54 protein-coding genes (1 of these 54 cut by a window edge) are annotated in these 56,956 nt (G+C 66.5%); 37 read left to right on the forward strand and 17 right to left on the reverse strand.

Annotation, left to right across the window (positions count from 1 at the left end; translation table 11 throughout):
* Window positions 1-43: 43 nt before the first annotated feature.
* From AC1D1W_RS01260 to AC1D1W_RS01270, 3 genes are all read right to left on the reverse strand, one after another.
* On the reverse strand, window positions 44-1,300 hold the full coding sequence (locus tag AC1D1W_RS01260; RefSeq protein WP_028275925.1) for an aminopeptidase P family protein: 1,257 nt from the start codon (window positions 1,298-1,300) through the stop codon (window positions 44-46).
* Between the two features lie 61 nt (window positions 1,301-1,361).
* Entirely contained in the window at window positions 1,362-2,771 is a 1,410-nt protein-coding gene (locus AC1D1W_RS01265; protein ID WP_476942734.1) for an MFS transporter, read from the reverse strand.
* 634 nt (window positions 2,772-3,405) lie between these two features.
* Complete coding sequence (locus AC1D1W_RS01270; protein WP_223914767.1) at window positions 3,406-4,077, reverse strand: GntR family transcriptional regulator; 672 nt, start codon at window positions 4,075-4,077, stop codon at window positions 3,406-3,408.
* Window positions 4,078-4,236: 159 nt separating this feature from the next.
* Here AC1D1W_RS01270 and glyA point away from each other — a divergent pair, with 159 nt between their 5' ends.
* The 9 genes from glyA (at window position 4,237) to AC1D1W_RS01315 (ending at window position 14,979) form a co-directional block, all read left to right on the forward strand.
* Window positions 4,237-5,577 (forward strand): serine hydroxymethyltransferase, encoded by a 1,341-nt coding sequence (glyA, locus tag AC1D1W_RS01275; protein WP_308197223.1) that lies wholly within the window; start codon window positions 4,237-4,239, stop codon window positions 5,575-5,577.
* Complete coding sequence (locus AC1D1W_RS01280) at window positions 5,574-6,794, forward strand: sarcosine oxidase subunit beta family protein (protein WP_476942735.1); 1,221 nt, start codon at window positions 5,574-5,576, stop codon at window positions 6,792-6,794. The genes glyA and AC1D1W_RS01280 overlap by 4 nt, the downstream gene beginning before the upstream one ends.
* Window positions 6,795-6,808: 14 nt before the next feature.
* Window positions 6,809-7,138, forward strand: a complete 330-nt coding sequence (locus AC1D1W_RS01285; RefSeq protein WP_028278136.1) for a sarcosine oxidase subunit delta — start codon at window positions 6,809-6,811, stop codon at window positions 7,136-7,138.
* Complete coding sequence (locus AC1D1W_RS01290; RefSeq protein WP_476942736.1) at window positions 7,135-10,089, forward strand: 2Fe-2S iron-sulfur cluster-binding protein; 2,955 nt, start codon at window positions 7,135-7,137, stop codon at window positions 10,087-10,089. The genes AC1D1W_RS01285 and AC1D1W_RS01290 overlap by 4 nt, the downstream gene beginning before the upstream one ends.
* The gene (locus AC1D1W_RS01295; protein ID WP_243178247.1) at window positions 10,082-10,717 is read left to right on the forward strand and encodes a sarcosine oxidase subunit gamma; all 636 of its coding nucleotides are present in this window, start codon (window positions 10,082-10,084) and stop codon (window positions 10,715-10,717) included. The genes AC1D1W_RS01290 and AC1D1W_RS01295 overlap by 8 nt, the downstream gene beginning before the upstream one ends.
* Window positions 10,717-12,132, forward strand: coding sequence for an L-serine ammonia-lyase (locus AC1D1W_RS01300; protein WP_476942737.1), 1,416 nt, complete (start codon window positions 10,717-10,719; stop codon window positions 12,130-12,132). The genes AC1D1W_RS01295 and AC1D1W_RS01300 overlap by 1 nt, the downstream gene beginning before the upstream one ends.
* 2 nt (window positions 12,133-12,134) lie before the next feature.
* A complete protein-coding gene (gene purU, locus AC1D1W_RS01305; RefSeq protein ID WP_243178245.1) occupies window positions 12,135-13,010 on the forward strand; it encodes a formyltetrahydrofolate deformylase in 876 nt (291 codons plus the stop codon).
* A gap of 10 nt (window positions 13,011-13,020) precedes the next feature.
* Window positions 13,021-14,286, forward strand: a complete 1,266-nt coding sequence (locus AC1D1W_RS01310; RefSeq protein ID WP_476942738.1) for an N-acetylglucosamine-6-phosphate deacetylase — start codon at window positions 13,021-13,023, stop codon at window positions 14,284-14,286.
* Between the two features lie 99 nt (window positions 14,287-14,385).
* Window positions 14,386-14,979, forward strand: coding sequence for an NADPH-dependent FMN reductase (locus tag AC1D1W_RS01315; protein ID WP_476942739.1), 594 nt, complete (start codon window positions 14,386-14,388; stop codon window positions 14,977-14,979).
* Window positions 14,980-15,031: 52 nt separating this feature from the next.
* Here AC1D1W_RS01315 and AC1D1W_RS01320 read toward each other — a convergent pair whose 3' ends face one another.
* A complete protein-coding gene (locus AC1D1W_RS01320) occupies window positions 15,032-15,850 on the reverse strand; it encodes a GAF domain-containing protein (protein ID WP_243178242.1) in 819 nt (272 codons plus the stop codon).
* Window positions 15,851-16,351: 501 nt separating this feature from the next.
* Here AC1D1W_RS01320 and AC1D1W_RS01325 point away from each other — a divergent pair.
* Window positions 16,352-16,813 carry a hypothetical protein gene (locus AC1D1W_RS01325; protein WP_476942740.1) on the forward strand — a complete coding sequence of 154 codons (462 nt, stop codon included), beginning with the start codon at window positions 16,352-16,354 and terminating at the stop codon, window positions 16,811-16,813.
* Between the two features lie 113 nt (window positions 16,814-16,926).
* Window positions 16,927-17,604 carry a M15 family metallopeptidase gene (locus tag AC1D1W_RS01330; protein WP_476942741.1) on the forward strand — a complete coding sequence of 226 codons (678 nt, stop codon included), beginning with the start codon at window positions 16,927-16,929 and terminating at the stop codon, window positions 17,602-17,604.
* A 90-nt stretch (window positions 17,605-17,694) separates the two neighbouring features.
* Here AC1D1W_RS01330 and AC1D1W_RS01335 read toward each other — a convergent pair whose 3' ends face one another.
* From AC1D1W_RS01335 to AC1D1W_RS01360, 6 genes are all read right to left on the reverse strand, one after another.
* Entirely contained in the window at window positions 17,695-17,931 is a 237-nt protein-coding gene (locus tag AC1D1W_RS01335; protein ID WP_028278144.1) for a hypothetical protein, read from the reverse strand.
* 281 nt (window positions 17,932-18,212) lie between these two features.
* Window positions 18,213-19,820: a glycoside hydrolase family 32 protein gene (locus AC1D1W_RS01340; protein WP_476942742.1), complete on the reverse strand. Its 1,608-nt coding sequence runs from the start codon at window positions 19,818-19,820 to the stop codon at window positions 18,213-18,215.
* A gap of 124 nt (window positions 19,821-19,944) precedes the next feature.
* Window positions 19,945-21,543, reverse strand: a complete 1,599-nt coding sequence (locus AC1D1W_RS01345; protein ID WP_476942743.1) for a glycoside hydrolase family 68 protein — start codon at window positions 21,541-21,543, stop codon at window positions 19,945-19,947.
* A 521-nt stretch (window positions 21,544-22,064) separates the two neighbouring features.
* Window positions 22,065-22,313: a CDGSH iron-sulfur domain-containing protein gene (locus tag AC1D1W_RS01350; protein WP_243178237.1), complete on the reverse strand. Its 249-nt coding sequence runs from the start codon at window positions 22,311-22,313 to the stop codon at window positions 22,065-22,067.
* 30 nt (window positions 22,314-22,343) lie between these two features.
* On the reverse strand, window positions 22,344-23,399 hold the full coding sequence (locus AC1D1W_RS01355; RefSeq protein WP_476942744.1) for an iron-containing redox enzyme family protein: 1,056 nt from the start codon (window positions 23,397-23,399) through the stop codon (window positions 22,344-22,346).
* A 744-nt stretch (window positions 23,400-24,143) separates the two neighbouring features.
* Window positions 24,144-24,401, reverse strand: a complete 258-nt coding sequence (locus AC1D1W_RS01360; RefSeq protein ID WP_243178235.1) for a hypothetical protein — start codon at window positions 24,399-24,401, stop codon at window positions 24,144-24,146.
* A 274-nt stretch (window positions 24,402-24,675) separates the two neighbouring features.
* On the opposite strand from AC1D1W_RS01360, the gene AC1D1W_RS01365 reads away from it, so the two are divergent.
* Entirely contained in the window at window positions 24,676-25,389 is a 714-nt protein-coding gene (locus AC1D1W_RS01365; RefSeq protein WP_028278150.1) for a TetR/AcrR family transcriptional regulator C-terminal domain-containing protein, read from the forward strand.
* 34 nt (window positions 25,390-25,423) lie between these two features.
* On the opposite strand, the gene AC1D1W_RS01370 is transcribed toward AC1D1W_RS01365, so the two are convergent.
* Window positions 25,424-25,900 carry a DUF4188 domain-containing protein gene (locus AC1D1W_RS01370; RefSeq protein WP_476942745.1) on the reverse strand — a complete coding sequence of 159 codons (477 nt, stop codon included), beginning with the start codon at window positions 25,898-25,900 and terminating at the stop codon, window positions 25,424-25,426.
* Window positions 25,901-25,971: 71 nt separating this feature from the next.
* On the opposite strand from AC1D1W_RS01370, the gene AC1D1W_RS01375 reads away from it, so the two are divergent.
* Window positions 25,972-26,589, forward strand: coding sequence for a MerR family transcriptional regulator (locus AC1D1W_RS01375; protein ID WP_476942746.1), 618 nt, complete (start codon window positions 25,972-25,974; stop codon window positions 26,587-26,589).
* Here AC1D1W_RS01375 and AC1D1W_RS01380 read toward each other — a convergent pair.
* The 3 genes from AC1D1W_RS01380 to AC1D1W_RS01390 form a co-directional block, all read right to left on the reverse strand.
* Window positions 26,586-27,071, reverse strand: coding sequence for an N-acetyltransferase family protein (locus AC1D1W_RS01380; RefSeq protein WP_476942814.1), 486 nt, complete (start codon window positions 27,069-27,071; stop codon window positions 26,586-26,588). The two genes, AC1D1W_RS01375 and AC1D1W_RS01380, sit on opposite strands and share 4 nt — an antisense overlap.
* Before the next feature lie 32 nt (window positions 27,072-27,103).
* On the reverse strand, window positions 27,104-27,454 hold the full coding sequence (locus AC1D1W_RS01385; RefSeq protein ID WP_459383543.1) for an ArsR/SmtB family transcription factor: 351 nt from the start codon (window positions 27,452-27,454) through the stop codon (window positions 27,104-27,106).
* Window positions 27,455-27,572: 118 nt separating this feature from the next.
* Window positions 27,573-28,313, reverse strand: coding sequence for an aquaporin (locus AC1D1W_RS01390; RefSeq protein WP_476942747.1), 741 nt, complete (start codon window positions 28,311-28,313; stop codon window positions 27,573-27,575).
* Window positions 28,314-28,358: 45 nt separating this feature from the next.
* Here AC1D1W_RS01390 and AC1D1W_RS01395 point away from each other — a divergent pair, with 45 nt between their 5' ends.
* The 11 genes from AC1D1W_RS01395 to AC1D1W_RS01445 all read left to right on the forward strand — a co-directional run bounded on the left by AC1D1W_RS01395 (window position 28,359) and on the right by AC1D1W_RS01445 (window position 37,231).
* Complete coding sequence (locus AC1D1W_RS01395; RefSeq protein ID WP_476942748.1) at window positions 28,359-29,033, forward strand: arsenate reductase/protein-tyrosine-phosphatase family protein; 675 nt, start codon at window positions 28,359-28,361, stop codon at window positions 29,031-29,033.
* 163 nt (window positions 29,034-29,196) lie between these two features.
* A complete protein-coding gene (locus AC1D1W_RS01400) occupies window positions 29,197-29,619 on the forward strand; it encodes an arsenate reductase ArsC (RefSeq protein ID WP_028278157.1) in 423 nt (140 codons plus the stop codon).
* 195 nt (window positions 29,620-29,814) lie between these two features.
* Window positions 29,815-31,245 carry an FAD-dependent oxidoreductase gene (locus AC1D1W_RS01405; protein WP_476942749.1) on the forward strand — a complete coding sequence of 477 codons (1,431 nt, stop codon included), beginning with the start codon at window positions 29,815-29,817 and terminating at the stop codon, window positions 31,243-31,245.
* Window positions 31,242-31,664: an arsenate-mycothiol transferase ArsC gene (locus AC1D1W_RS01410; protein WP_243178226.1), complete on the forward strand. Its 423-nt coding sequence runs from the start codon at window positions 31,242-31,244 to the stop codon at window positions 31,662-31,664. Before AC1D1W_RS01405 ends, AC1D1W_RS01410 begins: the two co-directional genes overlap by 4 nt.
* 3 nt (window positions 31,665-31,667) lie before the next feature.
* A complete protein-coding gene (locus tag AC1D1W_RS01415) occupies window positions 31,668-32,885 on the forward strand; it encodes an MFS transporter (RefSeq protein WP_243178225.1) in 1,218 nt (405 codons plus the stop codon).
* An 81-nt stretch (window positions 32,886-32,966) separates the two neighbouring features.
* On the forward strand, window positions 32,967-33,509 hold the full coding sequence (locus AC1D1W_RS01420; RefSeq protein WP_243178224.1) for a DinB family protein: 543 nt from the start codon (window positions 32,967-32,969) through the stop codon (window positions 33,507-33,509).
* 69 nt (window positions 33,510-33,578) lie between these two features.
* Window positions 33,579-33,956, forward strand: a complete 378-nt coding sequence (locus AC1D1W_RS01425) for an ArsR/SmtB family transcription factor (RefSeq protein ID WP_243178223.1) — start codon at window positions 33,579-33,581, stop codon at window positions 33,954-33,956.
* Complete coding sequence (locus AC1D1W_RS01430) at window positions 33,953-35,029, forward strand: cation diffusion facilitator family transporter (RefSeq protein WP_243178222.1); 1,077 nt, start codon at window positions 33,953-33,955, stop codon at window positions 35,027-35,029. The genes AC1D1W_RS01425 and AC1D1W_RS01430 overlap by 4 nt, the downstream gene beginning before the upstream one ends.
* 114 nt (window positions 35,030-35,143) lie before the next feature.
* Window positions 35,144-36,058 (forward strand): alpha/beta fold hydrolase, encoded by a 915-nt coding sequence (locus AC1D1W_RS01435; protein WP_243178221.1) that lies wholly within the window; start codon window positions 35,144-35,146, stop codon window positions 36,056-36,058.
* A 153-nt stretch (window positions 36,059-36,211) separates the two neighbouring features.
* The gene (locus AC1D1W_RS01440) at window positions 36,212-36,817 is read left to right on the forward strand and encodes a PadR family transcriptional regulator (RefSeq protein ID WP_243178220.1); all 606 of its coding nucleotides are present in this window, start codon (window positions 36,212-36,214) and stop codon (window positions 36,815-36,817) included.
* Between the two features lie 237 nt (window positions 36,818-37,054).
* Entirely contained in the window at window positions 37,055-37,231 is a 177-nt protein-coding gene (locus AC1D1W_RS01445) for a CsbD family protein (protein ID WP_243178219.1), read from the forward strand.
* An 80-nt stretch (window positions 37,232-37,311) separates the two neighbouring features.
* Here AC1D1W_RS01445 and AC1D1W_RS01450 read toward each other — a convergent pair whose 3' ends face one another.
* On the reverse strand, window positions 37,312-38,250 hold the full coding sequence (locus AC1D1W_RS01450) for a 5'-3' exonuclease (protein WP_476942750.1): 939 nt from the start codon (window positions 38,248-38,250) through the stop codon (window positions 37,312-37,314).
* Window positions 38,251-38,416: 166 nt separating this feature from the next.
* On the opposite strand from AC1D1W_RS01450, the gene AC1D1W_RS01455 reads away from it, so the two are divergent.
* Complete coding sequence (locus AC1D1W_RS01455) at window positions 38,417-39,166, forward strand: phosphotransferase enzyme family protein (RefSeq protein WP_243178217.1); 750 nt, start codon at window positions 38,417-38,419, stop codon at window positions 39,164-39,166.
* A gap of 23 nt (window positions 39,167-39,189) precedes the next feature.
* Here the strand turns inward: AC1D1W_RS01455 and AC1D1W_RS01460 are convergent, their stop codons facing one another.
* Complete coding sequence (locus AC1D1W_RS01460) at window positions 39,190-40,707, reverse strand: CYTH and CHAD domain-containing protein (protein ID WP_476942751.1); 1,518 nt, start codon at window positions 40,705-40,707, stop codon at window positions 39,190-39,192.
* A 417-nt stretch (window positions 40,708-41,124) separates the two neighbouring features.
* Between AC1D1W_RS01460 and AC1D1W_RS01465 the strand changes: the two genes are divergently transcribed.
* The 12 genes from AC1D1W_RS01465 (at window position 41,125) to AC1D1W_RS01520 (ending at window position 55,937) form a co-directional block, all read left to right on the forward strand.
* Complete coding sequence (locus tag AC1D1W_RS01465; RefSeq protein ID WP_459383528.1) at window positions 41,125-42,627, forward strand: xylulokinase; 1,503 nt, start codon at window positions 41,125-41,127, stop codon at window positions 42,625-42,627.
* Window positions 42,611-43,981, forward strand: a complete 1,371-nt coding sequence (locus AC1D1W_RS01470; protein WP_459383527.1) for an iron-containing alcohol dehydrogenase — start codon at window positions 42,611-42,613, stop codon at window positions 43,979-43,981. Before AC1D1W_RS01465 ends, AC1D1W_RS01470 begins: the two co-directional genes overlap by 17 nt.
* 131 nt (window positions 43,982-44,112) lie before the next feature.
* The gene (locus AC1D1W_RS01475; RefSeq protein WP_476942752.1) at window positions 44,113-45,864 is read left to right on the forward strand and encodes a glycerol-3-phosphate dehydrogenase/oxidase; all 1,752 of its coding nucleotides are present in this window, start codon (window positions 44,113-44,115) and stop codon (window positions 45,862-45,864) included.
* A 301-nt stretch (window positions 45,865-46,165) separates the two neighbouring features.
* On the forward strand, window positions 46,166-47,575 hold the full coding sequence (gene eat / locus AC1D1W_RS01480; RefSeq protein ID WP_028278167.1) for an ethanolamine permease: 1,410 nt from the start codon (window positions 46,166-46,168) through the stop codon (window positions 47,573-47,575).
* A gap of 217 nt (window positions 47,576-47,792) precedes the next feature.
* Window positions 47,793-48,614, forward strand: a complete 822-nt coding sequence (locus AC1D1W_RS01485; protein WP_043436900.1) for an HAD-IIA family hydrolase — start codon at window positions 47,793-47,795, stop codon at window positions 48,612-48,614.
* A gap of 59 nt (window positions 48,615-48,673) precedes the next feature.
* Window positions 48,674-49,363: a hypothetical protein gene (locus AC1D1W_RS01490; protein ID WP_230012466.1), complete on the forward strand. Its 690-nt coding sequence runs from the start codon at window positions 48,674-48,676 to the stop codon at window positions 49,361-49,363.
* A 51-nt stretch (window positions 49,364-49,414) separates the two neighbouring features.
* Window positions 49,415-50,182, forward strand: a complete 768-nt coding sequence (locus tag AC1D1W_RS01495) for a GntR family transcriptional regulator (RefSeq protein WP_243178212.1) — start codon at window positions 49,415-49,417, stop codon at window positions 50,180-50,182.
* A 288-nt stretch (window positions 50,183-50,470) separates the two neighbouring features.
* Window positions 50,471-51,685 (forward strand): PP2C family protein-serine/threonine phosphatase, encoded by a 1,215-nt coding sequence (locus tag AC1D1W_RS01500; protein ID WP_476942753.1) that lies wholly within the window; start codon window positions 50,471-50,473, stop codon window positions 51,683-51,685.
* Window positions 51,686-51,825: 140 nt separating this feature from the next.
* Complete coding sequence (locus AC1D1W_RS01505; RefSeq protein ID WP_476942815.1) at window positions 51,826-53,823, forward strand: glycosyltransferase family 2 protein; 1,998 nt, start codon at window positions 51,826-51,828, stop codon at window positions 53,821-53,823.
* Window positions 53,807-54,139 carry an STAS domain-containing protein gene (locus AC1D1W_RS01510; protein ID WP_079552596.1) on the forward strand — a complete coding sequence of 111 codons (333 nt, stop codon included), beginning with the start codon at window positions 53,807-53,809 and terminating at the stop codon, window positions 54,137-54,139. The genes AC1D1W_RS01505 and AC1D1W_RS01510 overlap by 17 nt, the downstream gene beginning before the upstream one ends.
* Complete coding sequence (locus tag AC1D1W_RS01515; protein WP_476942754.1) at window positions 54,132-54,560, forward strand: ATP-binding protein; 429 nt, start codon at window positions 54,132-54,134, stop codon at window positions 54,558-54,560. The genes AC1D1W_RS01510 and AC1D1W_RS01515 overlap by 8 nt, the downstream gene beginning before the upstream one ends.
* 150 nt (window positions 54,561-54,710) lie before the next feature.
* On the forward strand, window positions 54,711-55,937 hold the full coding sequence (locus AC1D1W_RS01520; RefSeq protein ID WP_476942755.1) for a glycosyl hydrolase: 1,227 nt from the start codon (window positions 54,711-54,713) through the stop codon (window positions 55,935-55,937).
* A gap of 66 nt (window positions 55,938-56,003) precedes the next feature.
* Here AC1D1W_RS01520 and AC1D1W_RS01525 read toward each other — a convergent pair whose 3' ends face one another.
* Window positions 56,004-56,956: the 3' portion of an acetyl/propionyl/methylcrotonyl-CoA carboxylase subunit alpha gene (locus tag AC1D1W_RS01525; RefSeq protein ID WP_243178207.1), read on the reverse strand. The gene runs 796 nt beyond the window's last position; 953 of the gene's 1,749 nt are visible here — the last part of the coding sequence; its start codon lies beyond the right edge, outside the window — the gene reads right to left on this strand; it ends in the stop codon at window positions 56,004-56,006.

Here is a 56,956-nt window from a genome sequence, read left to right on the forward strand (position 1 = left end):
GTGGCSCCGCTTCTGGGTCCTGCCTTCAGGGGGTCTGGGCGCCTCAGGCTCCGATGATGTTGTATTCGGGGCCGAACGGGAACTTCGTGATGTTCTCGGCTCCGTCTTCGCCGACCACCAGGATGTCGTGCTCACGGTAGCCGCCTGCGCCGGGCTGGCCGTCCAGGACGGTGATCATGGGTTCCATGGAGACCACCATGCCGGGCTCGAGCACGGTGTCGATGTCCTCGCGGAGTTCCAGTCCGGCTTCGCGGCCGTAGTAGTGGCTCAGGACGCCGAAGGAGTGTCCGTAGCCGAACGTCCGGTTGGCGAGAAGTCCGTGGCTGACGTAGATCTCGTTCAGCTCGGCGGCGATGTCCTTGCAGACAGCTCCGGGCTTGATGAGCTCGAGGCCGCGCTTGTGGACTTCCACGTTGATGTTCCACAGCTCAAGGGAGCGGGCGTCGGGTTCGCCGTAGAACAGGGTGCGCTCCAGCGCCGTGTAGTAGCCGGAGGTCATGGGGAAGCAGTTCAGGGACAGGATGTCGTGCTCCTGGATCTTGCGCGTGGTGGCCCAGTTGTGGGCGCCGTCGGTGTTGATGCCGGACTGGAACCACACCCAGGTGTCACGGATTTCCGAGTCCGGGAACGTCCGCGCGATTTCGTGGACCATGGCTTCGGTGCCGATCAGGGCGACCTCATATTCGGTGATGCCGGCGGTGATGGCGTTGCGGATGGCTTCGCCGCCCAGGTCACCGATGCGGGCCCCGTGCTTGATCACCTCGATCTCTTCGGCCGACTTGATCATCCGCTGGCGCATCGCCGCCTGGGCGACGTCCACCAGGGTGGCTCCCGCGAAGGCCGCCTGGATCTTGTTGCGGTTGTCCAGCGGGAGCGAATCGTCTTCGACGCCGAGCCGGCGGGGGTTGATGCCGCGGGTGCGCAGCGCCTCCTGGATGGCGAAGATGTAGTTGTCCCGGCGCCAGTCCGTGTACACCACGTTGTCGCCATAGCTGCGCCGCCACGGCATGCCGGCGTCGATGTTGGCCGTGACGGTCACGGTGTCGTCCTTGGTGACCACCATGGCGTAGGACCGGCCGAAGTAGGTAAAGAGGAAGTCGGAGTAGTACTTAATGGAGTGGTAGCTGGTCAGGACGACGGCGTCCAGGTCCTTATCGGCCATGATACGGCGCAGTCCGCCGAGCCGGCGCTCAAATTCGGCGTTGGAAAAGGTCAGCTCTTCCTTCTGCCCGTTGTGCAGGACTTTCAGTCGCTCCAGTTCGGCGATGGACGAAGCGTTGTTGGACGTTGCGATGGTCATGATGGTGGTGCCTTTCTGCGGTTTGATTTCTTAGGAGGGAAAATGTGGGCGTCGGCCGGGACTACTCGTGGCGCAGCGGTTCTTTACTGGTTTCCCGGGAGAGCGCTACGGCGATCAGGGAGATGACCGCGGCGCCGGCGAGGTACCAGGCAGGCGCCAGGGCATTGGCCGTCGCGGCGATCAGGAGGGTCGCCATGAACGGCGCGGTGCCGCCGAAGAGCGCGTTGGAGAGATTGAAACTGACGGCGAAGCCGCTGTAGCGGACGCGGGTGGGGAACATTTCCGCCAGGAAGCTCGGAAGCGTGCCGTCATTGAGCGTGAGCATGCCGCCCAGCAGGATCTGGACCAGGACGATCACCAGGAAGTTCCCGGTGCCCAGCAGGGCGAAGGCCGGCACGGTCAGCACGATGAAGCTCAAGGAGGCGGCAATGAGGACCTTTTTGCGGCCGTAGCGGTCCGAGAGCATTCCGGTCAGGAAGATGAACCCGATGTACGTCACGAGTGCGATGGTGGTGGCCAGGAAAGATTCGGCAGCGCCGAGTCCCAGTTCCGAGGACAGGTAGGTCGGCATGTAACTGAGGATCACGTAGAACCCGACGGCGTTGAGCAGCACTGCTCCGACGGCCTTCAGCAGCAACCGCCAGTGGTTCCGGAAGAGGCTGGATACCGGGGCCTTGATGGCATGATCCTCCTCTGCCAGTTCGCGGAACACCGGGGTGTCTTCGAGCTTGGTGCGGATGTAGCGTCCGATCAGGCCCATCGGGGCGGCGAGCAGGAACGGCAGGCGCCACCCCCAGCTCTGCATCGCCTCGGCGGTGAGCAGGATGGTCAAAAGGCCCGCGAGCAGGGAACCCAGCAGCAGGCCCGCGGCCGTGCTGGCCGGAACCACCGCTGCGTAGAGGCCGCGCTTGTTGGCCGGGGCATACTCCACCAGGAAGGCGGACGCGCCGGCGTATTCGCCCGAGGCGGAGAAGCCCTGGACGACGCGCACCACCAGGAGAAGGATCGGCGCCCAGATGCCGATGGAGTTGTACCCCGGGATGAGGGCGATGCAGAAGGTCGCTCCGGACATGATCAGGATTGACAGGGAAAGCGCGGTCCGGCGCCCCACCCGGTCACCGATGTGGCCCCAAACAAAGCCGCCGAGCGGCCGCACCAGGAACGAGATGGCGAAGAGGGCGAAAGTCAGCAGAAGCGCGGTCTGGGGATTGGACTCGGGGAAGAAGACCGCGGCGATGGTTGCGGCCAGGTAGCCGTAGACGGCGTAGTCGAACCATTCGACGAAGTTTCCGATGAAACTTGCGGCGACCACCCGCCGTCGGGTTTCCTTGCTGACTGCGGGATCGTGCCCGCCCGGGGCCGCCCGGCCGCTCACCGTGGCCTGTCCGGAGGAAGTACTGCCATGCCCGCTATTCGACTCTGGGCTGCTCGACCCCGCAAGTGTCGACGGGGAGAAATTTTCGTTACTCATGTGTCCACCAAAGAGTTTTGGGAGTTGCAATCAGTGCAACGCTGTTGCACCAGATTAGGCGTGACGCATGACACAGTCAATGCTTTTTGTGATTTCTCTTACGCGGATCAATCTGGATAAGGCACCAAGACAGCGCCGCGGGCACCCAGCCGGATCGCACAACAATAGTTGCAATGAACGAAACGGTGTTGCATAAATTGAGCGATGTGTCCGTCAACTTGGGGAATGCTTGAGCCGGACGGCGCCGCGGTTCCGCCCAGTCCGGCGCGGTGGCACACTAAGTGGACTATCGAGTGACTGGGGGGATCCACGTCAGGAGATCGTCATGGGCATTCTGGTACGTACGCGCACTTCAGGCCGCCGGTCGGCGGTCGAGCCATGATGGCCGGGTGGGCCTATCTCATGGCCGCAATCATGACCGTTGATTCGCTCCTGCTGGGGCTGCTCCTGATGAACGTGAAGTGGCCGAAGCGCTGGAAGAAAAACGGCTGAAGTTCCGGAACTCTAATCCACTGCGGCGGCGACTCGGGCGCCCGTCGTGGTCGAAGTCGCCGGTCACGTGCGGGCTCGCCGGAAGCTTAAGGCGAGCCCGCACGCTTCCGGCGACCTCGGCGGGAGGGTCCCCCGTCCGGACCTAGAGGACCTTGCGGATGGTCTCCTCGAAGCTGGTGACGTGGTGCAGGGCGAGTTCGCCGGCCCTGTCCGCGTCGCCCTCGGCCACCGCCTTGAGCAGCTCCACGTGCTCGCTAATGTGGCCGCTGACCGAGGGGACCTTGTCCAGGACCAGGCACCAGATGCGCGTGGCCAGATTGTCGTAGCGGATCAGCGTATCCTCCAGGTGCGGGTTGGCTGCGGCCCGGTAGATCAGGCGGTGCACCGTCAGGTCGTAGCGCATCAGCTCCCGGGACTCTGCTGGGCTCGGGGCCAGTTCTGCAATGGTCTTGGCGACATCCAGCAGTTCGCGGCGCATGGCGGCGTTGGCCCGCGTTGCCGCCCGCCGCGCCGCCAGGGGTTCCAGCAGTTCCCGGATTTCCGAGACATCGGCCAGTTCCGTGAAGTCCACGGTGGTGGCAAAGGTTCCCCTTCGCGGGTATGAAACCACCAGGTGGTCCACTTCCAGCCGCTTGATCGCTTCGCGCACTGGAGTACGGCCGAACCCGAGCTCGGCGGCGAGCTGCCCGTCATTGATGGGTTCGCCCGGCCGGATTTCGAGCATGATCAGCTTGTCGCGCAACTGCCTGTACGCGGCCTCCGCCTGGGAGATGGCTTCGTCCTCTGCGGGCGGCAGGACGGTGAGTGCATTCACAGCTCGGCTCCGTTTCTGGATTTCAACGTTTCTGGATTTCAACCGGAAGCCTGGTTCCACTTGGCTTCCAGCTATTGACTCTGGTGTGATCTCAATCATACCATTGTTCTCACACTGATATATCAGTCATAGCAATAGTGGTATTTCAAAGGAGCAACCGTGGTTGAGCAGTTGAACGAGCGACTTTCCGTAGTCGATCCCGAGGTCGAAGAGGCCGTGGCGCACGAACTGAAGCGCCAGCAGTCCACCCTGGAAATGATTGCGTCCGAGAACTTCGCCCCCGCCGGGGTCATGGAGGCACAGGGTTCGGTGCTGACCAACAAGTACGCCGAGGGCTACCCGGGCAAGCGCTACTACGGCGGCTGCGAGCACGTCGACGTGATCGAACAGCTCGCGATCGACCGGGTCAAGGCCCTGTTCGGCGCCGAGTACGCCAACGTCCAACCGCACTCCGGCGCGCAGGCCAACGCCGCCGCCATGTTTGCCCTCCTGGAACCGGGCGACACCATCATGGGACTGGCCCTGGCCCACGGCGGCCACCTCACCCACGGGATGAAGATCAACTTCTCCGGCAAGCTCTACAACGTGGTCCCGTACCACGTGAGCGAGCACAACCACCTGGTGGACATGGCCGAAGTGGAGGCCCTGGCCCTTGAACACCGGCCCAAGATGATCGTGGCCGGCTGGTCCGCCTACTCCCGGCAGCTGGACTTCGCCGAGTTCCGGCGCATCGCCGATCTCGTGGGCGCCTACCTCATGGTGGACATGGCACACTTCGCCGGCCTCGTGGCCGCCGGGCTTCACCCGAACCCGGTCCCCTACGCCGACGTCGTCACCACCACCACGCACAAGACCCTCGGCGGACCGCGCGGCGGCGTGATCCTGGCCAAGGAGGAGTACGCACGCAAGATCAACAGCGCTGTGTTCCCCGGCCAGCAGGGCGGCCCGCTGGAACACGTGATCGCGGCCAAGGCCGTGGCCTTCAAGATCGCGGCGTCACCGGAGTTCAAGGAACGCCAGGAGCGCACGCTCGAAGGCGCCGGGATCCTCGCGTCCCGGCTCCTGAAGGACGACGTCGCGGCGGCCGGGATCTCCGTGGTCAACGGCGGCACCGATGTGCACCTGGTCCTGGTGGACCTGCGGGACTCGGAACTGGACGGGCAGCAGGCCGAAGACCGGCTCCACCGGATCGGCATCACCGTCAACCGCAACGCCGTCCCCTTCGATCCCCGCCCGCCCATGGTGTCCTCCGGGCTGCGGATCGGCACCCCCGCCCTGGCCACCCGCGGCTTCGGTGCCGCGGAGTTCACCGAGGTGGCGGACATCATCGCCTCCGCCCTCATCTCGCAGGCGCCCGGGGACGAACTCAGCGACCAAACCGCCGCTGAACTGCGTGGACGCGTCAGCGCCCTCGCGGACCGGTTCCCCCTTTACCCGCATCTCGGCACCGGCACGCCGGCGACCGGGCTTGAGGCAGAACTGATTGGAGCAGCACAATGACCACCGAACACCTGCCGGAGCACCCGGACTTCCTCTGGCGCAACCCGGACCCCAAGAAGAGCTACGACGCCGTGATTGTGGGCGGCGGCGGACATGGACTGGCGACGGCGTATTACCTGGCCAAGAACCACGGGATGACCAACATAGCCATCCTGGAAAAAGGCTGGCTGGCCGGCGGGAACATGGCCCGGAACACCACCATCATCCGCTCCAATTACCTCTGGGACGAGAGTGCGGCGATCTACGAGCACGCCCTGAAACTCTGGGAGATCCTGCCCGAAGAACTCGAATACGACTTCCTGTTCAGCCAGCGCGGGGTGATGAACCTGGCCCACACCCTGGGCGACGTCCGCGAAAGCGTCCGCCGCGTCGGGGCCAACAAACTCAACGGCGTCGACGCCGAGTGGCTGGACCCGCAGCAGGTCAAGGAACTCTGCCCCATCCTGAACATCAACGACAACATCCGCTACCCGGTCATGGGCGCCACCTACCAGCCGCGCGCCGGCATCGCCAAGCACGACCACGTCGCCTGGGCGTTCGCCCGCAAATGCGATGAGCTGGGCGTGGACATCATCCAGAACTGCGAGGTCACCGGCTTCGTCAAGGACGGCAACCGCGTCACCGGGGTCAAGACCACCCGCGGCACGATCCACACCGAGAAGGTCGGCCTGTGCGCCGCAGGGCACAGCTCGGTGCTTGCCGAAATGGCCGGGTTCCGGCTTCCCATCCAGTCCCACCCCCTCCAGGCACTCGTGTCGGAGCTCCACGAGCCCGTCCACCCCACCGTGGTCATGTCCAACCACGTTCACGTCTATGTCTCCCAGGCGCACAAGGGCGAATTGGTCATGGGCGCCGGCGTGGACTCTTACAACGGCTACGGCCAGCGCGGATCCTTCCACGTGATCGAGCACCAGATGGCAGCCGCCGTCGAACTCTTCCCGATCTTCGCCCGGGCCCACGTGCTCCGGACCTGGGGCGGGATCGTTGACACCACCCTGGATGCCTCCCCGATCGTAGGCACCACCCCGGTGGAAAACATGTTCGTCAACTGCGGCTGGGGCACCGGCGGATTCAAGGGCACACCGGCGGCCGGGCTGACGTTCGCCCACACGATCGCCACCGGAGAACCGCACAAACTCAACAAGCCCTTTGCACTCGAGCGCTTCGAAACCGGCGCCCTGATCGACGAACACGGCGCTGCCGCCGTGGCCCACTAGAAAGAGGTAAGGACATGCTCCTGATTCCCTGCCCCAACTGCGGTCCCCGCGACGAGACCGAATTCCACTACGGCGGACAGGCCCACGTGGCCTACCCCGAAAACCCGGCAGAGCTCACGGACCGCGAATGGGCCGAGTACCTGTTCTACCGCGACAACACCAAGGGTGCCTTCGCCGAACGCTGGCTGCACAGCACCGGCTGCCGGCAATGGTTCAACATGCTCCGCGACACCGTCACCTACGACATCCAGGCCGTCTACCCGATGGGTCAGCTCCGGCCCGCCACAGGCCCCACAGCCCCCACCGTCACCAGCCCCGTCTCCCCGGAAGGAGCAGTCAAATGACCGCTCAGCCGCAGCCCGCGCGTCTTAGCACCGGCGGACGCATCGACCGCAGCGTCACGTGGCGCTTCACCCTGGACGGCCGTGAATACACTGGCCACCCCGGCGACACCCTCGCCTCCGCCCTGCTGGCCAACGGCCGGCTCCGCGCGGGTGACTCCCTGTATGAGAGCCGGCCCCGCGGCATCATGTCCGCCGGCGTCGAGGAATCCAACGCCCTGGTCAAGGTCGCGGCCCGGTTCCCGGGCCACGTGGCCGAATCCATGCTCCCCGCCACCACGGTGTCCCTGGTGGACGGCCTCAGCGCCGAAGTGCTCAGCGGGCTGGGCAAGCTGGACCCGGCCGAGGACCACGCCGAATACGACAAGAAGTATGTCCACACCGACGTCCTGGTGGTCGGTGGCGGACCGGCAGGCCTGGCCGCGGCCCGCGAGGCCGTCCGCTCCGGCGCCCGGGTCATCCTTATCGACGACCAGCCCGAACTGGGCGGCTCGCTGTTGTCCGGCTCCACGGATCCGGCCCTCGTCGAGAGCATCGAAGGGCAGCCCGCCCTGGAATGGGTGGCCAATGTTGAAGCCGAACTGATCTCCGCGGCCGAATGCACGGTGCTGAACCGCACCAGCGCCTTCGGCTCCTACGACTCCAACTACGTCATTGCGGCCCAGAACCGGACCGACCACCTCCTGACCCCGGCCGCCCCCGGTGTTTCCCGCCAGCGGATCTGGCACATCCGGGCCGCCCAGGTCATCCTGGCCCCGGGCGCCCACGAACGCCCGCTGGTCTTCGAAAACAACGACCGCCCCGGCATCATGCTCGCGTCCGCAGTCCGCACCTACCTCAACCGCTACGCCGTCGCCGCAGGTTCCCGGGTGGTCATCAGCACCACGAACGACAGCGCCTACGCCCTGGCCGCCGACCTCCGCGCCGCGGGCATCCGGGTCGAAGCCGTCGTAGACGCCCGTGCACAGCTAAGCGAAACCGCTTCCGCAGCTGCGGCCGCGGGAACGCGGGTGCTGATCGGCAGCGCCGTCGCCAACACCACCGCTGCTGACTCCGGCGACGGCCGGCTCCTCGGCGTCACCGTCCGGAGCATCAACGACGCCGGCGAACTCACCTCGGGCATCGAACACCTCGCCTGCGACCTGCTGGCCGTCTCCGGCGGCTGGTCACCGGTGGTGCACCTGCACTCCCAGCGCCAGGGCAGGCTCCGCTGGGACGAAGACCTCGCCGCCTTCGTCCCCAACAGCGTGGTCCCCAACCAGCAGGTGGCCGGATCCGGACGCGGCAGCTTCGACCTCGACGACTGCGTGGCCGAAGGCATCTCCGCCGGGGCCGCGGCGGTCATCGCCGCGGGCTTCGAGTCCGCCGTCGAACCGTCAGTACTTGGCGAGCCGAAGGCCGCCGCCCCCACCCGCCAGCTCTGGCTGGTACCCGGGCAGGACGGCGGCCCGGATGACTGGCACCACCACTTCGTGGATTTCCAGCGCGACCAGTCCGTGGCCGATGTCCTCCGCTCCACCGGTGCCGGCATGCGGTCCGTGGAGCACATCAAGCGCTACACCTCGATCAGCACCGCGAACGACCAGGGCAAGACCTCCGGGGTGAACGCGATCGGCGTCATCGCCGCCGCGCTCCGGACAGCCGGCGAAGCGTCCCGTGGGATCGGCGACATTGGCACCACCACCTACCGTGCTCCCTTCACCCCCGTGGCGTTTGCCGCCCTGGCCGGACGCCAGCGTGGCGAACTCTTCGACCCCGCCCGCCTCACTTCCATCCACCCCTGGCATGTCGCCCAGGGAGCCCTCTTCGAAGACGTCGGGCAGTGGAAGCGGCCGTGGTACTACCCGCAGGACGGCGAGGACATGGACGCCGCGGTGCTCCGTGAATGCGCCGCCGTCCGGGAATCCGTGGGGTTCATGGACGCCACCACCCTGGGCAAGATCGAGATCCGCGGCAAGGACGCCGGCGAGTTCCTGAACCGCATCTACACCAACGCGTTCAAGAAGCTGGCTCCGGGTTCGGCCCGCTACGGCGTCATGTGCACCCCGGACGGGATGATCTTCGACGATGGCGTCACCCTGCGCCTGGACGAGGACCGCTTCTTCATGACCACCACCACCGGCGGCGCGGCCAAGGTGCTGGACTGGCTGGAGGAATGGCTGCAGACCGAATGGCCGGAACTGGATGTGCACTGCACCTCCGTCACGGAGCAGTGGTCCACGATCGCCGTCGTCGGTCCGAAATCCCGCGCCGTTCTCGCCAAAGTGGCTCCGGAACTGGCAGCCGACGGCGGCCTGGACGCCGAGGCCTTCCCGTTCATGACATTCCGGGAGACCACCCTGGCCTCCGGTGTCCAGGCCCGGGTCTGCCGGATCTCGTTCTCCGGCGAACTGGCCTACGAAATCAACATCCCGTCCTGGTACGGGCTGAGCACCTGGGAAGCCGTGGCGGCGGCCGGCGCGGAGTTCAACATCACCCCGTACGGCACCGAGACCATGCACGTGCTGCGCGCGGAGAAGGGGTACCCGATCGTCGGCCAGGACACTGACGGGACCGTGACACCGCAGGACGCCGGCATGGAATGGGTCGTGTCCAAGGTCAAGGACTTCATCGGCAAACGCTCCTACACCCGCAAGGACGCCGGCCGCACCGACCGGAAACACCTGGTCAGCGTCCTCCCCGTGGACGGCACCATCCGGCTCCCCGAAGGCACCCAACTGGTGGAACAGGGCATCACCGTCAACCCCGCCTACGGCCCCGTGCCCATGCAGGGATTCGTGACCTCGAGCTACCACAGTGCGGCGCTGGGCAGGTCGTTTGCCCTGGCCCTGATCAAGAACGGCCGCAACCGCATTGGCGAGACCCTGGTGGCCGCCGCCGGCGACCAACTCGTGGACGTAATCGTCGCAGAAACCGTACTATTTGACTCTGAAGGGGCCCGCAAAGATGGCTGACACTGCAGCACTCGAAAATTCCAAGAAGATCCAGACCCTCAGGAAGAGTCCGGCGTCGCTCCTGAGAACGGCTTTTGAAGCGGGATCCGTTGCGGGCACCGTGGAGCTGCGCGAGGTGCCGTTCCTGACCATGGCAGGGCTCCGGGTCGATCCTGCCGGCGACGCAGGGCAGCGGCTGGGCGCCCTCACAGGTGGCCTGCCCTCCGCTTCCGGGGAAGTCCGCGGCAGCGGCGACACCGCAGTGCTGTGGCTGGGCCCGGCAGAATTCCTGCTCGTGGCCCCCGCCGAATCCCACGAAAGCCTGGGCGGTGAGCTCCCCCGGACGCTCATCGCAGCACTGGGTGACGGCCAGGGCCAGGTGGTCGATCTCTCCGCCAACCGCACCACGCTCGAGCTCTCCGGACCCCGGGCCAGTGCCGTGCTGGAGAAGGGCTGCGCCCTGGACCTGCACCCCCGCGTCTTCCAGCCCGGAACGGCCCTGTCCACGGAAATCGGCGGCATCCCCGTCGTTCTGTGGAAGACCGGGGACGAGACCTACCGGATCTTCCCGCGGGCATCCTTCGCGGAGTTCCTCGGCCGCTGGCTCCTCGACGCCATGCGCGAATATGCCTCCACCGAGGTCCCCTGATGGCGCTCAGCGTCCTCGACCTGTTTTCTGTTGGCATCGGGCCGTCCTCCTCCCACACGGTCGGCCCGATGCGGGCGGCCAAGCGGTTCGCCGACGGGCTCAAGAGCGACGGGCAACTGAGTTCCACGGCGAGGGTGCAGGCCGAGCTGTTCGGTTCCCTCGGCGCCACCGGCCGGGGCCACGGTTCGGACAAGGCTGTCGTCCTGGGCCTCCAGGGCCAGGACCCCGAGACAGTGGACACCGCTACGGCGGATGACCAGGTGGCAGCCGCTGCCCTGGATGCGGAACTGCAGCTCGCCGGCCATCACCGGGTGGATTTCAACTGGGATGAGGACGTGGTCCTGCACCGCCGCAAGTCGCTGCCCGCCCATCCGAACGGCATGACCTTCCGGGCCCTTGACCGCGCCGGCGACGTCCTCAGCGAACGGAGCTTCTATTCGATTGGGGGCGGCTTTGTCGTCGATGGCAATGCACAAGGCGCCGACCACGTGGTGGCCGACGACACGGCGCTGCCCTACCCGTTCACAACAGCTGACGGACTCCTCGAAATATGCCATCGAGAGAATAAGTCCGTCTCCGACGTCATGCTGGCCAACGAACTCGTCTGGCGCACCGAAGCCGACCTCCGGGAGAAGCTCTTGGCCCTGTGGGCGGTCATGCGCCAGTGCGTGGAAAACGGCTGCGCTGCCGAGGGAATCCTGCCCGGTGGGCTGAACGTCAAACGGCGCGCCCCGTCGTTGTTTCGGACGCTGGCAGCATCCGCCGTCAGCGCCGAGGCGGACGCCCGGAACCCATCGCCGGTCCAGGTCCCTGCCGACCCGCTGCTCGCCATGGAATGGGTAAACCTCTTCGCGCTGGCCGTCAACGAGGAAAACGCCGCGGGGGGCCGGATCGTCACGGCGCCCACCAACGGTGCCGCGGGCATTGTGCCGGCCGTGCTGCACTATTACGTCAAGTTCGTCCCCGGCGCCAACGACGACGGCGTGGTGCGCTTCCTGCTGGCCGCGGCCGCCGTCGGGATACTGTTCAAGATCAATGCCTCCATCTCCGGGGCAGAGGTCGGCTGCCAGGGTGAAGTCGGATCGGCGTGCTCCATGGCGGCGGCGGGGCTCTGCGAAGTGCTGGGCGGCACCCCGGAACAGGTGGAAAACGCTGCCGAAGTCGGGATCGAACACAACCTCGGTCTGACCTGCGACCCCGTCGGCGGGCTGGTGCAGATCCCCTGCATCGAACGCAACGCCATTGCCAGCGTCAAAGCCATCAACGCCGCCCGCCTGTGCCTGCACGGGGACGGCAGTCATAAAGTCTCGCTGGACAAGGCCATTAAGACCATGCGCGAAACAGGAGCAGACATGAAAACCAAGTACAAGGAAACCTCCCGCGGAGGCCTCGCCGTGAATGTCGTGGAGTGCTGACCATGGCCGAGAACCAGAGCACCGAAACCGTGGAGCACATCCTGACCCTGGACTGCCCGGAAACGCGCGGGATCGTCCACGCCGTTTCCGGCTTCCTGCTGGACCAGGGCTGCGACATCCTGGAAAGCAAACAGTTCGACTCACAACTGGACGGCCATTTCTTCATGCGGCTCCACTTCGCCTCGACCGGGGACCAAACAACCCTGGACACGCTTCGGGAAGCCTTCGTTCCGGTCGCCGACAAATTCGGCATGCGCTGGGACCTGCGGCGGCACGGCAGCAAACGGCGGGTCCTGATCATGGTCTCGAAGTTCGAGCACTGCCTCAACGATCTGCTGTACCGGGCCCGCACCGGTGAACTGCCCATCGAGATCGTCGGCGTCGTCTCGAACCATCCCGATCACCGGCGGACCGTCGAATGGCACGGAATCCCGTTCTTCCATGTGCCCATCACCCCGGACACCAAGCCCGCGGCCGAGCAGCGGCTCCTGGAACTGATCGACCGGATGGACGTTGAACTGGTGGTCCTGGCCCGCTACATGCAGGTCCTCAGCGACAACCTCACCCGCCAGCTGGATGGCCGCGCCATCAACATCCACCACTCCTTCCTGCCCAGCTTCAAGGGCGCGAAGCCCTACCACCAGGCGCACGCCCGGGGCGTGAAGACGGTCGGCGCCACAGCCCACTATGTCAACGCCGAACTGGACGAGGGGCCGATCATCGCCCAGCAGGTGGTGGAAGTAGACCACACCTTCGGGCCCGAGGACCTCGTGGCCGCCGGACGCGACACCGAGTGCAAGGCGCTCTCCAACGCCGTCCGCTGGCACTGCGAGGGACGCGTCATCCTCCAGGGCAACAGGACGGTCGTGCTGCGCTAGGTTTGGCAGCATGATCCTGCCCCTCGAGGACCGCGAAGCCGCCGCCCCTGCCTACATCCTGCGGGGTGCCCTCATCACGGACGGCGACTGCACACCGGGCTGCGTGGTGGCGGTGAACGGCGGCCTGATCGCCTACGCGGGACCCGGCGACGGCTTTGACGCCGCACATTTCCCGGGTGCGGAGGAGCTCCCGCTGCCGCCCGGCAGCTCCCTGCTTCCCGGGCTTGTCGACCTCCATTGCCACGGCGCCGCGGGCGGCGGATTCCCGGCCGGCAACGACCGGGCCTGCCGGGCCGCCGTGGACTTCCTGCACCGCAACGGGACCACCAGCCTCCTGGCCAGCCTCGTCACGGCCCCGGAAGATGAGCTGGTGGGGTCGCTCGGCGTACTCAAGGTCCTGGCGGCCGAGGGACTGATCGCCGGCGTGCACTGCGAGGGACCCTTCCTCTCCGCCGCCCGCTCCGGCGCGCAGGACCCGCACTGGCTCCGCGCCCCCGACCCTGCGCTGCTCCGGCGGCTGGTGGCGGCGGCCGGCGGAGCCCTGCGGACCATGACGTACGCCCCCGAACTGCCCGGCGCGGGTGAGCTCCTCCGGATCCTCACTGACCACGGGGTGATCCCCTCGCTGGGCCATACCGATGCCGCTGCCCCCGTGGCCGCGGCCTCACTGGCGGAGGCCGCGGACCTCATCCGCGGGGGCGCGGCTTCCGGGGCCTTCGGGCCGCGCGCCCGGCCCACGGTGACCCATCTGTTCAACGGCATGCCTCCCCTGCACCACAGGAGTCCCGGACCGGCGGCCGCGTGCCTGCGGCTGGCGGCCGCCGGCACGGTCGTCGTCGAGCTCGTCGGCGACGGCGTCCACCTCGACCCGGAGACGGTCCGGATGGTCTTTGACCTGGTCGGAGCCGGGGGCATCGCGCTGGTGACGGACTCCATGGCGGCGACCGGGCTGCCCGACGGCGACTACGAACTCGGCCCCGCGGATGTGGTGGTGCACGACGGCGTGGCCACCCTGCGGAGCAACGGCGCCCTTGCCGGGGGAACGGCGACCCTGTTGGAGGTTGTCCGCGCCACCATCGCGGCGGGAGTGAGTCCGGCCGACGCCGTAGCGGCGGCCACCCTGGTCCCGGCCCGTGTCCTGGGCCTGGAGGCCGAGATCGGCGCCCTCCGGGCGGGAATGCGCGCGGATATCATCGCCGTCGACCCGGGTTTCGACCTCGTGGCCGTGCTGCGCGGCGGACGGATCCTGCCGGACCATCGACGTGCCGAGCGTTAGCCCCTGAACCCGCGGGGCCCACGGCGGCGCGGAAGTTTCGAGCCCCTCGTTTTGTTGTTCTGAGTGTGGGCAAACATTACTTCCGGAAAGGAGCCCGCCATGATCCGCATCGCTATCGTGCTCGGGAGCACCCGGCCCGGTCGCCTCGGAAAGGCCGTCGCCGACTGGGTAAGTGCCCGGGCATCAGAACGCGGCGATGCCACCTTTGACGTCCTCGACGTCGCCGATTTTAATCTTCCGCTGCTGGACGAGCCGCTGCCACCCTCCTTCGGCCGGTACAGCCAGCCCTACACCAAGGCCTGGTCCGAAGCTGTCGACGGATTCGACGGCTACATCTTCGTCACGGGCGAGTACAACCACTCGATTCCCGGCGCACTGAAAAACGCTGTGGACTACCTCTACAAGGAGTGGAACAACAAGGCGGCCGGGTTTGTCAGCTACGGCAGCAGCGGCGGCATCCGCGCCGTCGAACACTTCCGCGGAGTGTCCGCGGAGCTGCAGATGGCCGACGTCCGGGCCCAGGTGGCGCTGCCCCTGGCCACGGAATTCGCGAATTACCGCACTTTCATCCCGACGGCGGCCGCGGAAAAGAGCCTGCAGATCCTGTTTGACCAGGTGATCGCGTGGTCCGGCGCGCTGAAGGTCCTCCGGCCAGGCCATGCCCACGGAACAGAAGACGCCAGCGCGGCGTGACCGCTGCCCAGGCTGAGCCCGGATTGCCGTCCCGGCGCATGCCGGTGTCCGCCTACGCCGGAGTCCCCGTCCTGCGCCGCCGCCGACGGACGGGGGGCGTGTCTCCGCCGTGTGGCGCCGCGGCATAGGGACTGGGCTGGGGCACGTTCTGGCCCGGAACGGAATCGGGCACCAGGACGTGGACCGTGCCGCCGGATGATTCCCGCGCGGCTCCGCCTGCGACGCTGCGCAGGTAGTCAAGGGCGCCTTCTTCGCTGAACCCGTACTCCCGCACCAGCGTCCGCAGCGCCAGCCCGGCCAGTGCCCGGGAGAGCTGCGCCGAGGAGAGGTCTGCGCCGCCGCCGGACCTCAGCGCCAACTCCTGGACCAATCGCAGTGCACGGGAGATGTAGCGGGCCAGCCGAGCCGCTGCGATGATGTCTGCGCTGGTGAAGACGTGCGGCCACGCGGCGTACAGGTTCACGGCGGCATGGAAGACCGCTTGTGGTGCCAGTGGAACGGATACGAGGGACCGGACCCCGAAGGCTGCGGCGGCGCTGGCGTATCCGGGCCAGCGCCGCTCCAGGGAAGTGTCGCCCACGAACACATATTCGCCGGTTCGGACCGCCGTGCGGGCGGGCCCGTCGTCGAAGGAACGCTGCGCCTCGTCGGCGGCCCGTGCCGGTGCGCTGCCCGCGGTCAGCGTGAGTGCCTCCGCGGACCCGACCAGTGTCACTGCCCAGCTGATCCCACGGCCGGGACCACCGATGTCGTCGACAAACTCACTCACGGCTTCGCTGAGGAAGGCACCGACATCCGGGTCGTTGAAGTGCAGCTCCCAGAAGGAGGCATAACGATCCTGCCGGCCGTCTCTTGCAATTCCTTGGGTCATGTTCCACGCTCGAGATCAAAGCACGCAGCTCACTGCTGAACCGATGAAAACAGCATACGTCCGGGCGGACACCGCCGCGCCTCCCATTTGTCAGAGCCAGGGCCTCTGTCGCATTGGTATGGTTCCGGGCTGTCCCGGCGACCTGTTTCGATGAACTGTTCCTCAGCTGTTCCGGCAGCTGTTCCGCTGAGCTGTTCCCGTGACAGCGGGAAATCCGCTTCAGCGCCGCGGCGGCCCAGGGAGGCATTCAACATCCGCCCTGGACCGCCCGCCCCGGCTTCAACACCAGTCGCGGAGGACCCGTCCCGCCGTGGCACAACCATTAATACCCGCGTTCCGCCGGTCCCAAAAGGGCCTTTGGGCCCGTGCGGGTCGGCAGGGCACTACCGCCCATTTCACCCCCGGCGGATGAGGTCCGCACCCGCGTCCGGGCAGACGATGGATATGCCCTTCGATGCCCCACTGCTCGGGGGCGATCCCAGCTGGGAGAGGAGCCCTCAAATGTCAAGACCGCACGCAATCACCGTGGGATCCATCGCGCTTGCGACCGCCTTCGTACTGCTCACCGGATGCAGCCCCGCGAGTCCGCCGGCTGCCACCCCAAGCCCCACCGCGGCCATCTCGAGCCCGCCTGCGAGCGTGTCGGAAATCTGCGCTGCTGCCGATGCCCATGCCGCGGCCCTGGCGAATTTCAAGGCCATGCTCAAGCCGGACGCCACAATCGAGCAGGTGCGCGCGGCCCAAGACCAAGTCTCCAAGACCTACGAAGAGCTGGCCAAGGCAAGCGAGAACCTCGCCCAGCAACGGGCGGAGGCGGTGATGGCCGCCGAAGCCAAGTTCAATGCCGCCGTCGCCGCGGTGCCTGACAACGCCACGTTGACTCAAGCAGCTGATTCCCTCCGGGACGAAGCCTCCAACGTCGAGGCCGCGATCCGGGACCTCAGGACCGAGGTCAAGTGCTGACGGTCCCGTGCGGACCGCCGTGGGCGCGTAGTTGTTCCGGATCCCTCTCGACCACGGACCCTGCAGGCCGGTAGAGTTCCCGAATCTGTTCCGGACACTTCTAGGAGGCCACCGTGCTTAGAGGAATCAGCAGGATGACGGGTGCTGTGGCAGGGCTGGTGCTTTCGCTCGGCATGATCGCACCGTCCGTGACGGCAGTGGCCGCGGCGGGCTACGACTTTGATTCTGCCTCCAGCCTGCAGGTGGTGGTCAACAAGCACCGGCAGCTGAACCCGGCCGCTTATGTACCGGGGCAGCTGGTCAGGGTCCAAGCGGAACGGTTGCGGGCGCCGGCCGCGGACGCCTACAAGCAGTTTGCCAAAGCCGCCAAGGCGGCCGGCGTGAACGTCATGCCGATCAGCGGCTACCGTTCGTTCAGCGAGCAGGCCAGCCTCTATGACAGCTACGTGCGCCAGTACGGACAGGCGACGGCGGACACCCTTGCTGCCCGGCCCGGCTACAGCGAACACCAGACCGGCCTGGCGATGGACATCGGCAATGCCAGCGGAACCTGCGCCCTGCAAGCCTGCTTCGCCAATACCCCGGCAGGGCGGTGGGCGGCCGAGCACGGCTGGGAGTACGGATTCATCATCCGATATCCGGCCGGGGCCGAGGCCACTACCGGCTACACCTACGAGCCATGGCATCTGCGCTATGTGGGAAAGGTTATCGCCGAGGATATGCAAAGCACCGGGATTGCCACCCTTGAGAAGTACTTCGGTCTGGAAGCGGCGCCCGATTATCTCCAATAGAGGGTTCTCTTTCCCGTCGCGGCCGATTGGGCGCCAAGGACAGCTCGCCCACGCAGGACCCCCCGGAGACGGGGTTAGGGTTGGGCGGAATCAAAGAAAGCGGTCATCCGAAAGGCCGCCGGCGGCTTCGCGTGCCTTGCCCTGGATGAACTCCCTGTCCTCGTCGCTAAGCACGGCTTCGCCATGGGTGTCGATGTCGGCGTTTTCGCCCGTTTCCTTGTTGAAAATTGCCGTCAGGGTGCGGGGCAGCACCATGCATCCAGGGTTGTCCATCAGCCACTGCTGGGTGGTCGGATCGAGCCGGTTCCATTGTTCCTTGATGTGCATGTTAGTCACTGCTGCCTCTCAGGCATCGGTTCAACGAAAAACCTGTCGGGCTTTTGCTGACAGGGGAATACGTGCGATGCCATCGGGCTGACTGGATATTGACCGCCGATGCTGACAACCCTACGTGTTCCAGGTTCGAATGAACCGTCCGTCAACATGACAAAACTAAAAACTCGTACCCTCGTTCCCATGGAACCTGGCCCAGGCCTCTTGCCGGTAGCGATAGAGCGGAATTTCATCTCATCGACGTGGATCTCTGTGATCCTCCAAACGGGTGCTGGTCAGTGTGTGGCGGCCAGCTGCCTGGAGCTGAAGGACTTCAGCGTCAGCGTGCCCCCCGCCGTGACGGCCTTGATGTTCGGCGTCCCCGCGGTGGGGAAGACCAGTGACGTCATGGTCTTTTCTCCGCCGTTGATGAAAACCTCCACCGAGCTGTAGTCGACGAAAATCGACAGCTCCACTTTCCCGTCTCGCGCTGGGCTGACTGCCCGCCGCGATGCCCGGTAGTCCGGACTGAGTTCGGCCTTGCCGGTGGCGGCAGCGTCGGACTCCCGGGAGATGAATGCTGACTCGGTGGCGAAGTCGTATCCGACGGTGGCGAACGTGCCCCCGTCGCTTTCGAGTTCGATCCTGGCAACGGAACCGTCGTCCTGCGCTGTCCGCTCAAGAGTCACATCGAGCCGGTACGCCCCGCCTTCCGGGACCGGCAGTTGTCCTGCGCCATCCGGTGTCAGTCGACGTTCCCCGGTGGTTGCCGCCGGGCCTTCAAGGGCCTTCATGGCGGTCGTGGGGCTCGACACCAGCGTTGGCTTTCCGGCGATTGTCTCCAGTCGTATGTCCCTCACTATGGAGTCGGCTCCGCCGTGCCAGTCCTGAGTGGGCAACTGCCGGGCGTATTGCCAGTTGTTCATCCACCCGATGGCGTGCCGCGAGGACATCCGCTGGCTTTCGGTGAGCCTGGGATCATCCCACGTCACGGCGGCGTAGAAGTCGGAGCCGGCGTCGAGCCACTGGTGCGGCCCGTCAGACGGGGTGAATCGGGTTCCGTCCCATTCGCCAGTCCAGTAGGCGACGCCCGTGGTGAAGCCCTCTTCGCTCCCGTTGGCGCTGGCGGCAAGGACCCAGGTCCGTTTGGCTGGATCACCGTCGAGATCCAGCTGGAAGAGGTCCGGGCATTCCAGGACGCCCAGACCTTTGCGTTCGATGCCCGAGGCGTAGTGCCAATTCTTCAGGTCCGGCGAGGTATACATGCCGATTTTGCTGCCTTCGGCCAGGGCCATCACCCATTGGCCGTGGGCTTCATCGCGGATGATCTTAGGGTCCCGCCAGTCCGGTTCGCCAGGATTTTCCATGACCGGATTCTCCGCATAGGCGGTGAATGAGTATCCGTGGTCGGTGGAGTAGAACAAGGATTGGCGCTGGATGCCCTGGTCCTGCTGCGTCATGACCGCGATGACGGCTCCCTTGCCGAAGCCGGCCGAATTGTCGTGGTCCACCACGGCGCTTCCGGTCTCGATGTCGCCCAGCCCGTTTTTGTACTTGGTGATCGCCACTCCCTCCTCCTTCCAGTGCACCAGGTCCGTGCTGGTTAGGTGGTACCACTCGGTGCCGTTCTCCTTCGGGTACCCGGCGTTGTAGAGGTAGTAGTAGTGCCACACGCCGTCGAGCAGGATGGGACGCTGCGGATCATTCATCCAGTTCTTCCCGGGCGTTATGTGATAGCTCGGCCGGAACTCGGATGCCCCCTCGGGCCGGTCGAAGGCTGACTGCGCCTGCCCGGCGTGGCTCTGGGAACCCGGGCGGGATCCCGGCGATGGGACCAGCGCCACTGCGATCAGAACGGCCGCGGCCGCGGCGGCCACTATCCAGATCGTCCAATGGTTTTTCATGATTCAACATTCCTGATCTTGGTGGAAGCCATCCCGCCCATCTATGGCCCGTCGGCCTGGGGCCTGCAGTGGGACGGAAGCACCCGGGATTCCGGGCGCTTCCGCCTCATGACTGCCTACTGCACTACTTGTAGAGGCCGGCACCGCCGACGTTGAGGTTCGTGGGCAGGTACCCGAACGGGCCCAGACCGTTCTGGCCGAAAGTGCGGTCAACGGCCGAAACTCCGTTGCGGAAGTTGATCTTCACGGTGGGCGAGAGGGAACCGCCGCGTACACCGTTCACGTTGTCGATAAAGGACTGCACCAGCCCGCCCGGCTGAACGTAGTGCGAGTAGGCCTGGAACTGGCGGCCGTTCTGGCGGGGGTCCGGTCCTTCGGGGGCATTGGCCGGCATGTTCAGGTCCGTGGGGGATGCCAGCGTCAGGCCGCTGTTGTTCATGGGCTGGTAGTCGGAACGGACGCCGTCGCCAACAAAGCCGTACACGCCGTCGGGGCCGCGCATTCCATCCGCATAGGTGAACTGGTGGCTGATGGTGAACAGGTAGTACTTGTTCTTGCCGCCCTCGTTCTGGATGAAGATCTGCGGACGCTCGGTCTGGTCGTTGACGCAGTTGGCGGACAGGACCGGCGGCAGGAAGTGCCACTTGGTCAGGTCTTTGTTGTCCGCCACGGCCAGGCCCACGTTGGCGGTCTGGAACCATGCACCGGTGGTGGCGTTGACGGTGTTCGCGGATTCGGCGCGGGGGTCCCCGGGCTGGTAGCCCAGGTCCTGGTCCGTGCACTTGTAATCGCCCCGCTGGCCACCGGTGTTGCCTTCGAAGACCATGAAGGTCTTGCCCGGGTGCGCCGGGTCTGCGAACGTGTAGGGGTCCCGGAAGGCGAACCCTGGGTTCTGGGCCTTGTTCTGGTACATGACGCCGTCCGGCTCAAGGAGTTTGGTGTGCTCGAAGCCGTCGAAGCTCACGCCGTTCTTGTCAGCGTGGATGTTGCCCAGCGCCTTGGCAATCACGGCATCCGGGGCGATTCCGCCGCCGCCGGCGTTGCGCTCGGCAACGTCGTAGAACGTCGTTGCGGTGTAGAAGACGTTGACGTGGTTCCCCTGCATGAGGCGGGTCGAACCGGACCATTCGGTGTTGCCGACGGAGGTGTTGTCCAGGAACAGGTGTCCGCCGTAGTTCCACTTGTCCTTGGCCGGATCGGCGTTGGTCTTGCGGAAGAAATAGCCGATCCGGGCGTTCCAGTGCCGCTGGTCGAAGCCGTAGCCGGCGTGGCGGTCGGCAACGAGTGAGAAGATCACGTCCCAGCCCTTGTAGCTGATCTGGTTTGCGTTCTCATCGGTCAGGGACCAAGTGTCCCAAACCCAGACGTCGTCGTTCATGGCCGGGAAGTCCTGGGGGATTTCCGGCATGGTGACGTTCGGGCTCATGGAGTTCTGGCCCGGGGTTACGCTTGTGCTGCTTTGGGCCATAATCTGCTTGGCATCGGCACGCGTCCACTTGGAGGTGAAGGCCGCGGCCGGATCTAACGCCTGCTGGGTGTGCTTCGTGGGCAGGGGGAAGCCGGGGGTCGGAGCCGGCATCTGGCCGCCGCTCGGCGGATCCGAGGGCGTGTTTGCCTGGGCTGACGGAACGGCAAGGAAGACGGAGGCCGCCACGGCCGCCGCCAGTGCCGCGGCGACAGAACGCCACCGCAGCTTCCGGTGTGTATTGGGGTGCTCGTGCATTTTTGCTCTTCTCGCGGAGTTGAGACCATTCGTGGAAGACGGGCATATGCCCTCATTCCCCGAAACTCCGGCAGCCCCGATGACACCACAGGCGTCATCGAGGACGCCATCGTGTCGAGGGGACGGGACCTCGGTAGGGCCCCGTCAGTGGCCCGGGAGGGTGCTGACCTCCTGGACGTTCATCACCGTAGACAGTGCCGGCGAGGATTCAAAACCACATTTCAGACACCAAAACGGCTCACACCCCGGTCGATGTAAGCGCTTGCACAATCTCTCCGCGCGCGTGCCACGACTCTAAGATTCAGTCAAATATTTCCTAAAAAATATGCTTTCTTTTTCACGTCGCCCGCCGTTTACCCGTTCGTTGCCCCGCGGCCGTCCATCACCCAGCCCAGCACTGCTGAGTCCGACGCCGGCGCCTTGAGTAAGGCACCGGGCTGCCTAAAGCGTTGGTACTCCGGTCACCGGGGGCCACGAATCCGGCGATAGGTGCCACAGATCCCCAACCATTCCCGGGTGCCTCACGTCGCTTCTTTCGTCCCCGGGGTGGCGGGGAATTCGGTCCGGAACCCGATCAATTTGTGGGTGCCGTCGCAGTAGGGTTTGATCGCGGACGCGCCGCAGCGGCACAGGGCCACTGTTTTGCGCGTCCGCGGCACTGCTCCCCCGGACGGGGTGACGATCTCAAACTCACCGCGGACCAGGATCGGTCCGTCGGGACACATAACAATGGCGGCGTCGTTGGACGATTCTTGCGGGCTCTGGTTCATAGATGCTCCCTGGCTGGGTTCGTGCCCGGGTCAGACCCCGGCGGGGACGGGCGGCTTCAGCGACGACGTGCCGTTCTGCCACGCCCCGATGATGTGCGCGGTGAGCCGGGCGTCGATGGCAAGCGCCGCCGTCGCGCCGAACAGGACGTCCGGAAAAAGGTCCGGTTCTGCCTCCACGAGCCCTCCGGCGAGATCCCGGCCCGCGATTTGTTCGTGGACGGCGTCGGCTTCGACATGCTCGTCGAAGTACGCGGTCACATCGGCCCCGAGTCCGAGACGCCGGAAACCGTTGCCGTACTGCTGGTTCGGCCGGGAGGAGGTCATCTCATAAATCGCCAGATGCCCTGCGATGGCTCCCCGCAGTCTGCGGTTCAGCCCGAAAAGGGACATCATGTTGACCGCGGCGAGGGAGATGGCCGGGACGGCGTCCACATAAGCGCCGTAGACATCGTCCAGCCCCAGCCCTCGCATGGTCCGGGCGAAAAGTGCGCTGTGCATGCGGTCCGGGCGGCCTCCGCCGTACTCGTCAGCCTGGATCTCCACCAGTGCAGCCTTGGCCCGCCCGGTCAGCCTCGGGATCGCCCAGGTGTGCGGATCGGCTTCCTTGAGCTGATAGATCGATTTGTGGACCAGGAATTCACGGAGCTGCCCGAGGGTGGCCTTCTTCGCCACATGGCGGGACATGTCCGGTCCACCGTCCTGGCCCGCGAGCCCGAACAGAATGTCCGCCACCGCGTCGCTGTCCAGGCCGGCGGCAGGAGCAGGCTGGACTGATCCGGCGGACGAGCGGGCCGCAGACCGCAGCGCCAGCTCGAAGGGTTCCTCCAGCAGCTGCCGGAGTGTGACCAGCCCGGGGTTCCATTCCCAGCGGTCGTCCACCCCGTCCAGGCCGCCGTAATGCAGCTCGTAGAGGCAGAACAGGGTCAATTGCACATCGCCGTCGTCGATGARGTCATCGGCGAGTGCCAGCTGCCCCTCGGTGAGATCGAGCAGCGTGCCCTGGGCTGCGGAATCAGCTCCGGTCCCGTCGGCCAGAAGCCGGAACAGGGCGCCGCTTATGGGTCCGCGCGCGTCAGGGATCTTCATGTTTTTCTCCTACGTGGGCCTCAGCGATACTGGCTGCGGCCGGTGAAAGTGCGTCGATGCGGGTCCGGCGCGGGGTACTGGCCGGAGGGGCCCATGGGTGCAGCCCCTTAGCTGTTGCCGGTGTAGACGAGGCTGTCCGGGTCGACTTCGTTCGCCGGGGCATCCGCGAGTCCCTGCGGGGACAGATCCATGTCCATCAGCGCGGGTCGTTGATTGTGGGCCGCGGAGGCTCCGGTGGTGGCAGTGCTGTGGTTGGAAACGGTGTGCCCCTAATACTTTGTTGGATACAGGCCCCGGAGGGTGCTGCCTGTCACGGGCGGGGTATTTCCATCTGGAACCCGCACCGGCACCGGAGAACGCGCGTCCGAAGATAGTCGCCCAGAACATCCGGGCTCCCGGCGTGTGTGGAAACCGCCCGGTGGGCACTTCGCCGCTCGGGGTCCACTGCGGACATCGGCTCCTGGCAGTGGCGGTAGGCGTCCTCCCGGTGCATGGCGCCGCCGCTGTTCCCGTTCCGCGCCGGGATGATTGCGAGAAACGCCGCAGTCGTTGCTACCACGTGCGAGCTGCCGCAGTTGGTGCAGCTGATGGCGGCCGCGAGGGTTTCCTGCTGCGGATTCAAGGTGGCGACAGAGTCCAGGAGCAGGTGCCGGTCGGTCTCACATGTCGCACACCAAGGCCGGCGCCCTCGGGGCTGGTGGGCATCCCGGGGCAAGTACGTGCTGGACGTGATTGTCATCCGGGTCAGACCAGGCCGGGGTAGCTGGCCAGGATGTAGTCCGCCGCGGCTGGTCCTTTCATGCGGAGGCCGTTGCGCTTGGGATGGATCTGCTTTTCTTTCATTGCCGCCCAGAAGGCATCTTCGGTGCGGGGCGCGGTCTGGCGCAGGAAGCACCAGCTGGTGTAGAGCCCGTAAAGGCAGTCCCGGCCCAGGGCGTGGTCGGATGCAGGGTCCCGGGTGGTGGCTTCCTGCAGGAATTGGTCGTATTGGGAAGTTGCCATGAGTGGCTCGTTTCTTCGCGGTGCATTTTGTGCCGCCGTGTGGCTACAGCAGCTGAGCGTCAAGGCCATGCACGGGGCGATGAAGCAAGATCCCGCACTGCTGCGTCACCGCAGATCCGGGGATAAAGCGTTACTGGGCTGGCGGTCCACATCCTCCGGAAACCAGCCAATGCAACTTCTCTACAATGTAGACTGTAGGCGTAGACTACACATTAAGCAACCGGCTTTTCATCCCGGAAATGCAACCACTCTGTATCGACCCGAACGGAAAACCATGTCGCCCGAAGAGCACCCGGCGCCCCCTGCGGCTCCCGGCAAGAAAGCTCGCCTCAGCCGGGAGATTGTCCTGTCGACGGCACTGGCACTGGTGGACGCCGAAGGACTCGACGCCCTCACCATGCGCAGGCTCGGGCAGGAGCTCGGCCGGGACCCCATGAGTCTGTACCGCTACGCCGCCAACCGCGCAGCCCTGCTGGACGGCGTCTCAGAACTCGTGCTGGATGAACTGGCCATCATTCCCGATGATCCCGACTGGCAGTCGCAGCTCCGGCGCATTGCCCACGACCTGCGGCTCCTGGCGCTCCGGCACCCCAACGTCGTGCCCCTCCTCGTGACCCGCCCCCTGTCAACGCCCCTGGGCCTGCGGCCGCTGGGAACATTGCGTCCGCTGGAGCAGATCCTGTCCCTGCTGATCGACGCCGGATTCGCCCCCGTTGACGCATTGCACGTCTACCGCGCCTACTACGGATACCTCTACGGGCACATCCTCAACGAACTGCAGGAATTCGTCGTCGACCCCGAGGAAAACGAGGCCCTTCTCCGGCTGGGCCTGCACCGCCTGCCGCCGAAAGACTTCCCCCGACTCCGCGCCCTCGCCCCGGTCCTCGCCGACTACGACGGGATGGCCGAACTGGATGAGGGGATAACCATCCTGCTCTCGGGGCTCGCGGCGCGCCTCCCGCTGCCGGACTCCCCGACCGAACCCTGATCCGGAATTTCCCCTTGGAAAGGCACCGGGCATCTCAGCCCGGGTTGGACAGCCGGTCCTTCGCCTGATGGCTTCCGGGCCCCACGGGCAGAAGCTCTGTGGCCTGCGCGAGACCTTCGGTAGGCATAGAGACATACATGCTCTCGGCCCTGCTTACCTGGAAGGTCTCATGCCAGATGCCGACAGCTTTTGGGGCCTTCCTTGCCTGGCGGTTGAAGGCAGCCCAGGCGGGTCTGTGCTCGGACTGGGGCGCGCTGGCGTAGGCATACAGCTTGTCCACCGAGTCCCAGTACTGCACAATGACCGGCCCGCCGGCTCCGAGGGCAAACCGGCAACCAAGGAGGCCCGACCCCGGCTCCCGGAAGAGTTCGGTCAGCATCCGGGGCATCGCAAGGAACACCGGCAGCCAGAGATCCGGACGCCAGGGGCTGTTGATGCGCATGCCGATGAGGAAGACCACCAAATCACCGGAATGGCGGTGAGTGAAACGTCCAGCATTGATGCGTGCCATACTTTTCTCCTAACTGGATATCGCTACTCCCCAATATTGGCGAGTGCGACTATCCAAGTCAAGGAGAAACTTTGCGCATCTCACAGCTGGCCGCCGCTACTGAGATTCCGGTGGCCACCATCAAGTACTACCTTCGGGAGAAATTGCTTCATGAGGGCGTACTGACGTCCGCGACGCAGGCCCGCTACGACGACTCGCATGTTCGGCGGCTGAAGCTCATCCGGGCACTCATTGGAACCGCCGGGCTCAGCATCAGCGCCACCCGCCAGGTACTGCTTGGCCTGGAGAACCCGCCGGAGTCAGGCCACGACCTGCTCGGAATTGCGCACCACGCGGTCACTCGGACCGCACCGGACGACGTCGATCTCTCCCCGGCACAGCGGCTCCTGGACCGCTGGGGATGGGGCGCAGAGACATGCGACCGCGATGCTCAGGCCGCCCTGGTGGAGGCCCTGCAGGGGCTCTCAGATGCCGGGTTCGATGCGCCGGCCGCGCTCTTGGACCGCTACGCCGCGGCAATGCGGGACATCGCGGCGGCCGACGTCGAAAGTGTCCCCACGGATTCGGCCGAGGCCGCCATGAGGCACGTGGTTCTTGGGACACTCCTGATGGAACCGGTACTCCTGGCCATGCGCCGGCTTGCCCAGCAAAGCGCATCCTTCCAGCGGTTTGGCGAGGCGGAGTCCTAGACGACCGGGGAGCGCCGCTCGATCAGCACCGTATCCCGCCATTGCCCCTCGCTGGGGCCGTAGCTCATGCGGGCAATGCGGTTCCGCCGGCCGACGACGGCAAATCCGTTCGCGAGGTGGAGCTTCAGGCTTGCTTCGTTTTCGGGGAAGACACTGGCCTGGATCGTCCAGATCCCGCACCGTTCGGTCGATGCGGCCAAGGCCTGAAGCAGCGCAGCCCCGACTCCCTTGCCGCGGGCTTCCGCGGCGACGTAGACGGAGTGTTCGACCACGCCGGCATAAACGGGCCGCGCCGACACCGCGGAGACAGCCGCCCAGCCAAGGGTCCCGCCCTCGGGAGCCTCGGCGACGAGGCGGTGCGCGGGAAGCCGGGAACTGGTGAAGCGTTCCCAGTCCGGCACTTCCGCCTCAAAGGTGGCGTGGCCGGTGGCGATTCCTTCGCGGTAGATTCCCCGGACGGCCGGCCAGTCGTCCTCGCGCATGGAGCGGATCGTCACCGCGGACTGTTGCGCGGTCACAGCGTCGCCAGGAGCCCGGCCGTCTGCTCGAGCGCCCCGGGCACCAGGGAGTAGTAGGCCCACGTGCCGCGCTTTTCACGGTGCAGCAGCCCGGCCTCGACCAGGACCTTCAGGTGGTGGGAGACCGTGGGCTGGCCCAGGTCCAGCGGCTCGGTGAGGTCGCAGACGCATGCCTCCCCTGACTCGCCGGCCTTGACGATGGAGAGCAGCCGGAGCCGGTTCGGGTCGGCCAGCGCCTTGAAAACCAGGGCCCTCTGCTGGGCTTCCTCGGCACCCAGGGCAGGGGGCCCTGCCGGGGTGCAGCAGGATTCATCCGTGGCCGGCTCGAGTACAGGCAACAATTTCATGTACCCATTATGCCCTGATATTGATAGACATCAATGTATTGGAGCGGGGGCACGGGTCGGAAGCGTCCCCGGCGCAGATCTGCTTTGGGTGGGGGCGGCATTGTTCGGCCGGCCAAGGCTAGGAGCGGGCCGTTTCGGCACTGTGCGCCAGGACGACGCCGTCCGCGGTGCGGGCCGCGGAGGGGAACAGGATGAGGAGAAGGCCAATTCCTATTTCTGCGCCGATCAGCTGCGCCAGAACGTAGCCGGGAACTGAGGCCGGTGCGATGCCGGCGAAGGTGTCGCTGAAGATGCGGCCCACCGTCACTGCCGGATTCGCGAACGAGGTCGAGGACGTGAACCAGTACGCGGCTCCGATGTAGGCGCCCACCGCCGGCGCGGCAAGGACGCCGCGGGAGGTGGCAGCCAAGGCGAAGATCAGCAGGACCAGCCCCGCAGTGGCGACTACTTCACCCAGGAGATGCCCCGGTGTTGCGCGCTCCTTGGACGAGATGGAGGTGCCCACCTCAAACATGGCGTTCGCGACCATACTGCCGCTGACCGCACCCACGGCCTGGGCAACCACATAGGTGCCCAGCTCCGGCAGGGTCAAGCCGGTACCGGCGCGTCGGCCCAGGATCCAGTCGGCGAGGGATACCACGGGGTTGAAATGCGCGCCGCTCACAGGCCCGAGCATCAGGATCAGCACCGTCAACCCCAGCACTGTGGCGGTGCTGTTCTGCAGCAGCTGCAGGCCAACGTCACTGGGTGAGAGCTGCTGCGCGGCGATCCCGGAGCCGACGACGATGGCCACGAGCAGGCTGGTACCGAGCAGTTCGGCGATGGCGCGGCGCCACAGCGGCGGCTGGTTGGAAGTCATGGCAACAGCTTGATCCAAAGAACTACGTCAGTCAAAATTGAACCAATGAATATTGAGGCAGCAGAAGGCTTTCGGGTGCGGGTAGCCAAGCACGCAGCCCTCGGCGATCCTGCGCGGCTGCGCATCGTTGATCTGCTGACCCTCGGGGACTTCTCCCCGACGGAGCTGCAGGCCGAGCTGGGGATGCCGTCGAATCTGCTGTCCCACCATCTGCGCACGCTGGAAGATGCCGGGCTGGCAACCCGGCACCGCTCCGAAGCCGACAGGCGCCGCAGCTATATCCGGCTTGCTGCCGGCGCCCTGGAGGGCCTGGTGCCGGGGGCCGAACACGGGGCGAGCCGCGTCCTGTTTGTCTGCACACGGAACAGCGCCAGGTCCCAGCTGGCCGCCGCTCTCTGGCAGCAGGTCAGTGAAATTCCCTCGACGTCGGCGGGAACGCGCCCCGCAGACCGCATCGCCCAAGGCGCTATCGACGTCGCCCGCCGTCATGGCCTGGACCTTGCGGACCTTCCCCCGCGCACCCTGATCCAGGTGGCAGACCAGGGCGACTTCATCGTGACCGTCTGCGACAAGGCCCACGAGGAACTGCCCGGACTGGGTGGAATCCACTGGTCCGTGCCGGACCCGCTGCGCCCGGGCACCAAAGAAGCTTTCGACATGGCGTTCAACGACATCACCCGCCGCATCAATGACCTTGCACCCCGCGTAACCGCCGTCTAGGTCCGTCGCAGAAATCCACCGACAGCCAATATTGACATTCATCAATCTATAGCCCGATACTCTCTATATCGATCATCATCAATGTTCGGTTGAGAGGTTCAAGCCGGGCGCAAGACTCCAGACTGTATCGCCCACTCACCTCATTGATTCCAGGAGAAACCCCGTGAGCACCGAAACCGCAAAGAAGCCGTCCGTCCTGTTCGTCTGCGTCCACAACGCCGGCCGTTCCCAGATGGCCGCAGCCTTCCTGACCACCCTCGGTGAGGGGCGGATCGAGGTCCGTTCCGCCGGCTCCCAGCCCGCCGACAAGGTCAACCCGGCCGCGGTCGAGGCCATGGCCGAACTCGGCATCGACATGTCCGCCGAAATCCCCAAGATCCTCACCACCGAGGCCGTGCAGGAATCCGACGTCGTGATCACGATGGGCTGCGGCGACGAATGCCCCTACTTCCCCGGCAAGCGCTACGAAGACTGGGTCCTGGAGGATCCGGCAGGCCAGGGCGTGGAAGCCGTACGCCCGATCCGCGACGAGATCAAGGGCCGCATCGAGGACCTGATCGAGTCCCTGACCCCTGCCGCCAAGTAAGGGGCAGCACCACACGTCTGACAGAGGACGGAGAGGGGGTGAGCTGAATGAACACCGGATGCTGCAGCGACGGATGCTGCGACGACGAGGATCAGGACTGCTGCTAACCCAACCCCGGCGCCTGCCGGCCCAACCCCGGCCGGCAGGGCCAACCGAAAACAACCGCAACACCACAACGGATGAAAGAGGACACCAATGGATTCAGCGAAGAACCTTCCCGTTGCCGTGATCGGCGCCGGCCCCGTGGGCCTGGCCGCCGCGGCCCACCTGATCGAACGCGGACTCGAACCGCTGATCTTCGAAGCCGGCCCCTCCGCCGGCGCCGCGATCGAGCAGTGGCGCCACATCCGGCTGTTCTCCCCGTGGCGGTTCAACATCGATGCCGCCGCCGTTCGCCTGCTCGGAGCCGCCGGCTGGGAGGCGCCCCGGCCCACCGCGCTGCCCTGCGGCGGGGAACTCATCGATCGGTACCTGGCCCCGCTGGCCGCGCTCCCGGCCATCAGCTCCCGGCTGCAGACCGGCGCCAGAGCCATCGCCGTCACCCGCACAGGCATGGACAAGACCCACACCCGTAACCGCGAGATCACACCGTTCGTCGTCCGCGTCGAGCACCAGGACGGGGAAACCCGCGACCACACCGTGGCCGGGGTCATTGACGCCTCCGGTACCTGGTCCACCCGCAACCCGCTGGGGACCTCCGGGCTTCCCGCCATCGGCGAGGACTCCGCCGCAGACCGGATCTCCTCGCCGCTCCCTGACGTCACGGGCCGTGACCGTGGCGCTTTCGCCGGACGCCGTGTCCTGGTCGTCGGCGCCGGCCACTCCGCCGCCAACACCCTGATCAGTCTCGCGGACCTGGCCAAGGACGAACCGGGCACCCGGATCCTCTGGGCGGTCCGCGGCGCGTCCGCCGAGAAAGTCTACGGCGGCGGCGACGCCGACGGGCTGCCCGCACGCGGCCAGCTCGGTGCCCGCCTGCGCCGCCTCGTCGAGGCCGGGACCATCGAACTGCATACCGGCTTCGGCATTGCTTCCCTCAAAGCCTTGGATTCCGGCGTGACTGTGGAATCCGTTGACGGACGCACCCTCGAGGCCGACGTCGTCGTCCCCTGCACGGGCTTCCGCCCGGACCTGGACATCCTGCGTGAGCTCCGCCTGAACCTTGACCCGGCCGTCGAAGCACCCGTGGAGCTCGGCCCGCTCATCGACCCGGAGTTCCACTCCTGCGGCACTGTTGCACCGCACGGCGCCAAGCTCCTGGCCCACCCGGACAAGGACTTCTACATCGTCGGCATGAAGTCCTACGGCCGTGCGCCAACCTTCCTGCTCGCCACCGGCTACGAACAGGTCCGCTCCGTCGCCGCCGCCCTGGCCGGCGACCGCGAGGCCGCGGACACCGTCCAGCTCGAACTCCCCGAAACCGGTGTCTGCTCCGCCGACGCTGGCACCAGCTGCGACGTTCCGGCGGTCGTCGCCGTCGCATCAGAGTCCTCGTGCTGCGCCGCTCCCGAGCCGGTGCTCGTCGGCTTCCCCACCGGACTGTCCCACGGACGCTCCGGCGAAGATCAACCGGCAGTATCACTGCTCCACGAACCCAGCCCAGAGAAGGAAGAATCAAACGCATGACCGAGACCACGAAAACGCCCAGCGTCCTGTTCGTCTGCAGCAAGAATGGCGGAAAGTCCCAGCTCGCCGCAGGTTTGATGAACCATCTCGCCGATGGGAGCGTCACGGTGCACTCCGCCGGGACCAAGCCCGGTCAGTCGCTGAACCCCCAGGCCGTGGAGTCTCTGAATGAACTCGGCATCGGCATCACCGGCGAATACCCCAAGCCCGTCACCGACGAGGCCCTGGACACGGCCGACGTCGTCATCGTCTTGGGCAACCAGGCTAAGGTCGAGCCCCGCGAGGGCCAGCGGCTCGAGTTCTGGGATACGGACGAGCCCTCCGAACGCGGCATCGAAGGCATGGAACGCATGCGCCTGGTCCGGGACGACATCAAGGCCCGGGTCCGGAAACTGCATGCGGAGCTGACCGGGGACTAGGCCATGCCCGCCCCGGCGTTGTCCCGGACAGTGGTCGCGGAGGGTGCACCGCGCGGCGGCCTGGCCGCGCTGTGTATCACCCAGACGACCGGGTGGGGCGTGCTCTACTACTCGTTGATCGCGGCGGTCCGGCCCATCAGCGAGGACACCGGCTGGGACCCGGCGCTAGTGACGGGAGCCTTTTCCGCCGGCCTGCTGGTCTCCGCTGCGGCCGGGATCGCCGTCGGCAGGAGGCTGGACAGGACCGGGCCGCGTGCGCTGATGATCGGCGGATCCCTGCTCGGAGTGCTGGCCCTGGTCGCGGTGGGACTGGCCCCTAATCTGCCAGTGTTCTTTGCGGCCTGGCTCGTCGCCGGGACCGCGCAGGCCACGGTGCTGTACCAGCCGGCCTTCACGGTGATCAGCCGCTGGTACGGACGCGCCCGGGTACGGCCTCTGACCGTCCTGACCCTTGTCGCCGGGTTCGCATCCACCATTTTCGCCCCGCTCACCGCAGCCCTGATATCCGCGTTCGGCTGGCGCGGCGCCTTCCTCATCCTCGCCGGGATCATGGGAATCATCTCCGTGCCGCTGCACGCCCGGTACCTGAACCGGAACTGGGCCCCGGCTGCCCCCGGAATCCCGGCCCCGGACCACCAGGTGATGGTGCGGGCCGTGCGGCGAAGCCCGGAATTCCTGGGTCTGCAGGCGCTGATGGTCCTGCTCTGCCTCGGGCTCTACACCGTGACGCTGAACATCATTCCGCTGCTCGTAGAGAAAGGCGCCGACTATGCCACGGCCGCGCTCGGGCTCGGTCTTGTGGGCGCCGGTCAGGTCGGCGGCCGGCTGCTGTTCGCAGCCATCCCGTCCGGCGCCCGGCTGCAGGTCATCGCCGGCACGGCGGCCTGCGCCGTCTTCCTGCTCGCGGCACTGCCCGGCCCGATGCCGGCGCTGATCGCGGCGGGTATGCTCGCCGGCGCGGTCCGCGGGTGCCAGACACTGCTGCAGGCCACCATCATGGCTGACCGCTGGGGAACCCAGAATCTTGGCACTTTGCAGGGACTGTTCGCGGCACCGCTCACAGCTGTCACGGCCGTCGCCCCGGCGGCGGGACCCGTGCTGGCCGCCTGGCTCGGGACATACACGGTCATGGCGTACGCCATGACCGCGGCAGCCGCCACGGCCGCCATTCTCGCCGCTGCCGGAGGCGTGCGGCAGCTCAGGCCCTCCAGAACCAGCTAAGAGACCCGCTGCCCCTGAGGCTGATAGACACGGGACATAATAAGGGCACGACTGAAGGCGTGAGACGGCGAAGGGCACATTGTGGAGCCGACGATGGACGAAATCCTGGCCGGGTACAGCCGCGCCCGCCGCCACCTCGACGCCCTGCTGCAGGACGCGGCGCCCAATGACCTCGGCCGCAAAAGTACGGGCACCCGCTGGACCAACGAGGAACTGCTCTTCCACATGGTCTTCGGCTACATGGTGGTCCGCGCCCTGCTTCCGCTGGTCCACGTCGTCAGCCGGCTCCCCCGCCCGGCGGGCCGGGCATTCGCTGCTGTCCTCAACGCGGGCACCGGTCCTTTTGATGTGGTGAACTACTGGGGTTCCCGGGCCGCCGCCCGCGTCTACAACAGGCGCAGGATGAGCCGGAAACTGGATAGAACCATCGCCGCGCTCTCCCGCCGGCTCGAACACGAGAACCCGCAGACCCTTGCCAGGTCAATGCCGTTTCCTGACAGGTGGGACCCCTTCTTCACGCCGCTGATGACACTCAGCGATGTCTACGCCTACCCCACGCTTCATTTCGACTTCCACGCCAGGCAGCTGAGCCTTCGGAATCCGGACGCACCGGAATCGTTCTGATGGCCACTAACGGTATCCCGTTGAGTCGGCCGTCTTGAGTGGAGCGTGGTTATATGTAAGTATCTGCGTATGAATGCAGATAACAAGGCTTGCACGCTCACCGCGGACAGCCAGTACGTCGAGCTGGCCGTGGAGGTGTTTGCCATGCTGGCTGACGCCACCCGCGTCAGGCTCATCCTGGCCCTGCGCCACGGTGAACTGCCCGTCAACGTACTGGCCGAAAAGGCCGGGAAATCGGCGGCCGCGGTCTCCCAGCATTTGGCCAAGATGCGGCTGGCGCGCATGGTCGCCACCCGCCAGGAAGGCACTAAGGTCTACTACCGCCTGCAGGACGGGCACGCCTGGCAGCTCGTGGCCGACGCCATCCACCAGGCCGAACACACCCTCGGCACGGCCCCGCATCACAGCACAGCCCCGCACAGCCTCACAAGGGAGGCCGGCGCATGAACCGGCCAATGCATCCCGGCCACGATGTCCACCCGCACCCGCACGGACATGCTAACGACGACGCCCATCACCACGACCACGGCCCGCACGGCCATGTCCACGCGACCGGGTTCAAGGGCTGGCTGCAGGAGCTCTTCGTGCCCCACTCCCATGACTCGGCCGACTCAATCGACTCCGTCCTGGAGACAAGTTCCCAAGGCATTCGCGCCGTCAAGGTCTCCCTGCTCGGACTGGGGGCCACGTCGCTGTTCCAGCTGGTCATCGTCCTCATCAGCGGCTCCGTGGCACTGCTGGCGGACACGGTCCACAATTTTTCCGATGCCCTGACCGCCGTTCCGCTGTGGATCGCCTTTCTGCTCGGACGCCGCCGCGCGACCCGGACGTACACCTACGGATTCGGCCGCGCCGAGGACCTCGCAGGGCTGTTCATCGTGGCGATGATCGCGCTCTCCGCCGTGGTGGCCGCCGTCGAATCCATCCGGCGTTTCTTTGAACCCCAACCCGTCCAGAACCTGGGCTGGGTGCTCACCGCCGGGCTCGTGGGCTTTGCCGGCAACGAACTAGTCGCGATCTACAGGATCCGCGTGGGACGGCGGATCGGGTCCGCCGCGCTCGTCGCCGATGGTATTCATGCCCGCACCGACGGCTTCACCTCGCTGGCCGTCGTCGCCGGAGTCATCGGCATATGGCTCGGATTTCCGCTTGCAGATCCGATCGTGGGCCTGCTCATCTCCGCAGCCATCGCCGTGCTCCTCTGGGGAACCATTCGCGACATCGGGCGCAGGCTGATGGACGGCGTGGACCCGAACCTTACGGAACGCCTGGCGGCGGTTGTCACTGCCCACGCCCCCGCGGGCGCAACATCCCGGCTGCGCTGGTCCGGCCACCGGCTTCACGTCGAGGTCTCCATCCCCCTGACCACGATCACCGACGTGGGCGAACTTGCCACAATCCACGACGAAATCGACCACGCCACCCGCCACGCACTCCCGAACGTGGGCTCCGTGACAACGGTCCCCACGTTCGGCCCGGCCGCGACGGCCGGACCACCGCCTCCCCCGAGCCGCGGATAACGGCGGCCTCGGAGGCCCTGATCCGCACCGGCCTCCACCGCCTCGAGCCTCGCGTCCGGTCCTGCACCCCCGCCGCTCCGAATCACCTTCAAAGACCACGAACAGAAGGTGACCATGGGTGTTCAGCAGGAAACCGCAAGTACGGGGGCTGCCACGCTGCGGCGGCGCACCCTTGCCACGGAGCTGGGCCCCTGCACGGTGCATGTCCAGGAAGGCACCGGGGGCCCGCACGCCGTATCCGGGACGGCGGATGTCTACCTCCACGGCGCCGCGGGCTCCTGGACGTCCTTCCGGGAGCTTCTTCACCCGGCAGCGGCACATGACCGGGTGCTGATAGACCTGCCGGGCTGGGGCGAGTCCACGCAGGACGCCCGGATGGCGAATTTGAGCATCGAAGCGATGGCACGCGCCGTCACCGGTACTTTGACCTCGCTCGGCTACCGGCGGTGGAACCTGGTGGGCCACTCCATGGGAGGCTTCCTGGCATTGCACATCGCCGCGGCGTGGCCCGGGCGGACCGCCAGCGTGACCGCGATTTCGGCGACCACCTTCGGCGTGTCCGAAGCGGCCGACAAGCCACTGCGCAGCCTGTTCCGGTTCCCGATGTTTCTGGGCATGCTGCTGGCCATGCGCGCCGCGGCAGCCCTCGGCCCGGCAGGGCCCGCGCTGGTCCGTGCAATCGGGTCCACCGCCGTGATGCGGCCGCTGTTGTTCCCGTTTTTTGCAGAACCCGCATCCATCTCCGCGGGGGTGCTTCGAGGGCTTGGCGAGGACGCCCGGCCGGCCTGTTTCTCCGCGGCAGCCCGGGCCGCGGCGCACTACGATTTTGGCCAGTGGCGGGGCATTCTGTGTCCGGTGCTGGCGATCCGCGGGGACAGCGATGTGTTCACACCACCCTCTGACCTGCTCCGACTGGCCGAGATAATCCCACGCGTCCAGACGGTGACACTCCCGCATTGCGGCCACTTCGCGAACATCGAGCGGCCGGAGCATGTGCAACGGCTGCTCGATGACCTGCTGTATCCGTGACCTGTACGGCAGCGGCTGGCAGCGTCCGCGAGTCAGCGGATGCCGGAGTAAATCGACTCTTGACCGCCGATACTCACCGATATATCGTTAATTATCGCCGAACAATCGGCGACCATCATTGATCACAACTGATTGAGGAAGGTCGATGCCGCTATGAAAGGCATGCATGACGACAAATTCACGGACGGCGGACCCGCCCAGGCACGTTTCGGGCGCGGCAGGAGCCGCCGCGGACCCCACGGACACGGTGGTTTCGGCCCGGGCCGCGGGTTTGGACCGGGCTTCGGACCGGGCTTCGGACCGGGTTTTGGCCCCGGCGGGTCGCGGCGGGCCAGCAGGGGCGATGTTCGTTCGGCGATTCTCTCCCTCTTGGCCGAATCACCGTCCAACGGCTACGGGCTGATCAAGACCATTGCAGAAAAAACCTCGGGCGCCTGGCGTCCGAGCCCGGGGTCCGTCTACCCGACGCTCCAGCAGCTCGTTGATGAAGAGCTCATTGCGCCCGTAGGTGATGGCCGGCGCACCGAGTTCACCCTCACCGATGCGGGCAAGGCCTACGTGGCCGATCACGCCGAGGAGCTGGGGAACGCCTGGAACACCGACCCGGAGGGATCCGGGCCGGCGTTCCACCAAAGCGTCGGAAAACTCATGGGAGTCATCCACCAATTCCGCTTCTCGGCAACCGAGGAACAACGCAATGCCGCAATGACGGTAATCGATGACACCCGCCGCGCGCTCTACCGCATTCTTGCCGACTAACACCGCCGCTTCGGCCGGCGCACTGCCACCGCTGCCAAGGGTCCCTGCCCGAATAACTTCGGCTGGCGGCATTTGTATTCTGGAACCGTGACCGCCTGACCTGGATTGTTGTCCCGGAGCCGGGAATGGCCCGGACCGCACCAAATGGCCCCCGCTTTCCACGGTTCCGTCCCTACAATTAAGTGTGGCCTCCATGGCATTCACGTCGCGGGGGCGACATAACTAAGGAGGTTCATCATGGGCCTGGGTGACAAGATCCACAACGCCGCCGAGAAACTCCACGGCAAAGGCAAAGAGGCGGCCGGCAAAGCCACCGGCGACGACAAGATGAAGGCCGAGGGCAAAAGCCATCAGGTCAAGGCAGACCTGAAGCAGGCCGGCGAAAAGGTCAAGGACGCCTTCAAGAAACACTGAAAACAGGCCGCCGGCGGGCGGAGGTGCGGTCCGGATCGCACCTCCGCCCCGGCATTTGCCCACACGCCCCGGGGACGTCCCTAACGACGCAGGTCGAATGCCTCAAGGAGCCGGCCGACCGAACCGCCGAGGTTCCATTCTGTGGCGAGACGCTCAAGCTCGGCCCGCGAACCGCCGGAGACAGGGTGCAGCCGCGCGCCGGCCTCCTCGAGCGTCGGCAGTTCCAGGTCCCTCACGATCTTCACGACGGTGGGCGCGACCGTGAGGTATTCCGCCGCCGCGGCGAGTTTCGACCGCACTGCGGTGGACAGCCCGCTCCCTGCATCCGCGGCAGCCGCGAGCAGCGCATCGAGCGTGCCGTACTCACCGAGCAGCGACGCGGCAGTCTTCTCGCCGATGCCGGCGACGCCTGGCAGCCCGTCGGAGGTGTCGCCGCGCAGGGTCGCGTAGTCGACATACTGCATGGGCAGCACACGGTACTTGCCGACGACGTCGGCGTCGGTCAGGACTTCGAGGTTCCTCATGCCGCGCGCGGTGTAGACCACCCGCACCTGACGGGCGTCGTCGACAATCTGGAAGAGGTCGCGGTCGCCCGTCACCACGTCGACCGGAAGGTCGGCGTGGCTGGCGTAGGTGCCGATGACGTCGTCGGCCTCGTGGTCGGCAGCCCCGACGACGGCGATGCCGGCGAGCTCGAGCACGCGGCGGATCATCGGAATCTGCGCCTCGAGCGCGTCCGGCACCACCTCCACATCGGGGGCGCCTGCCACCTCCTCGGCGACCCGATGCGATTTGTAGCTCGGGATGAGGTCTACCCGCCACTGCGGGCGCCAATCGTCGTCCCAGCACGCGACGAGATGCGTCGCACCGTAGTCGGTGGTGAGCCGTGCGATCATGTCGAGCAGCCCGCGAACAGCGTTCACCGGGGTGCCGTCGGCGCGGCGGATCGTGTCGGGCACGCCGTAGAACGCGCGAAAGTACAGCGACGCGGTGTCGAGGAGCATCAGGCGGTCGGTCATGACTGATCCTGACACGGATGCGCCCGCTGGCGGTGGAACGTCACGGTCCAACTTCGGAGGGGCACAAAGTGACGCAGTCGACGCCACCGTCCAGGCCGTTGGAGACCGGACGGGTCTTCCGCTCCCCCGGTCCTGGGCAAAGGTCGACGGGGGTAGATTTGGGCGGATGGACGAAGAAGAAGTTCTGACCGGAGGTAATTCGACTCTCGTCACGCGGGTCGGCCGAACGGTGCGCCGGACCGCGGGGCCGTGGACGCCGGCCGTCCATTCGCTCCTCGAAGCCCTTCGGCATGCTGGCGTCACTGAGGTCCCCCAGGCACTGGGCATGGACGACCATGGCCGCGAGGTCCTCAGCTTCATCGACGGCGATGCAGCACAATACCCGTTGCCCGACTGGATTTGGGATCCTTCCGTTCTGCGCGACGCCGGAGCCCTGCTCCGCCGCATTCACGACGCCAGCGTCGGACTGGCCCGGGCGGATCTCTCGTGGCAACTGCCCACTCACCAACCCGCAGAAGTCGTGTGCCACAACGACGCCGCGCCGTACAACATGGTGTTTGCCGATGGGCGGCTAACCGCGCTCATCGACTTCGACACGGCCTCGCCGGGACCACGAATCTGGGACTTTGCCTACCTCGCGTACCGGCTCGTGCCGCTGGGGGAAAACGGCGGCCCCGGGGCTCCCGAAGAGCAGCAGCGGCTGTCCCGCCTGGATGCCCTCATTGACGCGTACGGTGTCAGCTTCGGACACGTGCAAGTGTTCCAAACCCTCGCGGCCAGGCTGGACGAACTGGCAGAGCTGACGGACGGCCGCGCTGCGGCCACCGGACGGGAGGATTTCCTCGAGCACTCCGCCATGTACCGCAGGGATCGCGGCAGAGTTTCCGCAATGGCCGGCAGCCTGTCCGGCCATTAACCCGACGCTCGACGCGTCCAGGATCAGGGTCGCAGCCGCAAGCGGCGAAGCTTCTTCCCTGCCTTGCGGGCTTTGTTCTCCGTCTTCCGGGCAATGCGTTCTTCCATCTCCAGCAAACCCTCGAAGCCGAGGTCGGCATCGGCGGGCCGGTCCGGGGTGGCCGCGAGTCTGCGCAGGAGGTCGGTCGCCATGACGCTGTCCTGATGGTCGCCGAGTACTGTCTGGAGCCGTCCGGCCGCTTTGGTGAGTTTGGCGGCGCGCTTGCCGTGGATCTCCAGGACCGACTCACCCGCGTGGCGGAGGCGCTTGGCGTCTTTTCGGACCTCGTGCAGCGCTGTGTCGCGCGCGGCCCTGTCGGCCGAGCCTTTGACGGCCTTCCGGGCACGCTCCACCCGCTTCGCGGCTTTGTTGACCAGCTTGGCCGTCACGCTGCGCGCGGGCCGGAAGGCGCGTGGCTTGGCAGGCGGGTTGTCCCGGAAGTCCTCCAGGGAGCCCAGGAGACGGAAGTAGCGGCCGGTCCGGAGGGTCTCCAGGACGTTTCTGTAGCCCGCGTCGTGGGCTGCGACCAGCTCCTGATCGATCATCTGGGCCAAGAGGCCGGACCTCTGTTCTTCCGGGAGCTCCAGGATGTGCTGGCGAAGCCGCTCCAGCATGACTTCGGCATCGCGGGCCGGGCCCAGGATCTGGCCCAGCCACTTCAGTTCAGCCTGGAGTTCCCGCACCGCTGAGCGGTTGAAGAGTTTGCGGTACGTGGCCAGGGCGGAGCGCGCCCGGCGGGTCGCGGACCGCATCTTGTGGACGGAATCCGGTGTGCCCATCCGCACACCCGGATCATTGGCGATGAAGTCACCAATCCGCGCGTCTAAATAGGCGGTCACGACGTCGACTGCCGGTCCCTTCTTCCGGGGTTTTGGAGTCCGGGGACTGAACTCGGCCGGCCAGGCATCGCCCAGGGCACGGGCGATCTTGGAAGGATAAGCGGAGTGGCCGGCTCCGGTAGACGTCAGAGTTGCGGCGGCAGCCTCAAAGAGCTCCGCTGTGCCGTGGACGAGTTCGAGCTCCCATTCACGCCAGTCGACGGCCGGCCCCGGCGGCCGCAGGGCCTCGGCATGAACGTGGTCGTCGGCGAAGTCGGCCAAATGCTCACCGCCCGGCCCGTATAGCCGGTAGGTGGTGCGCCGCGTACTGAGCCGGGCGACGGGCTCGAGTTCGTCGCCCCGGATGAGGACCTGCAGATGGTCGGACAGTTCTTCCGGAACGGTCTCCGGCTGCCCCAGCGGCGCATGGATCTCCTCCCGTTGGTCGGCCTCGGCGGGAAGCTTGAGGTGCCAGCCCTCGTCCGCCCCGCCCGTGCGGCGCCGAAGGGTAATGCGCCGTGCCGCGAGGACCAGGGCCGGGGTATCGAAGTACACAGCCTCAAGCTGATCAGTCACAGGCTCCGCGACGTGGTCCACACCTTCGATTTCCTGCAGATCCGGCAGCGCCGCAGAGGTCCCGGCGTCGTACTTTTGTTCCGTTTCAAGTTTTCCCGTGGTGTCCATGGCGGTCAGGACTCCCCACCGGACGCGCGCTCCCGCGGCAGCGAACTGTTGGGCCTGTTGATGAACGCCATGGCGGGCCTCCCCTATCGGCACCGCTGGAACATGGACGTGATCTCCGGCGGGCGTGTCCGGCCGGTGCCTTGGCCCGGTGCGCCTAGCCCGATTCTAGGCTCTGCGCCAATCGGCGACCAGACCGCGGCCGGCCCTTGACAACGTCCGTGGCGGCTTCACCCAGGGCCAGCGGCTCGTGACGCCAGTGAGGCCGGGGACCTCGACGGGGGTGCTCGTGCCGGAAGGACATCGGCGGGGGTTGACGGCCGGGAGCCGCACCCGTAATCTAGTTATTAGACGTCTGACGACTTACGCAGATGGTGATGGCTTCGGGGGAAGGCCACTGGGATACAAAGGAGTATTTCATTGGGATATGTAATTGGCTGTGATCTTGGCTCGCAGAGCGCGAAGGCGGTACTGATGTCGCCGGAGGGCGTGATCGTCGCGACCGCAAGCAGCGGGTATGCGATGGCGCACCCGCACAGCGGCTGGGCAGAGCAGGATCCGGCGCACTACCGGCACGGGATTGCCTCCAGCGTCCGGGCCGTGCTGGCCCGGACCGGCGTGAAGCCGGCCGAGGTGACCCATATCGGGCTCTCGAGCCAGGTGGACGGCGTCGTGCCGGTGGACGCCGACATGCGTCCGCTGCGGCCGGCCATTATCTGGCTGGACCGGCGCGCCACCGAGCAGGTTGCCCGGCTCGGGAACGCGATCGATCCGGACTGGCTGTTCGCCCGGACGGGGCTGAACCTGGACGCCAGCCACACCGGACCAAAGCTGATGTGGCTGGCCGACAACGAGCCCGAGGTGTACCGGCGGGCCGCGTCGCTGCCCTCGGTCGGGGGCTACGCTGTCGCATGGATGACCGGCCGTTCGATCCAGGACCACGCGAATTCCTCGTCCTCGCTGCTCTATGACGTAGTGACCCGGGACTGGAGCGATGAACTCATCGACGCCGCCGGGCTGGACCGGGCCAAGCTTCCGGAGATCGGCCGCGCCACCGACGTCGCCGGGACCCTGACCGCGGAGGCGGCTGCGGCGCTGGGGCTGACCACGGGCTGCGCCGTTGTGGTCAGCACCGGCGATGACCACGCCGCATGCCTGGGCGCCGGCGGGGTCCGGCCCGGGGTGGTCGTCGATATCCTCGGCACGGCCGAACCGGTCGGCGTCTCCAGCGCCGTCCCGGTCTTCGACGAGACCAAACTCGTCGAGACCCACGCGCACGCCGTGGACGGCACCTACCTGATCGAGAACCCCGGCTTCGTCTCGGGCGGCAACACGCTGTGGTTTGCCCAGAACGTCCTCGGCGTCAGCCAGCAGGAGTTCTTCGACCGCGCCGCCCGCTCAGAGCCCGGCGCCCGCGGGGTCCGCTTCATCCCGGCACTGACCGGCTCCATGGCGCCCCGGTGGAACGACTCCCTGCGCGGGACGTTCGCCGGGCTGTCGATGAACCACGACTCCACCGACATGGCCCGGGCGATCATCGAGGCGAACTGCTTCGCGTTCCGTGACATCTACGACCGGATTGATGCGATGGGCCTGGCCCAGTCGGTCCGGGTCGTCGGCGGCGGGGCCCGCTCCGCGCTGTGGCTCTCGGCGAAGGCCACGCTCTGCAATACCCCGATCCAGAAGGTGCTCACCGAGGAGACCAGCGCCACCGGCGGGGCACTGCTCGCCGCCGTCGCCGCCGGCACCTTCGCCAGCCTCGAATCCGCCGTCGATGCCGTGGTCGAACTCGACCCGGTCAGTATCGACCCCGACCCTGCCCATGCCGAGGCCCTTGAAATGGCCTACCAGGACTACCGCTCCCTCTTCGACGCCGTCGAATCCATCCCGCAGAAAGTGACACGCCATGACGCTCTCGTCTGACCTCGACCGCTACCTCTCCCACCCCCTGGTCGGCCTCGACCAGGTCGTCATCGGCGCCGACGTGCTGGACTCCGTCCACGACATCGTCGCCGCCCTCCCGGCCCATAACAGCATCGCCGTCCTGACCGACGAGGACGTCTACACCACCGGCTCGGGTACCTACCTCAAGCCCGCCGTCACGGCCCTCCTGGAAACCCTCGGCACGGTCACCACCGTGGCCCTCCCGGGCCACGTCCACGCCGACGAGACCACCGTGAGCGCTGCGACCGCCGGCTGTGCCGGCGCGGACGTCATCGTCACCATCGGCTCCGGCACCCTGTGCGACATCGGCAAGGTCGCCGCCGGGACCCGGCCGCACGTCGTCGTGCAAAGCGCCGCCTCCGTCAACGGCTTCGCCGATGACCAGTCCGTGCTGCTGATCAACGGCGTCAAGCGCACCGCCCACTCCGGCTGGCCCAGCGCACTCGTGGTCGACAGCAACGTCCTGGAAGGGGCGCCGGCACTGCTGAACCGCTCCGGACTCGGCGACATGATCTCGATGTTCACCGCCCCCGCGGACTGGTACCTGTCCTCCCTCGTCGAGATGGACCGCGGCTACTCCGCCGAGGCCGCGACCATGACCCGCCGCCACGGCGCCGAACTCCTGGGCCTTGCCCCCGGCGTGGGGACCTCCGACCCGGAGTCCTTGTCGACGCTGGCCAAGTTCGTGACCTTGTCGGGCATTTCGATGGGCGTCGCGGGACAAACCTCCCCGTCCTCCGGCATGGAACACGTCATCAGCCACCTGCTGGACATGGCCAACACCGCCCGCGGCACCGCAACCGCCCACCACGGCGCCCAGGTCGGCGTCGCGACCGTCGTCGTCGCGATCCTCTGGCGGAACATGAACGAGAAGCTCCGCACCGGAAGCCTCGGCACCGTCCGGCTCCCCGAGCCGGACGACGCCGAACGCACCGTCCGGGAGGCCTTCGACTGGATGGACGAGGCCGGCTCCACGAGCAACGAGTGCTGGTCCGACTACTCCAAGAAACTCGAACACCTCCGTACCGTCGACGCCGGCGCCAAAATCCGCGACGCCGCCGCAACCTGGCCGGCGCACGCCGAGGTGCTCTCGGGCCTGCTGGGCGAACCGGAAGCAATCGTCGCGGCGCTCCGCGCCGCCGGCGCGCCCACCCGTTTCTCCGAACTGGAAAACCCCAGCAAGGAAGACGACGTCATCTGGGCGCTCACGAACTGCCACCTCATGCGCAACCGCTTCAACATCGCCGACCTCGCCTACCTCACCGGAGCGTGGACGAAGACCGACGTCCTGGCCGCCCTCGCCGAAGCGGAACGGATCGGCGCCGGACTGTAAACGCCGGGCCTCACCGCACGCGAAACCAATTCCCAAACAAACAACACCAACTTTTATTCGTCAGACGTCTAATGACATTTGATGCTGATGAAGCCTGGCCACGAAAGGCAGGCAGACCCATGGAGGCCACAATGAGCAAGACCGCCACTTCCCCAGGAACCGGGCGACTCAACACTGCGCAACGCGAAGCAGCCCGCGCTGCGATGAAGTCGCAAGTACTCGACGTGCTTGTTATTGGCGGCGGCGTTGTCGGCGCCGGCGCTGCCCTCGATGCGGCATCGCGGGGACTTACCGTTGGCATTATCGAGAAGAGCGACTGGGCCAGCGGCACTTCCAGCCGGTCCTCCAAGCTGGTGCACGGCGGAATCCGCTACCTTGAGCAGCTCAACTTCAAGCTGGTCAAGGAGGCCCTTGTGGAGCGCGGCCTTCTCCTGCGCACAATCGCACCCCACCTCGTCAGGCCTGTCTCGTTCCTCTACCCCGTCACCGCGCCGCTGGCTGAGCGGTTTTATGTGGGGGCCGGGATGGCCCTGTATGACCTGTTCAGCTATGCCGGCGGCCGCCACCCGGGCGTCGGACTGCACCGCCACCTCAGCCGCAAGCGCGTCAGGGCTGAACTGCCCGGCCTGAACCGTGCTGCATGCCGTGGGGGCATCAGCTACTTTGATGCCCAGGTCGATGACGCCAGGCTGGTCGCAACGATCGTGCGCACTGCGGTGTCACGGGGCGTCCATGCGATGAATCGCGCCGGCGCAGTGGAGATCATGCCCGGCACCGGCAGCGCGGACCACACAGTACTCGTCTCGGATGAAGAGACGGGTGAGCGGTTCGAGGTGCGGGCCCGCTCCATCATCAACGCAACGGGTGTGTGGACCGCAGAATCGCAAACCATGATCGGCGTCGACTCGGCAGTCGAAGTCACCATGTCCAAGGGGGTTCATATCCTCGTCGACCGTGATCGCTTCCCGTCCACCATGGGCTTGATCCTGCGGGCAGGGGCAAGTGTCCTTTTCGTCATCCCCTGGGGCAACTACTGGATCATCGGCACCACCGACACGCCATGGGACCTGGGAAAAACGAATCCCTCCGCCACCTCCGCGGACGTCCAGTACCTGCTCGACCACGTCAACAAGGTGCTCGAGGTCCCGATCGTCCACGACGATATCCTCGGTGTCTACGCCGGACTCCGCCCGCTCGTGAAAGGCAAGGCAGGCTCGACCGCGCAGCTGAGCAGGGAACACGTCGTTGACGTGCCCCACGAGGGCATCGCGGTGATCGCCGGCGGCAAACTCACCACCTACAGGGTCATGGCAAAGGACGCTGTGGACGCCGCGACACAGGGGCGAAGCACTGCCCGCCCCTCACAAACACTGGACCTGCCCCTCCTCGGTGGCGAAAACTTCGTTGCCGCCGAGATTGAAAGCGTCTGCGCCTACATGCTCGAAACCCTCGGACTGCCGTCCAGCCACGCTGCCCGCCTGGTCGGTCGATACGGAAACATGGCCACTGAAGTCTTGAAGCCTGTGGCCGAGAACAGGGTGCTCGGGCTGGAGATCTGCGGCGGCGGCGGCGCCTTTCTGGCTGAAGCGCTGTACGCGGTGACGCACGAGGGGGCCCTGCATTTGGAGGACGTCCTTGAGCGCCGCCTGCGTATTTCCATTGAATCCAAGGACTTCGGGGAAGAAGCCGCGTCCGAGGTTGCCAGGGCCGTGGCCCCGGCCCTGGACTGGACTGCGCAAGACGTCGACGACGAACTGGAGCGCTATCAGGAATTCGTGCGCCTCCAGCGGGAAGCGATCTCCGTACCCGATGACGCCTCTGCAGATGCTGTCATGAAAAGGGCAGTTCCTGCCGCCCGCGCGGCGGCCGGCCTGCACGCCTAACCGTCCCGGAAAACAACACAAACTTACTCTTGTCAGACGTCTAACGACTTGGTATGCTTGATGAACAAGGTCGCGAAAGCCCCTTCCGGACATTTTCCCTGCCGATGACGCCAGAGAAAAGCCAGGCCCGCCGCCCCCGCGGCGGCCGTTCGTAACACCCCTTCGTAACACCCGGTCCCGGAGCGCTGATTTCAGCCCGGCACCCAGCCACCGGAGCAATCCCGCGGCTTCCTCGTCAAACATCAGACGGCCCACCTCCCGTGGCGCCGATGATGGATACAACCCGCAAAGGAGCAGGTCAGTGTCACAAGCCACAATTTCGCCAGTGCAGGCGGAGCACAAGAAGAAGAATCTTCACAAGGTTGCAGGGCCCGTCCTGCTCTGGGGCATCGGCGTCGGCGCCGTGATCTCCGGTGATTACTACGGCTGGAACGCGGGCCTGGGCCTCACTGGCTACTGGGGTTACCTAATCGCAATCGCGATCATGGGCCTGCTCTACGCCGGCCTCTCAACCGTGATCGGCGAACTGTCCGCAGCAGTACCCCACGCCGGCGGAGCCTACGCCTACGTCCGCACAGCACTGGGCCGGGTCTGGGGCTACCTCGCCGGAGTCAGCGTCCTTCTGGAATTCGTGTTTGCCCCGGTGGCGGTGGCGCTGACCGTCGGCGCCTACGTGCAGGTCCTCTTCCCCGACGTGCCGGTCCTGGTCAGCGCCGCAGTCCTCTACATCGGCTCGACCGTGGTCCATCTCCTGGGCGCCGGCAACTCGATGAAGATCGAATTCGTGTTCACCGCCGTCGCGGTCGTCGGCCTCATTGTCTTCATGGTGATCGGTGCGCCGAAGATGTCACTGGATAACCTGAACGCCTACTCGGGCGGAGCCATCCTGCCCAACGGCATCGGCGGCCTCTGGGCCACCCTGCCGCTCGCCGCATGGTTCTTCTTCGCCATCGAAAGCCTCCCCATGGCTGCCGAAGAGACCAAGAACCCGGCCAAGGACATCCCCAAGGCCCTGATCATGGCCTTCATCACCCTCGCCGTGATCGGCCTCGGCACCCTCACCGTCGCCGCCGGCGTCGGCGGGTCCGACTTCCCCGGCGCAGCGGCCCCGCTGACCGTGGCCCTGTCCAACGTCGTGGGATCCCAGACCTGGATCGTCCCGGTGATCGCGATCTTCAGCCTCGCCGCCCTGGTCGCCTCGTTCCACGCGATCGTGATCGCCTACTCACGCCAGACCTTCGCCCTGTCCCGCGCAGGCTACCTGCCGGCATCACTGTCCAAGCTCAACAAGCATCACGCACCGGTCGGCTCGCTGATCGTCCCCGGCGTCATCGGCTTCGTCTTCGTCATCCTGGGCGCCACCATCCTCCCGGACGCCATCCCGGTCCTGGTCACTCTCTCCGTGCTCGTCGCGGCCGTGTCCTACATGCTGATGATGGCTGCAGCCCTGGTGCTGCGGAAGAAGCGCCCCGACCTGCACCGCCCCTACAAGGCACGCGGTGGACGCGTCACGATGTGGATCGCACTGATCCTGGCCGGGATCCTGATCCCCGCAGCCCTGGTCAGCTTCCCCCTCGCGTTCGTCATCGCCGTGATCATGGTGGCCCTGTTCATGGCCTACTACTTCGCCGTCGGCCGCAAGCGCGTCGGCAACTACACCGCCGAAGAAGAACTCGCCCTCACCGACCAGGCCCTCACCGCGGACGCCTGACCAACCCAGCCCCACCAAAAAGCCCGACAGCCCGGCCAGCCCGCCAGGCTGATCTGGCCGACCGCCCGGCGGGGGCGCCGCGACCCGGCAGCCCCCGCCCGGCACCAGCACCACACCGCGAAACTTTCTTCCAAAGATTCCATCATCGACTTGAGTCGTTAGACGTCTAACGTTAGACTTGTATTGTGCCCCGCAAGGGGCCGAAAGGAGGGCAACGATGCCCGTTGAACTACTGGCCAAAGAAACCGGCCGCCGCGAAGCGGCCCCGCTCTACCGGGGCTACGCCTTCGACCTGGATGGCACGCTGTATCTGGGCGATGACCTGATCGAGGGCGCGGACACCGTCGTGGCGGCGCTGCGCGACTCCGGGGCCCGGGTGGTCTTCGTGACCAACAAGCCGCTCGAGACCGCCGAGGCCTACGCCGCGAAGCTGACCCGGCTCGGCATCCCGGCCCAGGCCCAGGACGTAATCTCCGCACTCGACGCGCTCACCCTGTACCTCGCCGGCCGCCACCCCGGGGCCCGTGTCCTGGCCGTGGGCGAACCGGTCCTGATCGAATCGCTGCGCGGCGCCGGGTTCACCCTGACCGAGGACCCGGCCCAGACCGACGTCGTGGTGGTCTCCTTCGACCGGACCTTCGACTACGACAAACTCACCCGCGCCTACCAGGCCGTGAAGGCCGGCGCCGTGATCGTGGCCACCAATCCCGACCCGTACTGCCCCACCCCCGACGGCGGCCTGCCCGACTGTGCCGCGATGCTTGCGGCCATCGAGGCCTGCACCGGCGGACGCGCCGAAGCGATCGTCGGCAAACCCAGCGTCCACATGGCCAACGCCTTCCTGCACCGCCTCGGCGTCCCGGCCCACGAGGCCGTGATGGTCGGGGACCGGCTCCTGACCGACGTCGCCATGGGCCTGAATGCCGGCATGGCCTCGGCCCTGGTGATGTCCGGGGCGACCACCGATGACCACCTCGCCGCCTCCGGCATCCTGCCCACCCACGTCCTGGACGACGTCCGCGGACTCCTCCCCGCCTGACCCGCACACGCACCACCCCACCAGCAGCAGCACCCACCACAAGCGAAAGAACAAGAACAATGTCTGAATTCATCTTCATGCTCACCCACAACGACCGCACCGTCGACAACGCCCTGGAGGTCCTCGAGCAGGTCAAGGACACCGGGCTGCGCCACATAGGCTTCAAGGACGTCGGCGCCACCGCCGAGAAGGCACGTGAGCTGACCGCCGCCGCGCACGCCGCGGACCTGGTGGTCTACCTCGAGGTGGTCTCGGTCGACAAGGCTGATGAGATGGACTCCATCGACGCCGCCATCGCCGCCGGCGTGGACTGGATCGTGGGCGGCAAGTTCGCCGCCGAGGCCGTCGAGAAGCTCGCCGGCACCGGAATCAAGTTCGCCCCCTTCCCCGGCCGCGTCGCCGGGCACCCCAGCGCACTGCTCGGCACCATCGAGGAGATCACCGCGCACGCCGCCGAACTCTCCAAGCTCGAGGGCGTCCACGGCGTGGACCTGCTCGCCTACCGCCACGCCACCGTCGATCCGCTGGAACTCACCGCCGCCGTCGCCCGCGTTGTCGATGGGCCCACCATCGCTGCCGGCTCGGTCGTCAACGAGGACCAGATCCGCGGTCTCGCCGAAGCCGGCGTCTGGGGCTTCACCATCGGCGCGGCCATCTTCGACGGCAAGCTCCCCGGTGAAAAGGACGTCGTGTCCCAGGTCCGCACCGCCCTGTCCTACGCCGACGCCGCCGCCGGCGCCCGCGTCTAACCAGAACCCTCACCGCCAGTACACTGGATTTATTGCCCCAGGGAGGACACCATGTCAGGTCGCCGGCCAAATCTTGCAGAACAAGTTCGAGATGAACTCACCGAGCTCATCAGCAATGGCACGTATAACGTCGGCGACCGGCTCCCCAACGAGGACGAAATGTCGGTGAAGTTCGCGGTCAGCCGCGCCACTGTCCGCGAAGGCTACCGGGCATTGATCGACGCCGGGTACCTTTCCCGCCTCCATGGCAAAGGCACCTACGTCACCAGGGTGCCGCAGCGCCATGCGCTGGACCTGAACGTCAGCTACACCGCGATGATTCAGGCCGCCGGGTTCACCCCCAGCATCCGGATCATCTCCCAGCGCGTGGTACCCGCCGATGACGGCGACCGGGCCCGGCTCCGCCTGGACCGCGGGGCCGAGGTCGTCATCGTCGAACGGGTCCGGTTCGCCGATGCCCGGCCCGTCGTCTACAGCCTCGACCGCGTCCCTCTGGCCCTCGTGCCCCAAGCGGCCCGGTCCAACCTCGGCCCGTCCCTGTTCGACCTGCTCGAGACCCTCAACTACGGCGTCCGGAACGGGCGGGCCAAGCTGCTCCCCGTCCTCGCCGGACCCCCTGAGGCCGCACAGCTCCAGGTCAACGAAGGCGTCCCGCTGCTCTACTTCGACGAGGTCGACTACGACATCAACGGCACCCCGGTGCTCGCCTCCTTCGAGTGGCACACCAGCGACGTCTTCGAAATGTGGCTCAACCGCCGCGCCCAGCCACCCGCCCACCAGGTCCAGGCCGCTCCGGCCCTCTCAGAGTCACGGACCTGACCGGGCAACAACCACAAACACCGGACACACGGCCGGGCACGCTCCCCAGCGTGCCCGGCCGTTCCCGTTGTGGAGGTTGTCCGGCCGGAGACTGCCTTATACGGGCTCGTTTAAGACGTGACAACGCCCTGAACACGGATCGACGGTAGGGTTGCCGTGACCGGGTCCCGCTGACTGGCGGGAAGCTCGATCGAAGGGTGGGAGCCCGCCGCGAGGACAGCGGACGCCCACGTCGAACGGCCGTACAGGCCTCGTTGGGCTCAATCGCCTCAGATGTGTGAAGGACGTATGACAAGCACGGGCTACCAATCCGAATCGCGCCTCAGCGGGGCTGAAGCCCCGGAGTGGGCGCGGCTGGAGGACCTTTCCAGAACCCGCCTTCTGGACACACCCTCGGAGGAGCGCTTCGACCGGATCACGCGGCTCGCTCAGGGGCTTTTCGGTGTCAGTGCGGCCAGCATTTCCTTGATCGCCGAGGACCGGCAATTCCTGAAATCTTTCGTCGGTCCGCTCGCCCGCGAGTCGGAGCGGCGTGACACGTTCTGCACCGAGGCGATCATGTCCTCGGGAACCATGATCGTGGAGAACGCCCTCACCGACGAACGCTTCCGGCAGAGCCCGCTCGTGACCGGCAATCCCCATATCCAGTTCTACGCGGGCCATCCCCTCACCGGGCCCGGCGGCACGCATGTCGGAACGTTCTGCATCATCGACCAGGCGCCCCGGGTATTCAGCGCAGAGCAGCAGAAGATCCTCGAGGACCTCACTGAGATCATCCAGCGCGAAATGAACCTTTCGTGGGACATCGACAACGGAGCCCGGGTGCAACGGGCCCTGCTTGCGCCCACTCCCCCTGCACCGGCCGGCTACTCGCTGGGCACCTGCTTTTACCCTGCCTCCGGGCTTAGCGGTGACTTCTACGAGCTCGGCATGACCGCGGCCGGCCAGTTCCGCATTACCGTCGGCGACGCCATGGGCAAAGGCATCGGTCCGGGAATCGTGGCCGGCACCGTCCGGTCCGCCTTCGCCCACACCGGCTGGGAAGCCGGGCCGTCCCGCATCTTCGAGGACGTGTCGGGGAGCCTCGACGATACCTTGGCCCGTGTGGGCTCCTATGCGACGGTGTTCCACGCGCTGATCGACCCTGCAACCGGCACAGGCCACTATGCGGACGCCGGCCAGGGACTGAGCTATATCCTCCGTTCCGACTTCACGATTGAACGCCTGTCCCCGACGGGGCCGCCACTGGGCCTGATACCCGGGCAAAGCTGGGAAACGCACACCTTCCGGCTCGCCCCGGGCGATGCCCTCCTGGTTCCGACGGACGGCCTCCTGGACCTGCACGGCGGTGACCTCGGCCGTCTCGCCGCAGCCCTGGACAGCCGCCAGGCGCAGGATCATCCGGACACCGCCGTGAAGAAACTCTGCGACCGGCGGGGAAAACACGGCATCCTGGACGACATCACTGCGGTCCTGCTCCAACGCGAACCAGAATCCGCCTAAGTGCGCCCGTCCTGGGTGCCGCACCGAGGCCCGGCAGGATGCCCACTCACCCCTCGCGAAAGGACGCTCGCGTGACCGAAACGCCGCGCTGCCCAGACCCGGACGGCGCCGACGCGCCACAGCAACGCTCCGGGAGCGCCGTGCAGCTCTTCGGGGTACGGCTCCTCGTGCTCCTGACGTTGCTGGCCGGCGTCAACTACGTGGCCTGGCGCTGGCTGGCGTCACTGAACTGGGACGCGTGGTGGATCGCCGTGCCGCTGGTCGCCGCCGAGACCTACAGCCTGATCGACGTGCTGCTCTTCGGAATGACAGTCTGGCGGCTAAAGTCCCGCACACCGCCGGCACCGGCCCCCGCGGACGCCACGGTTGACGTTTTCATTACGACGTACAACGAGCCGCTGGAACTGGTGATGACGACGGCGCTTGCCGCCCAAAAGATCCGGCACCCGCACAGCACCTGGATACTTGACGATGGTGACAGGCCCGCGCTCCGGCAACTGGCCACGGCGAGCGGACTGGGGTACGTGACCCGAAGCGCGGAATGGAGCGGGATGCCCCGGCACGCGAAAGCGGGGAATCTGAACAACGCCCTGATGCAAACCGAGGGCGAGTTCCTGCTCATTCTCGACGCGGATCAGATCCCCGAACCGGACATTCTGGACAAGACCCTGGGCTACTTCAACAACCGCAAAGTCGCCCTCGTCCAGACGCCCCAATATTTCAGCAACGTCCCGGCCGACGATCCCCTGGGCAGCCAGGCACCCTTGTTCTACGGCCCCATCCAGCAGGGCAAGGACGGCTGGAACGCTGCCTTTTTTTGCGGCTCCAACGCCATCCTCCGCAGGGAGGCCCTCATGCAGCTGGGACTGTCGGGGTACGTCAAGGAAACCGAGAAGAGTATCCGGCGCGCCCTCAGCGCATCCCGGGCGGCTATCCGCAAGGCACGCAAAGCGGCAACCGGCGAATCCTTGCTGATTCAGCACACCCTCGACGAGGTCGAAGCGGCAACCGAAGAGGCCCGCCGCCGGCTCGACGCCGGCGACTCACTCAGCGAAATCACGTACCGGGCACGACGCCGGGTGGACCAGGCCGTCCAGGCGCTGGTGCTGGCCGATGTGTCCGCACTTCAGGCCGACCTGAAGGAAATTGCCGCGATGGCGCCGGTGGAGCTCGGTGACGCCGGAGTGCCCGTGGTGACCGATGATGCTGTGCAGCGCATGGCGGCCCGGGACTGGTCTCCCCTTGGGGCAATCGAGTCCGTGCAGGCGGTGCTGGACGCGTTATCGGTGGAACGGACCGACGAGGCCCAGCCGGTCATGCCGCTGGCCACGATTTCCGTGACGGAGGACATGGCGACTTCCATGCGCATGCACGCCATGGGATGGCAAAGCGTCTACCACCACGAGGTCCTGGCCTACGGGCTGGCACCGGAAGACATCGGCACCATGCTGACCCAGCGCCTGCGCTGGGCCCAGGGCACCATCCAGGTGTTTCTGCGGGAGAACCCGCTCCTTCAGCGCGGGCTGAAGCTGGGCCAGCGGCTCATGTACTTCGCAACGATGTGGACCTACCTCAGCGGCTTCGCCGCCGTCGTCTACTTCGCCGCGCCGATCATTTACCTGCTCTTCGGGATCCTGCCCGTCACCAGCCTGAGCGCCGACTTCTTCCTGAGATTCATTCCGTTCATGGTGGTCAACCAGATCCTCTTTGCCGTTGCCGGCAGAGGCATCCCCACCTGGCGCGGTCAGCAGTACAGCCTCGCCCTGTTCCCCACCTGGATCAAAGCATGTACGACGGCGGCCCGGAACGTCTGGTTCGGGCATCCCCTCGGCTTCGCCGTCACGCCCAAGGACCGCCAGTCTGGAGGTCCACGATGGGGCCTGATCCGCCCACAGATCGCCGTGTCGGTCGTACTGTTCATCGCGTCGGCTGTTGGGATTGGGCGGCTCGTTGCCGGAATGTCCGAGCCGATCGGCACACTCGTCAACGTATTCTGGGTGGTGTTTGACCTGATCGTCATGAGCATCCTGGTGCGGGCCGTCCTGTACCGCGGATACTCTGCCGGCGGTTCCGGCGATGACCCCGACACCAGCAACGAGACCTCCACCGAAAGGGCCCTCCGTGGACCTGAGCTATGAAGTGAAAGACAGCTACGCCGAGATAACAGCCGCCGGCCGGCTCAACATGGTGTCGGCGCCGAAACTGCGGGAAATGGTGGCGGAAGTTGTCGCTTCGGGCTCGGCCCGGATCGTGATCAACCTCGAAGCGACAGCGTTCATGGACTCGTCCGGGCTTGGAGCGCTCATCGGGTGCCTCAAGGCCGCCCGGCAAGCCGGCGGCGACCTTCGGATCGCGGCCGTCCAGCCCCAGGTTCAAATGGTCCTGGGCCTTACGAGCATGGACAAAGTCCTGACGTCGTACCCCTCCGCGGCTGAAGCTTTCGGGGATGACTGACATTCTCGCCCGGCGGACGCTCCGCCAGACGGCACTTCCGGAAGCCATTGAGGCCGTGCATACCGAGCTCGACAAACTGTGGGATGACGCTTCCTTCGTTCCGGACCTGGACCGCATGACGTTCGCCACGGCCGTGATCGAAGCTGCCAGCAATGTGGTGCAGCACGCCGTTCCCGAATCCACGAAGCCCGTGGAACTCGGGGTCGACATCAGCGCTACGTCCGTCAGGCTGGAGGCCCGGGTCAGTGCCTTCAATGCCGTCTGCCCCGACCCCATTGACACTGACGCCGCCATGCCCGACGGCGAGGCTGAATCAGGGCGCGGGCTCGCCCTTATTCGGGCCCTGGTCACCACCGTGACATTCAAGCRCCAGGACGGGACGAACACCTGGATCCTGTCAAAGTCCCCGCTGCGCGACTGAGCGGAATCCTTGGACAATCCTCGGGATTTCCTGCTTCGTTTGACCCCGGAGCGGAACCGTCCTGACGGACACTGGATATTGTGGCTTCCGTAGGCAAGCCGCGTTCCGTCAGGATGCCCCGCTTGGCCGGGGCCCGGCCAAGGAGCCACGATGAAGCCGCTGCTAAGCCTGGCCTGCGTTCTTGTCCTCATGGCGTTCAGCCTGTCCCTCGCGGCGGTACCCGCCCAGGCCGCCTCCCCGTCCCTTAGCCTCAGCCCGGCCAAGGGCCCGGCCGGAACCGCGGTCACCGTCACCGGCACCGGTTTTCCCAAGAAGGGCTCCGGAACTGTGAGCGCCGGGGCCAGTTCCGTCGCCTTCAAGGTCAGTGCCTCTGGAGGCTTCACCGCCGACGTCGTTATCCCGCAAACGTCCCAGCCGGTCCTTGACGTCCAAGCCGTATCCGGCACCGTCAAGGCGTCGACGGGCTTTACGGTCGTGGCTGCCGCGCCGGTGGCGGAACCTTTGCCCCCCGTCATCAGCAGCTCGCCGCTGCGCTTCGGCGTCGGCACCCCCGGCGGGCCGCTGGCCCAAGCGGAATTGGACGGGGCCGCGTCCCTCGCCGGGGAGGCGCCGTCGGTCATTCTGTCCTACAAGGACTTCAATCAAGGCCCGCCCATCACGGAGCTGGATGCTGTTCGCAGCCGAGGCGCCGTAGCCCTGCTGACCTGGGAGCCCTGGGCTTGGGGCGGCGGAACCGATCAGCCGGCCTATGCCCTGGACCGCATTACGGCCGGCAACTTCGACCCCTACTTGCGGCAGTGGGGCCAGGCGCTGGCAGCCTGGGGGCATCCAGTGATGGTGCGCTTCGGGCACGAAATGAACGGCAACTGGTACCCCTGGTCTGAGGGAGTCAACGGAAACGGACCCGGCGATTACGCTGCGGCGTGGCGGCACGTCCATGACGTCGTTGCTGCTACCGGCGCCTCCAACATCTCTTGGGTCTGGAATCCCAACGTTCCATATTGGGGGTCAACCCCGCTCGACGGGCTGTATCCGGGCTCCGCTTACGTGGATGAAGTGGCCCTCGACGGTTACAACTGGGGTACATCAGCAGCCTGGAGCAGCTGGCTTTGGCCATCGGAGCTCTTCGGCCCGGGCCTGTCCGAACTGAGACGGCTTGCCCCAGGCAAACACGTGCTCGTGGCAGAGACTTCATCGGCCGAACAAGGCGGGTCCAAAGCCGACTGGAACACTGCCTTGATCAGCTATCTGGCTGCCCAGCCCGATGTCACAGCAGTGGTCTGGTTCAACTTCAACAAGGAAACAGACTGGCGGATCGACAGCAGTCCCGGCTCCGCCACCGCTCTGGCGTCCGCCCTGGCGGCGCGGCCCAGATAGCCAAACACGCAGGGAAAAAGGGCCGCTTCCGCCGGCGGAAACGGCCCCAACACTGCCGGAAAACGGCTACCCGATCAGCGCGAGCACCGCGCCGGCCGTGACAACCCCGCCCGCTTTGGTGCGGACGTCGGTGACGGTGCCGTCCCGGTGCGCGGAGACCTGGGTTTCCATCTTCATGGCCTCAAGGACCACCACCGGGTCCCCGGCCGAGACTTCGGCTCCCGGCTCGACGAGCCATTTCACGACTGTCCCTGCCATGTCCGCGCGCAGCTCCCCCGGGTCGCCGGCGGCGGCACCGCCGTCGGACGCTACCGACACCCCGGCGGGCGCTGAACTGCCAGAGCGGGCCCAGGCGTCCAGCAGATCGGCCGGAAGGCCGACGGCGAGGCGCCTGCCGTCCACGTCGACAGTGATGGTGCGGCGTTCGCCGTCGGGCGCGGTGGTGCTGTAGTCGGGATCGGCAGGGATGCTGTCCGCGAAGTCGGTTTCGATCCAGCGGGTGTGGATCCCGAGGCCGTCCTCGGAGGTGAAGTCCGGGGATTCCAGCACGGCCCGGTGGAAGGGCAGCACGGTGGCGACGCCGGTGATCCGCATTTCGGCGAGGGCCCGGCGGGCACGGCGCAGGGCCTGCTGGCGGTCCGCGCCGGTGACGATCAGCTTCGCGAGCAGGGAATCGAACTGCGGCGCGACGAAGGACCCGGAGCGGACGCCGGTGTCGAGGCGGATGCCCGGGCCGGTGGGGCCGGCGAATTCGCCGATGGTGCCGGGCGAGGGCAGGAAGCCGCGGCCCACGTCCTCGGCGTTAAGCCGGAACTCGAAGGCGTGTCCGCGCGGTGCCGGGTCTTCGACCAGGCGCAGCGGCTCGCCCGCGGCGATCCGGAACTGTTCCTGGACGAGGTCGATCCCCGTGGTTTCCTCGGTGATGGGGTGCTCCACCTGGAGCCGGGTATTGACCTCCAGGAAGGCCACGGTGCCGTCCGCCGCGACGAGGAATTCCACTGTGCCGGCGCCGGAGTAGC

This window comes from Arthrobacter sp. P1_B4, assembly GCF_056406555.1.

Bases quoted from the DNA above. Each gene is read 5' to 3' on its own strand.
- AC1D1W_RS01450 (WP_476942750.1), bottom strand. From the start codon at position 38,250: ATGACCGACCGCCTGATGCTCCTCGACACCGCGTCGCTGTACTTTCGC.
- AC1D1W_RS01360 (WP_243178235.1), bottom strand. From the start codon at position 24,401: ATGGCAACTTCCCAATACGACCAATTCCTGCAGGAAGCCACCACCCGG.
- AC1D1W_RS01460 (WP_476942751.1), bottom strand. From the start codon at position 40,707: ATGGACACCACGGGAAAACTTGAAACGGAACAAAAGTACGACGCCGGG.
- AC1D1W_RS01290 (WP_476942736.1), top strand. From the start codon at position 7,135: ATGACCGCTCAGCCGCAGCCCGCGCGTCTTAGCACCGGCGGACGCATC.
- AC1D1W_RS01430 (WP_243178222.1), top strand. From the start codon at position 33,953: ATGAACCGGCCAATGCATCCCGGCCACGATGTCCACCCGCACCCGCAC.
- AC1D1W_RS01495 (WP_243178212.1), top strand. From the start codon at position 49,415: ATGTCAGGTCGCCGGCCAAATCTTGCAGAACAAGTTCGAGATGAACTC.
- AC1D1W_RS01440 (WP_243178220.1), top strand. From the start codon at position 36,212: ATGAAAGGCATGCATGACGACAAATTCACGGACGGCGGACCCGCCCAG.
- AC1D1W_RS01295 (WP_243178247.1), top strand. From the start codon at position 10,082: ATGGCTGACACTGCAGCACTCGAAAATTCCAAGAAGATCCAGACCCTC.
- AC1D1W_RS01370 (WP_476942745.1), bottom strand. From the start codon at position 25,900: ATGGCACGCATCAATGCTGGACGTTTCACTCACCGCCATTCCGGTGAT.
- AC1D1W_RS01475 (WP_476942752.1), top strand. From the start codon at position 44,113: ATGAGCAAGACCGCCACTTCCCCAGGAACCGGGCGACTCAACACTGCG.
- AC1D1W_RS01385 (WP_459383543.1), bottom strand. From the start codon at position 27,454: ATGAAATTGTTGCCTGTACTCGAGCCGGCCACGGATGAATCCTGCTGC.
- AC1D1W_RS01455 (WP_243178217.1), top strand. From the start codon at position 38,417: ATGGACGAAGAAGAAGTTCTGACCGGAGGTAATTCGACTCTCGTCACG.
- AC1D1W_RS01415 (WP_243178225.1), top strand. From the start codon at position 31,668: ATGCCCGCCCCGGCGTTGTCCCGGACAGTGGTCGCGGAGGGTGCACCG.
- AC1D1W_RS01425 (WP_243178223.1), top strand. From the start codon at position 33,579: ATGAATGCAGATAACAAGGCTTGCACGCTCACCGCGGACAGCCAGTAC.
- AC1D1W_RS01325 (WP_476942740.1), top strand. From the start codon at position 16,352: ATGTCAAGACCGCACGCAATCACCGTGGGATCCATCGCGCTTGCGACC.
- AC1D1W_RS01395 (WP_476942748.1), top strand. From the start codon at position 28,359: ATGAATATTGAGGCAGCAGAAGGCTTTCGGGTGCGGGTAGCCAAGCAC.
- AC1D1W_RS01285 (WP_028278136.1), top strand. From the start codon at position 6,809: ATGCTCCTGATTCCCTGCCCCAACTGCGGTCCCCGCGACGAGACCGAA.
- AC1D1W_RS01345 (WP_476942743.1), bottom strand. From the start codon at position 21,543: ATGCACGAGCACCCCAATACACACCGGAAGCTGCGGTGGCGTTCTGTC.
- AC1D1W_RS01380 (WP_476942814.1), bottom strand. From the start codon at position 27,071: ATGCGCGAGGACGACTGGCCGGCCGTCCGGGGAATCTACCGCGAAGGA.
- AC1D1W_RS01365 (WP_028278150.1), top strand. From the start codon at position 24,676: ATGTCGCCCGAAGAGCACCCGGCGCCCCCTGCGGCTCCCGGCAAGAAA.
- AC1D1W_RS01280 (WP_476942735.1), top strand. From the start codon at position 5,574: ATGACCACCGAACACCTGCCGGAGCACCCGGACTTCCTCTGGCGCAAC.
- AC1D1W_RS01265 (WP_476942734.1), bottom strand. From the start codon at position 2,771: ATGAGTAACGAAAATTTCTCCCCGTCGACACTTGCGGGGTCGAGCAGC.
- AC1D1W_RS01350 (WP_243178237.1), bottom strand. From the start codon at position 22,313: ATGAACCAGAGCCCGCAAGAATCGTCCAACGACGCCGCCATTGTTATG.
- AC1D1W_RS01520 (WP_476942755.1), top strand. From the start codon at position 54,711: ATGAAGCCGCTGCTAAGCCTGGCCTGCGTTCTTGTCCTCATGGCGTTC.
- AC1D1W_RS01445 (WP_243178219.1), top strand. From the start codon at position 37,055: ATGGGCCTGGGTGACAAGATCCACAACGCCGCCGAGAAACTCCACGGC.
- AC1D1W_RS01320 (WP_243178242.1), bottom strand. From the start codon at position 15,850: ATGACCCAAGGAATTGCAAGAGACGGCCGGCAGGATCGTTATGCCTCC.
- AC1D1W_RS01390 (WP_476942747.1), bottom strand. From the start codon at position 28,313: ATGACTTCCAACCAGCCGCCGCTGTGGCGCCGCGCCATCGCCGAACTG.
- AC1D1W_RS01340 (WP_476942742.1), bottom strand. From the start codon at position 19,820: ATGAAAAACCATTGGACGATCTGGATAGTGGCCGCCGCGGCCGCGGCC.
- AC1D1W_RS01490 (WP_230012466.1), top strand. From the start codon at position 48,674: ATGTCTGAATTCATCTTCATGCTCACCCACAACGACCGCACCGTCGAC.
- AC1D1W_RS01485 (WP_043436900.1), top strand. From the start codon at position 47,793: ATGCCCGTTGAACTACTGGCCAAAGAAACCGGCCGCCGCGAAGCGGCC.
- AC1D1W_RS01335 (WP_028278144.1), bottom strand. From the start codon at position 17,931: ATGCACATCAAGGAACAATGGAACCGGCTCGATCCGACCACCCAGCAG.
- AC1D1W_RS01300 (WP_476942737.1), top strand. From the start codon at position 10,717: ATGGCGCTCAGCGTCCTCGACCTGTTTTCTGTTGGCATCGGGCCGTCC.
- AC1D1W_RS01315 (WP_476942739.1), top strand. From the start codon at position 14,386: ATGATCCGCATCGCTATCGTGCTCGGGAGCACCCGGCCCGGTCGCCTC.
- AC1D1W_RS01260 (WP_028275925.1), bottom strand. From the start codon at position 1,300: ATGACCATCGCAACGTCCAACAACGCTTCGTCCATCGCCGAACTGGAG.
- AC1D1W_RS01405 (WP_476942749.1), top strand. From the start codon at position 29,815: ATGGATTCAGCGAAGAACCTTCCCGTTGCCGTGATCGGCGCCGGCCCC.
- AC1D1W_RS01435 (WP_243178221.1), top strand. From the start codon at position 35,144: ATGGGTGTTCAGCAGGAAACCGCAAGTACGGGGGCTGCCACGCTGCGG.
- AC1D1W_RS01410 (WP_243178226.1), top strand. From the start codon at position 31,242: ATGACCGAGACCACGAAAACGCCCAGCGTCCTGTTCGTCTGCAGCAAG.
- AC1D1W_RS01470 (WP_459383527.1), top strand. From the start codon at position 42,611: ATGACGCTCTCGTCTGACCTCGACCGCTACCTCTCCCACCCCCTGGTC.
- AC1D1W_RS01310 (WP_476942738.1), top strand. From the start codon at position 13,021: ATGATCCTGCCCCTCGAGGACCGCGAAGCCGCCGCCCCTGCCTACATC.
- purU (WP_243178245.1), top strand. From the start codon at position 12,135: ATGGCCGAGAACCAGAGCACCGAAACCGTGGAGCACATCCTGACCCTG.
- AC1D1W_RS01500 (WP_476942753.1), top strand. From the start codon at position 50,471: ATGACAAGCACGGGCTACCAATCCGAATCGCGCCTCAGCGGGGCTGAA.